Genomic DNA, 53,911 nt, shown 5'->3' with positions numbered 1-53,911 from the left:
CCCGTACCACCTCGTGGGCGTACCGGTGCAGGCGCAGCAGCAGCCGGGTCCGGTGCCAGGGCGCGTCCTGCGCCTCGTTGTACGGCTCGACCGCCTCGTCCGAGGGGAGCGCGGCCACCGCACCGAGCAGCTGTTGTTCGGCCCGGTCGGCGGGCCCGTGCAGCATCTCCTCGGCCGGAGCCGTGGCTGCCGCGGCGAGCGGCACCTCGGAGGCGAGCAGCGCGACGGCGTCGGCCACCGCATGGAAGCGGGAGGAGCCGAGCGCCTGGAGCGCCGCGGAGTGGGCGCGGGTCCGGGCGAGGGTCAGCTGCCGTTCGAGCAGCGCCCCGGCGCGGGCCGCGCCGACGCCGAGGGCGGCACGCTCCTTGTCACCGGCGGCATCGGAGCCGGACCCGGTGCGGGCGGTGGGCAGTGAGGTGCCGGACAGGGCGTGGAGAGCTTCGAGGAGCCGGTTCAGCCGGGTCGCGTAGGCGTGCTCCCGGGCCAGGGTGCCCGACAGCCAGGCCAGTTCGGTGCGCAGCTGCTCGGCCCAGGCCGTGTCCAGCGCCGCCCGGAAGGTGTGCAGCGTGCCGCCGATCCGGCGGGACGAGCGGCGCAGGGCACCGGCGGCCGCCTCGGCGGCATGGGTTCCGGCGTCCGTGGGGGCGCTGTTCTCGCGGTGCAGGCGCAGGCTGCGCAGGAATTCGGCGGCCTGTTCCTGCAGGTAGGGCGCGAGCACCGCCCCTGCCGTAAGGTCCGCCTGCGTCGTCTGGTGGTCATGGCGTCGCACGCCGGCGCCTCCGGGCGTCAATGAGCATTTCCTGTACGTGCCGCAGTGGTTGGCCGTCCGCGTCCGTGGCGTGCCGGGTCCAGTTCCCGTCGGGACCGAGGTGCCAGGAGGAGGTGGTGTCGGCCATGCCGGTCTCCAGGAGCCGGCTGAGCGCGGCGCGGTGGGCGGGGTCGGTGACCCGGACCAGTGCTTCGATCCGGCGGTCGAGGTTGCGGTGCATCATGTCGGCGCTGCCGAACCACACTTCGGGTTCGCCGCCGTTGCCGAACGAGAAGATCCGGGAGTGTTCGAGGAAGCGGCCCAGTATCGAGCGGACCCGGATGTTCTCGGAGAGGCCGGGGACGCCGGGGCGGATCGCGCAGATGCCGCGTACCCAGATGTCCACCGGTACGCCCGCCATGGCGGCCCGGTAGCAGGCGTCGATGATCGCCTCGTCGACCATCGAGTTGACCTTGATGCGGACGTAGGCGCTGCGCCCGGCCCGCTGGTGCGTGATCTCCTTGTTGATACGGGTGATCAGCCCGTCGCGCAGTGACTTCGGGGCGACCAGGAGGCGGCGGTAGGTCTCGCGGCGGGAGTAGCCGGAGAGCCGGTTGAAGAGGTCGGAGAGGTCCGCACCGACCTGCGGGTCGGCGGTCAGCAGGCCGAGGTCCTCGTACAGCCTGGCGGTCTTGGGGTGGTAGTTGCCGGTGCCCACGTGGGCGTACCGGCGCAGTGTGTCGCCCTCCTGGCGGACGACGAGCGAGAGTTTGCAGTGGGTCTTGAGGCCGACGAGCCCGTAGACGACATGGCAGCCGGACTCCTCCAGCTTGCGCGCCCACTTGATGTTGGCCTGCTCGTCGAAGCGGGCCTTGATCTCGACGAGTACGAGAACCTGCTTGCCGGATTCGGCAGCGTCTATGAGGGCTTCCACAATCGGGGATTCGCCCGAAGTCCGGTACAGGGTCTGCTTGATGGCCAGGACGTCGGGGTCGCTCGCGGCCTGTTCCAGGAACGCCTGTACGGAGGTGGAGAACGAGTCGTACGGATGGTGCAGGAGCACGTCGCGTTCGCGCAGGGCGGCGAAGATGTCGGGCGCGGAGGCGGATTCGACCTCGGCGAGATCGCGGTGGGTGCCCGCGATGAACTTGGGGAACTTCAGCTCCGGCCGGTCCAGGGAAGCGATACCGAAGAGCCCGGTGAGGTCGAGCGGTCCGGGCAGCGGGTAGACCTCGGCGTCGGACACCTTCAGCTCGCGCACCAGCAGGTCCAGCACGTACGGGTCGATGGACTCCTCGACCTCCAGGCGGACCGGCGGGCCGAAGCGGCGCCGCATGAGTTCCTTCTCCAGGGCCTTGAGGAGGTTCTCGGCGTCGTCCTCCTCGACCTCCAGGTCCTCGTTCCTGGTGACCCGGAACATGTGGTGGGCGAGGACCTCCATGCCCGGGAAGAGCTCTTCGAGGTGGGCGGCGATGACGTCCTCTATGGGCACGTACCGCTGCGGCGACGCCTCCAGGAAGCGGGTCAGCAGTGGCGGCACCTTGACCCGGGCGAAGTGACGGTGGCCGCTGACCGGGTTGCGTACGACGACGGCGAGGTTGAGCGAGAGACCCGAGATGTACGGGAAGGGGTGGGCCGGGTCGACGGCGAGGGGGGTCAGCACGGGGAAGACGCGCTGCCGGAAGAAGGTGAACAGGCGGGCCTGTTCCTTCTCGGTCAGCTCGGGCCAGCGGATCAGCTGGATGCCCTCCTCGGACAGGGCGGGGGCGACGTCCTGCTGGTAGCAGGCGGCGTGCCGGGCCATGAGTTCGCGCGAGCGGGTCCAGATCAGGTCGAGGACCTCGCGGGGCTGGAGTCCGGAGGCGGAGCGGGTGGCGACACCGGTGGCGATGCGGCGCTTCAGCCCGGCCACCCGGACCATGAAGAACTCGTCCAGGTTGGAGGCGAAGATCGCGAGGAAATTGGCTCGTTCGAGGAGGGGCGTCGCCGGGTCCTCGGCCAGTTCGAGCACCCGTTCGTTGAACGCGAGCCAACTGCGTTCCCGGTCCAGGAAACGGCCGTGGGGCAGTTCGCTGCCGTCGACGTCGGGTTCGTATGCGTCGACGTCGGCGTCGATGTCGGGATCGAGGTCGGCCCGGGTCGACAGTACGGCGCCGTTGGATGCCGACGAGGCGACGGCGTGCGGCCGGTGCGCGGCGAGCGAGCCGACCGACGGCTGCACGGTGGGCTGGACCGGTACCTCGGAGCTGGGCTGCTGGCTCATGGCCCTATTCTTCCGCGCCTGGGGCTTCGAGGGCGCGCCGGACGGTGCGGAGATCACGGGAAACTCACGGTTCGCGTGATTCGCACGGTCTCCACCGGGATTTCTCCCGTTGCGGGGGGTCGGCACAGCTGGCTGCATCCTGAGAGGGTCGCAAGCGCTTCTGAATGGCTGGTAACGGCGACATGACGTGCAGGAAGCGGTGTGCCGTGGACGGATCGGTCGTACAAGCAGTGTCCGGGCCCTTGAAGGGGCCCGGACACGGTGCGTGGAAGCGGTCTTACCCGTGGTGGCGGCGCAGCACCCGGAAGGCGAGGGCGACGGCGAGCGCGGCCAGGGCGAGCAGGATGCCGGTCTCGACGAGCTGGATGGGCCAGAAATGCGAGGTGGGGTGGTAGTCGGCGAAGTAGGTGATGCCGCCCTGGTTGCGCAGGCAGCTTGTGGGGTCCTCCGGAATCGTCGTGCCGGCCCTGAAGCAGTCCTTCCAGTAGAGCTCCTTGCCGGAGGCGGTGAGCATGCCCGACTCGATGTGCCAGGCGTCACCGCTCGGGCCGTCGTCGCCGAGGAAGCGGGCGGTCGGCCAGAGCTCGTAGCGGCGCTTGCCGAACCCCAGCATGACCGTGCCCAGGACGAGGGCTGTGAGGCTCATGGACAGGACGGTGCGGCGTACGGCCACGGCGCACAGGGCGCCCACGGCCAGGGCCAGCAGGGCGTAGGCGACGGCGGTCGGGCCGAGGGCGGGATGGATACCGTTCTCGTGCCAGCCCAGTTCGGAGGCGGACGGGTTGTTCTGCAAGCCCGACCAGCCCCATCGGTAGACGAGGACGAGCACGGTCACCCCGGCGGTCACCAGAGCCGCGGGCAGGGCGAGCCGGGCCGCCAGCCACTGGGCCGGGGAGACCGACTGGGCCCAGGCGAGCCGGAACGTACCGCTCTCCAGCTCGCGGGCGATCAGCGGTCCGGCGACGAAGACGCCGATGAGCGCGGCGAGCAGCAGGATGGCGGTCCCACCGTCCGACAGATAGGCCTCGGTGGCGGCGCGGGCGTAGGTGGGCTGGTAGGTGTCGTCGCCGCAGCGGGTGATGTCGCCGTCGGCGCAGAGCTCGTCCGAGCTCGCGACCGCGACCCAGATCCGGAGCCCGACCACGACGGCGAGGCCCAGTAGCAGGAGTGCGCCGGCCGCCCACAGGGAGCGGCGGTGCTGGCGGAGAAGGACGCGGATGGGGCCCCGCAACCCGGCGGCGGGTGCGACGGGCGCACGCAGACTGATGGCGCTCATACGGCAGCCACCTCCTTGCCGGCCTCGGCGCTCGGCGTCAGCAGAGCAGGTGCCTGCGGTGAGCGCAGATGCGCCAGCAGCAGCTCCTCCAGCGAAGGCTCCGCGGCCTCCCAGACGGTGGCGTCCACGGGGCCCTGTCTCCGTACCAGCGCCGTCTGCAGACGCCCCGCCGTGCGGGACTCGACGACGGTGTGCGGGGCGGTGTCCCGCACCGGACCGGTGAGCAGGGTGTGCGCGGCGAGGAGGTCGTCCGTCTCGCCGCCGAGGCGGACCCGGCCACCGTCGACGAGCAGGAGGTAGTCGCAGGCGCCCTCCAGCTCGGTGAGGATGTGCGAGGACATCACGATGGTGGTGGAGTGCTCGGCGGCCTCGGCCATCAGTGCGCCCATCAGCTGGTGGCGGGCGAGGGGGTCGAGGTCGGCCATCGGTTCGTCCAGCAGGAGCAGTTCGGGCTGTTTGCCGAGGGCGAGGGCCAGTGCGAGCCGGGTGCGCTGGCCGCCGGAGAGGCTGCGGACCCCGGCGTCGCGCGGGAGCTCCCCGGCGATGCGTTCGGCGGTGTCCTGGTCCCAGGTGGCGGGGTTCAGCTCGGCGCCCGCCCAGAGCGTGGCGGCGACCGTCAACTGCGGGTACAGCGGCTTGTCCTGGGCCACGAAGGCCATCTTGGCCCTTGCCTCCCCGGGCGCCCCGCCCAGCACCCGTACTGTGCCCTCCGCGGGCCGCAGGAAGCCCGCCGCGAGGGCGAGCAGGGTGGACTTGCCCGCACCGTTGGGGCCGACGAGGGCACACACGCGCCCGGCGGGCAGCCGGAACGAACAGTCGCGCAGCGCCCAGCCCCCGCTCCTGCTCCGGTACTTCATGCCGAGGCCGACGGCCTCGATCGCAGCGCCTGTCATCCGGCCTGATCCCCCTTGAAGGTCTTGTCCAGTACGGCGGTGAAGAGCGCGCTCACGTCGTCCTTCTCCAGTCCGGCCGCGCGGGCCCGGCGGGCCCAGTCGGCGAGCTCGGCGCGCAGCGGCGCGTCGTCGGCGGCCGCAGCGCCGCCGAGAGTCCGCGTGACGAAGGTGCCGAGCCCGCGCCGGGCCTCGACGAGGCCCTCGCGCTCCAGCTCCCGGTAGGCCTTGAGCACGGTGTTCGGGTTGATGGCGGTGGCCTCGACGACCTCGCGTGCGGTGGGCAGCCGGTCGCCGGGCTCCAGCAGGCCGAGACGGAGGGCCTGTTTGGTCTGCTGGACGATCTGGAGGTACGTGGCGACGCCGCTGCGCCGGTCGATGCGGTACTCGACCGCTGCGGACTCTGCCATGTTCACCCCTTTCACTAATTAAGTAGTGGAAGGGTGGCGTAAAGAGGGGGCGACGTCAAGCGACGCCGCCCCAGGGCGAGTTGCGGCTGCTCAGGACTCCGTGCGATACATCAGGTCCACCTCGTGCGTCGCGAAGCCCATCCGCTCGTAGACGGTCAGGGCCGCCTTGTTGTCCGCGTCGACGTAGAGCATCGCGGTCGGCAGCCCCTCGGCGGCCAGGTGGCGCAGCCCGATCGCGGTGAGCGCCTTGCCGAGTCCGCCGCCCTGTGCGTCGGGCCGGATGCCGACGACATACACCTCGCCGAGGTGGTCATCGGCGTGCACCTTCGTCCAGTGGAAGCCGATCAGCTCGCCGTCGCGCTCGGCCAGGAAGAAGCCCTTCGGATCGAACCAGGGCTCCGCCTTGCGGTCGTCCAGGTCGCGCTGGGTCAGCGAACCCTGTTCGGGGTGGTGGGCGAAGGCGGCGCGGTTCACCGCGAGCCAGGCGGCGTCGTCCTCGCCGGGTACGAAGGTGCGGACGGTGACGCCGGGCGGCAGCATCGGCTCCGCGATGTCCAGCGGGCTCAGCGGGCGCCGCAGCTGGCGCAGTTCGCGGAAGAGGGAGAGGCCGAGGACCTGCGCGAGATGCCGGGCCGCGGACTTCCCGCCGTGCGCCCACACCCGCAGCCGCTTCCCGGTCACGGCGAGCAGCGCCGCACCCAGCGCCCGCCCGTGCCCCTGCCCGCGGTACGCCGGATGCACGACCAGCTCGGCGGCCGGCGCCTCGACCGGGTCGGTGTCCTCCAGCTGCGCGTACCCGACCAGGGTCGGCCCGCTGGTGAGCAGCAGATGCCGCACCCCCTCACGCCGCCCGCCCCGCAGCTGCAGCCGCCCCTGCTCGGACACGGCCTGCCTGCCGTCGGACCGGGCCGCCTCGGCGAGCAGGTCGGACACGGCTCCGGCCTGTTCGGGGGAGAGTGCTTCGAGCGTCTGGATCTCGCGTCCGGGGGCGGGGAGAGGTACGTCAGTCGTCATGTGTACGAGCGTACGGGGGCGAGGCAGGGGTGCGGGCGTTGTGGGGCGGTGGACTGCCGAACGGGCGTCGAGCGATGTGGGCACCGAGCCGTCACCAAGGTGTCCGAGTCACGTTCGAGTCGCCCTCGGTAGTCGTCCGGCGCGTGATGGTCCTGTGCCATCCAGGGTTGAGCGTGGTGACCGAGGACGGGTGATCAGTGGGTTCGTGCCATCGCGGTCCGCGTGGCGAGAGCTGCCGCTGCGCTTGGGGGATGGTGGGCTTGCGGATGACCGGGAACAGGGGAGCGACGCCGGGCGGCCCGCGACTGCGCGTCCGGCGCGAGGGCAGTGAGGCCGGTGTGATGCTGCACGGGCGTGCTGGGGTCGTGCAAGAGGTGGTGACCATCGGCAGGCGGTGCGGCGCCGAGTGATTCGCTGTCACCCGCCTGTGGCAGCGGGTGCGGGACTGCCTTCTGTGCTGCGTTGTTCACGACCATCTCGCAGGAGCCCGGCGGCAGTTCCGGTGCCGACCGTCGGGCGGGCACGACCGCCTTCGTCGTGAGTTCCGTTCTCCGTGACACACACGCTTCCGGCAGGCACGCGTGCCGTGACCTTTCTGCCTGCATACGTACGTCATACGGATGATGCGCGGTGGTTGGCGCCGATACCGACCGCATGGCAACCAGTTCGTAACCCCGCACACCTGTCGCGCTACGCGCGTTGACCCTAGGCTGCCGCACGAAGTCTCCAGACTCGCCACCACTCTCAGACCTCCCGCTGCACTCACAAGGGGACCGATGTCAGCGACACCACAGAAGAACCGTGCGTCACGGCGGATGCTCGCCGCCGCGGCCGGGCTCGCCACCGTCGGCGCGCTCGTCGCCGCGATGCCGGCCGGCGCCCAGGACCGCGGCCACCACAAGCCGGCCCGCACCGTCGACGTACAGCTGCTGTCCTTCAACGACCTGCACGGGAACCTGGAGCCGCCGGCCGGCTCGGCGGGCACGGTCACCGAGACGCAGGCCGACGGCACGACCAAGGCGATTCCGGCCGGTGGTGTCGAGTACCTCGCGTCCTCGCTGCGCACCGCGCGCAAGGGGCACCCGTACTCGATCACCGCGGCCGGCGGTGACATGGTGGGCGCGAGCCCGCTGCTGTCCGGCCTCTTCCACGACGAGCCGACCATCGAGGCGCTCAACAAGATCGACCTCGATGTGACGGCCGTCGGCAACCACGAGTTCGACGAGGGCGCCACCGAACTGGCCCGCCTGCAGAACGGCGGCTGCCACCCGGTCGAGGGGTGCTACGAGAAGGACAAGAAGTTCGAGGGCGCCGACTTCCCCTACCTCGCCGCCAATGTGACGAGCGAGAAGACCGGCAAGCCGATCCTCAAGCCGTACACGGTGTGGAAGAAGAACGGCGTCAAGATCGGCTTCATCGGGGTGACCCTGGAGGGCACGCCGAACATCGTCACGGCCAACGGCGTCAAGGGCCTGAAGTTCCACGACGAGATCGAGACGGTCAACAAGTACGCCAAGGAGCTGGACCGGCAGGGCGTCAAGTCCATCGTCGCGCTGATCCACGAGGGCGGGGCTCCTGCCTCCGCCTCGTACAACTACGACTGCGACAGCTCCGGCGCCGGTGACGGCATCTCCGGGCCGATCGTCGACATCGCCAAGGGCATCACGCCGAAGGTCGACGCGCTGGTCACGGGCCACACCCACCAGGCGTACGTCTGCACGATCCCGGACCCGGCGGGCAACCCGCGCATGGTCACCTCGGCGGCGTCCTTCGGCAAGCTCTACACCGACACGACCCTCACGTACGACCGCCGTACCAAGGACATCGTCCGTACGTCGGTGAAGTCGGCCGGCGCCTCGAACCCGAAGTCGGCGAACCACATCGTCAGCCGGGACCAGCCCAAGGCCACCGACATGACGGCCCTGATCGCCCGCTGGAACACCCTCGCGGCGCCCATCGCGAACAAGCCGCAGGGCTACATCAGCGCCGACATCAACGGCCGCGGCTCCACGGCCCCCGAGAAGCCGCTCGGCAACCTGATCGCGGACGCCCAGCTGGAGGGCCTGGCCCCGGCGGACAAGGGCGGGGCGGTCGTCGCCTTCATGAACCCGGGCGGTATCCGGGCGGACCTGGTGTACAAGTCGACCGGCAGCGAGGGCGACGGGGTGGTGACGTACGGGGAGTCGTTCACCGTGCAGCCCTTCACCAACATGATGAACGTCGTCGACCTGACCGGCGCCCAGCTGATCACCGCGCTCCAGCAGCAGGTCAGCGGCTCCAACGAGGCCAGCCCGAAGATCCTTCAGGTGTCCAAGGGCCTCACGTACACCCTGGACATGAAGAAGACGGGTGCGGCCCGCGTGGTCACCGACACCATCAAGCTGAACGGTGCGGCGATCGACCCGGCGAAGACCTACCGCGTCGCGATGAACGAGTTCCTGGCGGGCGGCGGCGACGGCTTCGCGGCACTCGGCCAGGGCACCGACAAGCTGGTCGGCGCGTCCGACCTGGACCTGTTCAACGCCTACCTGGCGGCCCACTCCACGGCCGCCGCGCCGCTGGCCCCGCCGGCGACGGACCGGATCACGGTCATCCAGTAACTCCCGTACGCGGGTGAGAGGGGCGGTGGGCCGGCGGGCCCACCGCCCCACTGCGTTTCGGTCAGCCTGCGCGTGCCCTCAGCGAACCGCCGGTGACCCGGGCCAGGACCTGTTCGAGATCCTGGCCCGGGGCCGGCCGGGAATTCCACATCGGTTGCAGGGTGTCGCCGTGCCGGCGCGGCACCACATGGGCGTGGAAGTGGAAGACCTCCTGCGAGGCGGCCTCGCCGGTGGAATGGACGATGTTCACGCCGTCGGGGGCGAGGGCCGTGTTCAGCAGAGCGGCGACTCGGTGCACCATGCGGGCGACATGCCCGTGCGTGGCCTCGGAGATCTCCCAGATGTCCCGGGCGTGCTCGCGCGGGACGACCAGGGTGTGGCCCGGAGAGGCCGGAGCGATGTCGAGGAACGCCACGGTGTGATCGTCCTCCAGGACACGGTGGGAGGGCAGTCGGCCGGAAACGATCTGGCAGAAGACGCAGGTTCTCATCCGGCCGATGATCGCACCGGTCCGCCTGCGAGGCTGCACACTCTCCCACCCTGCCACCCTGTTCCCGTAGTGACGTGCACCCGTCATAATCCCAGGGCTGACCCCCCACGGCAGATGGAGGCATCCCCGCATGAGCCCGTACACCGCTACCCGCCGGAACTTCCTCACCGGCGCCCTCGCGGCCGGCGCCACCGTCCTCGTGGGCGCGGCGCCCGCCACCGCCGGGTCCCGCCAAGTCCTCACCACCCAGGACTGGATGGGCGTCATCCCCGACGTCACCGCGCTGCAACGCCTCACGATCCCCGGCTCGCACGACTCCGGCGCCCGCTACGGCGGCCCCTGGACCGAGTGCCAGAACACCACGATCGCCGAGCAGCTGAACAGCGGGCTGCGCTTCCTCGACGTACGGTGCCGGGTCACCGGCGACTCCTTCGCGATCCACCACGGCGCCTCGTACCAGAACCTGATGTTCGGCGATGTGCTCGGCGCCTGCTGGGACTTCCTGGCCGAGCGGCCCACCGAGACCGTGCTGATGCGGGTCAAGCAGGAGTACTCCGAGGAGAGCGACGCCGAGTTCCGGCGGATCTTCGACCTCTACCTCGACAGCAAGGGGTGGCGGCCGCTGTTCCGCATCGACCCGGCGCTGCCCTCGCTGGGTGGGGCGCGGGGCAAGGTCGTGCTGCTCGCCGACAACGGCGGGCTGCCGGGCGTCCGCTACGCCGACTCCGCGCTCTTCGACATCCAGGACGACTACATGGCGGAGCCGTTCGCCAAGTATCCGAAGATCGAGGCCCAGTTCCGCAAGGCCGCCCAGCAGCCCGGGAAGCTGTACATGAACTACGTCAGCACCGCCGCCCTGATGCCCCCGCGCTGGAACGCGGACCGCCTCAACCCCCAGGTCCAATCCTTCCTGGACGGCTCCGAGGCGGCCGGCTGGACCGGGCTCGGCATCGTCCCGCTGGACTTCCCCGCCACCCGGTCCGGCCTGGTGGAGTCGCTGATCCGGCACAACCCCGGGGCCTGAGCGCTCCCGGCGCAACGCTTGCGTTTCTTTCGAATTGCGCCATCCGACGTCGAGGTACGTGTGTTCTCCGTCCTGCGCAGGCGGGCAGAGGGCCACCGACGAGAACCTCGTGACCTGCACGGACTGCTGGATCGCCGGGCGGCTGGGGAGCACCGCAGTGCGCGGCGGAATTCCGCCGACGGCTCCGAGCGCCCCCGGCTCACATTCCCGGCGGTGGCTGCGGCGCCCCCGGCAGGCGGATCACCGCCACCGTGCCGTCGCCGTCCGCCGGACGCAGGGCGACCTCGCCGCCCGACTGCTGGACCGTGCGGGCGACGATCGACAGGCCCAGGCCCGAACCGGGGAGCTGGCGGGCGGACGGGGAACGCCAGAAGCGTTCGAAGACGTGGGGGAGTTCCTCGGCAGGGATGCCGGGGCCGTGGTCCCGTACCGTCAGCTCGCCGTCGCGCAGCGCGACCTCGACCGTGCCGCGGGGCGGGCTGAACTTGACCGCGTTGTCCAGGACGTTGACCACCGCCCGCTCCAGCCCGGCCGGCTCGGCCCGTACGTACCAGGGCGTCAGATCCGCCCTGATCGTCAGCTCGGGGCCGCGCAGGCGGGCGCGTTCCAGGGCCGTGTCCGCGATGTCGTGCAGAGCGACGACCTGGAGCGGGCCGGGGTCCGCCGCGTCGGGGCGGGCCAGTTCCTGGAGGTCGCCGATGAGCGAGGCCAGCTCGGTCATCTGCGCCTTGACCGACTTCATCAGGGCCCTGCGGTCGTCCGGCGGGATGGCCCGGCCGGTGTCGTCGCTGCGGGCGAGGAGTTCGATGTTGGTACGGAGGGACGTCAGCGGTGTCCGCAGTTCGTGGCCGGCGTCCGCGATCAGCTGGGCCTGACGGTCGCGGGAGCTGGCGAGGGACGCGGCCATCGAGTTGAAGGAGCTGGACAGCCGGGCGATCTCGTCCTCGCCCTCGACCGGGATGCGGACGGTGAGGTCCTCGGTGCGGGCGACGTGCTCGACCGCCTCGGTGAGCTCGTCGACGGGGCGCAGACCGGTACGGGCGACCCAGAGACCGGCGGCGCCCGCACCGATGACGCCGATGCCGGAGACGACCAGGAGGACCCACGTGAGGGTGGCGAGCGGCTCGGTGATCTCGCTCAGCGGGCGGGCGACGGAGACCGCGAAGTTGCTGGGCGGCAGGCCCGGCACCGGGTTGCGGGTCTGGTACGTGTAGGAGTAGACGCGCATCTTCTTGCCGTTCTCGGCCCTGGCCGTGTGCAGGGTGTTGTCCCGCAGGCCGGCGGCCACGGCGATGTCGGCGGTGGTCACACCGATCGGTGACGCCTTGGGAGCGGTGCAGGTGTTCCCGGACACGGTGACGAGCTGCACGACGTATGCCCCGCCGAGCTGCTGTGCGGCCGCCTGGCCGGGGTGCGTACAGGCGGTGACCAGGTCCTGCACATAGCCGTCGTCGACCTTGACGTTGCGCAGCGAGGTGTCCAGCTGCTGCTCCAGCTGGACCCGCGTCGCGAACCAGCAGGCCGCCGCGACCGCCGCCACCGCGATCGCCACCGCCGTCGCCACCAGCAGCGCGAGCCGGGAGCGCAGCGGCAGGGCGCGGAGCCGGTGCAGGGTCCCGGTCATCCGTCACCGCCGCCGGAGCGGAGCGCGTAACCGACTCCCCGCACCGTGTGCACGAGCCGCGGTTCGCCGCCCGCTTCCGTCTTGCGGCGCAGATACATCACGTACACGTCCAGGGAGTTGGAGCTCGGTTCGAAGTCGAAGCCCCACACCGCCTTGAGGATCTGTTCGCGGGTCAGCACCTGCCGCGGGTGCGCCAGGAACATCTCCAGCAGGGTGAACTCGGTACGGGTCAGCTCGACCCGGCGCGTGCCCCGGGTGACCTCGCGGGTGGCGAGGTTCATCCGCAGATCGGCGAAGTCCAGCACATTGTCGTCGGGGACGCCGCCGCCCGCCGCGGCCGCGTACGAGCTGCGGCGCAGCAGGGCCCGGATGCGGGCGAAGAGCTCGTCCAGTTCGAACGGCTTGACCAGGTAGTCGTCGGCGCCCGCGTCGAGACCGGTGACCCGGTCGCCGACGGTGTCGCGGGCGGTGAGCATCAGGATGGGTGTGGTGGTGCCTGCGGAGCGCAGCCTGCGGGCCGCCGTCAGTCCGTCCATCCGCGGCATCTGGATGTCGAGGACGATGAGGTCGGGGGCGTACGACTCGGCCCTGGCGAGGGCGTCGAGACCGTCGACGGCGACCTCGGTGCCGTACCCCTCGAACGCGAGACTGCGTTGCAGGGCCTCACGTACGGCGGGCTCGTCGTCGACGATCAGGATGCGTTGCGGATCGTCTTCGGCGGGGCTCATCGCTCGTTGTCCTCTTCTCGTTCCGGGCTGCCGGGGCGGGCCGCGGGGCCTGCCGTGCTCTCAGCCTCGCACGGCTGCGGCACGTCGTCGCGCGGCCCGGCGCTTGCGGCCCGCGGCGGTACGGACCTCCGGGGCGCGCCGGGGCGCGGAGGTCCGGCGCGCGGCCGGTTCCGCGGCGAGTTCCGTCACGAGGGCGAGGGGCAGGGCCAGGTCGGCCGGGCCGGTGGGGGTGTCGGTCGGATGGTGCATGAATGTCTCCTCAGGAGCTGTTGCCGGCCCGCAGGGTGCCGAGGTCGGCCTTGAGCGTGTTCACCGGGATCGCGAAGCCGAGGCCCACGCTGCCCGCGCCGGAGCTGCCGGATCCGCCGGACGAACTCGCCGAATACATCGCGGAGTTGATGCCGATGATCTCGCCGTTCATATTGATGAGCGCGCCACCGGAGTTACCGGGGTTGAGTGAGGCGTCGGTCTGGATGGCCTTGTACGTGGTGGTGGAGTTGCCGGTGTCGCCGTTGAACTGCCGGCCGCCGAACTCGAACGGCCACTGCTCGCCGCCGCCCTGCCCGCCCTGTCCCTGGCCGCCGGAGTTCTCCTTGGCGACCGTGACATCGCGGTCGAGGGCGGAGACGATGCCGCTGGTGACGGTGCCGGTGAGGCCCTCCGGCGAGCCGATCGCGACGACCTGGTCGCCGACCGCGACCGCCGAGGAGTCGCCCAGCGTGGCCGTCTTCAGCCCGCTCGCACCCTGGAGCTTGATGAGTGCGAGGTCCTTGTCGGCGTCGGTGCCGACGACCTTCGCGTTGTACGTCCTGCCCGTGCTGAGCGTCACCTTGATCGACGAGGCGCCGGAGATGACGTGGTTGTTGGTGACGACCTCGCCGTCGGACGTGATGACCACTCCGGAGCCGGTGGACTCGCCCGCGGTCGAGGTCGCGTTGATCTCGACGATCATCGGCGAGACGGCCTGGGCGACTCCGGCGACGGTGCCCTTGCTGCTCTGCGAGACGGTGGTGCCGGGGACGACGCCGCTGCCCGTGCTGTTCGTGTCGTTGCCCATGAGCTGGCCGATGACGGTGGCGGTACCGCCACCGACGACCCCCGCCGCGATCGCCACGGCTACCAGGAGGGCCACCGGCCGCCGGGCCCGGCGCCGGGACGCGGCAGGCTCGGGTGCGGGCTGCGGGAGGCCGGAGCCGTAACCGCCGTCCCCGCCTCCGCCGTGCCCGTCGGCGTCGCCGCCCCAGCCGGGCCACACGGTGGTTCCGGGGCCCGTCGCGATCGGCTGCGCGGGCTGGTGGGACGGCGGCGGCGGGTAGGACGCGTCACCGTTGCCGTACGAGGGGTACATCGGGTACTCGCCGCTCGGGCGCTGGCTCTCTGTCATGTCAAAGAGCGTGTCCGGCGAAGATGAGAGAAGCCTGAGCATGCGCTGAGAAGCCCGGCAGAACCTCGTATGCCCCATATAAGGGAGTGCGGCCCGCCGGGAAGTACGAGGGTACGGCCCGGCAGGGACAAGAGGTGCGCGGCTGCGGGCCGCCGGGCCTATCGGGCCCCGGCCGTGGACTGCCCGCAGCCGCACGACCGCCGCACCACCAGCGCCGACGGGAACTGCTTCAACCGCTCCCGGCGCGACCCCTGCACCCGCAACGAGTCGTCGAGCACCAGGTCCACGGCCGCCCGTGCCATCGCCGGGCGGTCCGAGAAGACCGTCGTCAGCGGCGGATCGGTCAGACCGGCTTCCTTCACGTCGTCGAAGCCCGCCACCGCGAGATCCCCGGGTACATCGATCCGCAGCTCGCGCGCTGCCCGCAGCACACCGATGGCCTGGTCGTCCGTCGAGCAGAAGATCGCCGGGGGCCTGTCCGGACCCGCGAGCAGCTTCAGCGCCACCTGATAGGCGTCGTAACGGTTGTAGGGGGCCTGGAAGAGCCGGCCCTCCGTCGAGCGCCCCGACTCGTGCATCGCACGGCGCCAGCCCTCGACATGGTCGGCGACCGGGTCGCCGACCGCCGGGGTCGACTCCATGCCGCCGAGGCACGCCACGTACTCGTTGCCGTGTTCCAGCAGGTGCCGGGTGGCGAGCTGGGCACCGCCGATGTCGTCCGTGACGACCGCGACGTCATCGATCGCCTCGGGCCGTTCGTGCAGCAGCACGACCCGCGCGTCCCATGCTTCGATCTCGGCCGCCGCTCGCTCGCTCGGGCCCTGGCTGACCAGGATCAGCCCGGAGACCCGCATGCCGAGAAAGGCCCGCAGATAGTGGACCTCGCGCTCGTCGCGGTAGTCGGAGTTGCCGACGAGCACCATTTTCCCGCGCTCGGCGGCGGCCTGTTCGACCGCGTGCGCCATCTCCGCGAAGAACGGCTGCCGGGCGTCCGGCACGATCATCCCTATGAGGTCGGTCCGCCGCGAGGCCATGGCCTGGGCAACCCGGTCGGGCCGGTAGCCCAGCTCCTTGATCGCGGCGAGTACCCGCTCGCGCGTGGCCGGGGCGACCGGCCTGGGTCCGTTGTTGATGACATAGCTGACGACCGCGGTCGACGTACCCGCCAGTCTCGCCACATCGTCCCGCGTCACCTTGGCCACGCGCGGCAGTCTACGCGGATGGACCTACCGGTTGGCAGGTCGGACCGGGGCTTCTTCGACGACCTCGGCCACGCTCGAATGCTCCGGACGGATGACGGGTTCGGCGGCTGCCTTCGCCGCGGCCTGCGCCTTGGCCTCCTCGGCGGCACGCTCCACCTTCTCCGGTGCGACGAAGCGGTAGCCGACGTTGCGGACCGTACCGATCAGCGACTCGTGTTCGGGGCCGAGCTTGGCGCGCAGTCGCCGCACATGGACGTCGACCGTCCGAGTACCGCCGAAGTAGTCGTAGCCCCAGACCTCCTGGAGCAGCTGGGCGCGGGTGAAGACCCGGCCCGGGTGCTGTGCCAGATATTTGAGCAGTTCGAATTCCTTGAAGGTCAGGTCCAGGACCCGGCCCTTGAGCTTCGCGCTGTACGTCGCCTCGTCGACCGACAGATCGCCGTTGCGGATCTCCATCGGGGAATCGTCGGCGCTGATCTGCTGCCGACCGGTGGCCAGCCGCAGCCGGGCCTCGACCTCGGCCGGTCCCGCCGTGTCCAGCAGTACGTCGTCGATGCCCCAGTCGGCGGTGACGGCCGCGAGGCCGCCCTCCGTCACGACGAGGATCAGCGGACAGCCCGGTCCGGTGGACCGCAGCAGCTGGCACAGCGACCGCACCTGCGGCAGATCGCGGCGGCCGTCGATCAGGATGACGTCGGCACCGGGGGTGTCGACGAGAGCGGGGCCTTCGGCCGGCGCCACCCGCACGCTGTGCAGCAGGAGACCGAGGGCCGGAAGCACCTCCGTCGACGGTTGAAGGGCATTCGTCAGAAGCAGCAGTGAACTCATCGCCGCCCACCTGCCTGGGTCGTCGGTCGATGATCGTGCACGGTTCGCTCGCCCATTACGTCGGTCCTCCTCGTTCCCTGCGAGAGGGGCACTCCCGGGCCAGGGCCCGGGGGAGTATGCGGCACTTCTTCGTACGTTTCGTGCTGGCTTTCGCACTGCGGTTTCTACGGGTGCGGTCCCGCGCCCCGGGACCGCTGAGCTTGTGGAAACGTCGCCGTAACAACGCCTGGAAAGCACAAAAGGACCCGGGGGCTGCTTTGCCCGGATCCTCTTCCCAGCAGAATAGCCCACATGACTTCAGTGTCCGAGGGGCGATTTCCGAGTTCTTCTGTTCCCTTGATCACGCCGGGGCCACTGCGCACCACGTTGCGGACCGATGACGGGGTCCGTATCGAGGCGGTGTACGAGCCGTGTACGGCAGATGCCGGAGCTGCTGCGGAAACATCCTTCGACAGTACTGCGATCGTGGTCGCGCACGGTTTCACCGGATCGGTGGACCGGCCCGCGGTGCGACGTGCCGCGGGGGTGTTCGCCCGGCGCGCGGCCGTGATCACGTTCTCCTTCCGGGGGCACGGCGGGTCCGGCGGGCGGTCGACGGTGGGCGACCGCGAGGTGCTGGATCTGGCGGCTGCGGTGGAGTGGGCGCGGGCGCTCGGACACCGGCGGATCGTGACCGTCGGGTTCTCGATGGGCGGTTCCGTGGTGCTGCGGCACGGGGCGCTGTACACGGGACGATCAACGGCCGACGCGGAGGCCGGTGGCGTTACGGGGCGCGAGGGGCGCATCGAGGCGCACGCGGATGCGGTGGTGACCGTGAGCGCCCCTGCCCGCTGGTACTACCGGGGCACGGCTCCGATGCGCCGCCTGCACTGGGTGGTGACCCGGCCCGTCGGCCGGCTGGTCGGCCACTACGGGTTCCGCACCCGGATCGACCGGAACGACTGGAATCCGGTGCCGCTCCCGCCGGTCGAGGCGGCCGGGCTGATCGCCCCGGCCCCGCTGCTGATCGTGCACGGCGACCAGGACCCGTACTTTCCGCTGGACCACCCCCGGATGCTGGCGGACGCGGCGGGCGACGGCGCCGAGCTGTGGCTGGAGCGCGGCATGGGCCATGCCGAGAACGCCGCCGACGAGAGCTTGCTCACCCGCATCGGCGACTGGGCGGTGGCGCGGTGATTCATGATGGACAGCTGATGCGAGACGAGAGGAACGCCGCCATGCCTGCGGGAACGATCCGCTACTGGGCCGCCGCCAAGGCCGCCGCCGGGACCGCGGAGGAGCCGTACACAGCCGCGACCCTCGCCGAGGCGCTCGACGCGGTGCGTGAGCGGCACCCCGGTGAGCTCACCCGAGTGCTGCAAAGGTGCTCGTTCCTCATCGACGGTGCCCCCGTGGGGACCCGCAGTCATGAGACCGTACGCCTTGCCGAGGGCGGCACGGTCGAGGTGCTCCCGCCGTTCGCAGGAGGGTGAACCGCAGAACATGAGCAGCAACGATCAGCAGCATCCGTACGGACAGGACCCGGGCTACGGGTACGACCCGCTGAACGGCCAGGAGCCGCAGCCTGCGCAGCCGTACGGACAGCAGCCCTCGCCCCCGTACGGGGAGCAGGCGTACGGCGACCGGTCCTCCGGCGCGCAGTCGTACGGAAACCAGCCGTACGCGGATCAGTCCTACGGCGGCCAGTCCTACGGTCAGCAGTCCTACGGTCAGCAGCCCTACGGCGGCGATTCCTACAGTCAGCAGTCGTACGGTCAGCAGGCTCCGTACGGAGCCCCGCAACAGGTGCACGGCCCGTACGACCCGAACCAGGCACCCCGGGCGAACCCCGGAACCGCGTGGCCGACCGGGCACATGCAGGAGCCCGCCGTGCCCGCCGGACACGGCCCGCAGGATCCCGGTGTCACCCAGACCTGGGAGGGCCAGACCTGGGACACCCAGTACCAGCCGACCATCCGGCCTGCCCAGCCCGCCCAGCCCGTTCCGGCCACCGCCGAGACCGGTCATCTGCCGCCTCATCCGCAGCCGCGGGGCGCCTCCGGCTCCTATCCACTGCCTCCCGAGGCCCCGGTCGCGCCCGTCGCCGCCGAGCCGGTCCGGGCGGCCGCACCCGCCGACGCGGCTGTGGCCGCCACCGCGTCCGCGCGCGACGCCGCCGGTTACAGCGCGCCCACCACCCTGGGCAACAGCCGCATCACCGATGCCCAGCGCGCCCGCGCCGAGGGCCGTTCGCCGATCATCGCGCCGGGTATGCAGCCCGCCGGGATCACCGCGGGGCTGGGGCTGCTGCTCGCCCTCGGCGCCGCGATCGGGTCGTACGCCCTGGTCGTACCCCTGGTGCTGCTCCAGGCCGTGACCGCGGCCGGCTGGTTCCGGCTCAACGGCATGTGGCCGGCCCGGCAGGGCATCGCGCTCGCGTTCGCCGGTGGCCTCGTCGCCGACATCGCACTGCTCGCCGCGGGCCGCGAGAACGGACCGGCCGCCATCCTCGGCACCCTCGGCATCTGGGTGCTGCTCACCGTGGTCCTCCAGCTGCGCAGCCACGCGAGCGCCGACGAGCGGATGCAGGGGCTGATGGCCACCGTCGCGTCGGCCGCCCTCTCCGTCCTGGCCGCAGGACATCTCGCGGCGGTCCCGGACGCGGTGACGGTGGGCGGGGTGGCCGTCGCGGTCGCCGTGCTCGTCCGTGCGCTGCCGCTGCCCGGACCTGCCTCGGTCGTGGTGGCGCTGCTCGCTGCCGCCGGCGCCGGTGCGGCGGCGGGGGCGTTCACCGACTTCGGTACGAAGGGTGCGCTGCTCGGCCTCGCGGCCGGCGGTTGCGCACTGATCGGGTTGCGGGTGGCGAGCTACGACTACCCCTCGCGGTTCGTCCACATGACGGCCGGTGTGGCACTGCCGCTCACCGCCGCGGCCCCCGCCGTCTATCTGATCGGCCGCGCGATCTCGTAGCGCGGAACGGTATCGCCCTCGGGAACCGAAGGGGGGCGCGCGCTCGTCGATCACCCCGGGCGCGCTGTGCATCCGTACGTGGACGCATCGGCGCCAGGGGTCCGGCCGGATGCAGGGTGGGGGAAGAGCGGGCATGCGTGCACTGCGAATACTGCTGGTCATAGCGGTGGTTCTGGGCGGGATCTTCGTCGCCGTCGACCGGGTGGCGGTGTACTTCGTCGAGTCGGAGGTCGAGGGGCGGGTCCAGGTCACCGGCGCCACGATCGGCTCGACGGACGTCTCCATCAAGGGATTCCCGTTCCTGACGCAGGTGGCCGGAGACCAGCTCGACGAGGTCGATGTCGAGATCACCGGCATCGAGACCGACGCCAACGGCCGCAGGATCCGGATCAGCCGGATGAACGCCGCGCTGCACGAGGTGAAGCTCGCCGACGGCTACTCCAGCGCCACCGCCGCCCGTGCCACCGGCACCGCCGTCATCTCGTACGAGGACCTGACCAAGACCGCCAGCGACGGCGTCGTCGTCGAGTACGGCGGCAACGGCAAGGTGAAGGTGACCGGCACGGTCGACATCGTCGGCAACCCGCTCTCGCGCAGTGTGCTCTCCACCGTCACCCTGGTCGACGGCCACACGCTCAAGGTGCACGCGGACAAGGTGCCGGGCGAGGGCATCCCGGGGCTGGAGGGTCTGGTGCGCAAGAAGACCGACTTCGAGCGGGAGGTCGGCGGTCTGCCCAGCGGTCTGAAGCTGCAGAAGATCCAGCCGACCGCCGACGGCCTGGAGATCTCGGTGACGGGCACGGACGTACGGCTCGCCGGATAGGACCGACCGGCACATGGGGCAGGGGCTTCAATGACCCTGCACGCCACATATTGAGACGGCCGCGTCCGATCCGCAGATGACCGACGGGCGCCGACAGCGAGGGACCGACGCGGGGGAAGCCGAAACGCCATGCGCGTCTCGCATCACGGACGATCGAGTCTCACGATACGACACGGCGGTGACATGCCCGCCCGCACCTCCCTACGATCGGTCCCATGCAGTGCTCTATTGGCGGTCTCCCACAGCGGGGACGGGCGGATCTCACGAAGCGGCGGGCAGTGGACCTGTGCCGCGTCGCCGCCATGCTCTGTCGCACTGTCTGAGCGGGAGCCTTCGGCACCTCGCATTCCCCGGCCCTTCGACCGATGTCAGGGCCCATCCCGATCGCCTGTGCACGTGTGCCGCACCCTGTGCCGCCGTACATCTGCGTATCAAAACGCACCGTCTCGCATCATCTCGCCGCAAACTGCCCCGGAGGAGAACAGAATGAGCCGCAGTGACGTCCTGGTAGACGCCGACTGGGTCGAGGCCCACCTCGACGACCCGAAGATCGCTCTCGTCGAGGTCGACGAGGACACCTCGGCGTACGAGAAGAACCACATCAAGAACGCGATCCGGATCGACTGGACCAAGGACCTCCAGGACCCGGTCCGCCGTGACTTCATCGACCAGGCCGGCTTCGAGAAGCTGCTGTCCGAGAAGGGCATCGGCAACAACACCACTGTCGTCCTCTACGGAGGCAACAACAACTGGTTCGCCTCCTACGCGTTCTGGTACTTCAAGCTCTACGGCCACCAGGACGTCCGCCTGCTCGACGGCGGCCGCAAGAAGTGGGAGCTCGACTCCCGCGACCTGGTCGACGGCGACCAGATCCCGTCGCGCCCGGCCACCGAGTACAAGGCCCAGCCGCAGGACGAGTCGATCCGCGCCTACCGCGACGACGTCGTGAAGGCGATCGGCAGCCTGAACCTGGTCGACGTGCGTTCGCCCGACGAGTTCAGCGGCAAGCTGCTCGCCCCGGCGCACCTCCCGCAGGAGCAGTCCCAGCGCCCCGGCCACGTGCCGGGCGCCCGCAACATCCCGTGGTCGAAGAACGCCAACGACGACGGCACCTTCAAGTCGGACGACGAGCTCAAGGCCCTCTACGAGGACGAGCAGGTCGACCTGGCGAAGGACACCATCGCGTACTGCCGTATCGGAGAGCGCTCCGCGCTCACCTGGTTCGTGCTGCACGAGCTGCTCGGCCAGGAGAACGTCAAGAACTACGACGGTTCGTGGACCGAATACGGCTCCCTCGTGGGTGTGCCGATCGAGCTCGGCGCCAACAAGTAACTCCGCACGACCCGGACCAGCACGACCCCCGACCCAGAAGGACAGAACACCATGTGTGGAGCAAAGGCCGGCGGCCCCGACGCTTCGACCATCAAGCCCGGTGAGACCACCATCCAGGGCAGCGTGACCCGCGACGGCGAGCCCGTCACCGGTTACGTGCGCCTGCTGGACTCGACCGGCGAGTTCACCGCGGAGGTCCCGACCTCGGCGACCGGACAGTTCCGCTTCTACGCGGCCGAGGGCACGTGGACGCTGCGCGCCCTCGTCCCGGGCGGCAGCGCCGACCGCACGGTCGTGGCGCAGACCGGTGGCCTCTCCGAGGTCGCGATCGCCGTCTAGTTCCGAACGCGGCCTCGTGCCGCTTCGCGGGCTTCGAGCCGCCGCGCCGGACCGTGTCCGCCGGACCGGCCCGGAGCTCCCGCGACGCCTTACCGGCCGAAGGGCCGTACCCCAGGGGTTGGACGCCTTCTGAAGCGGGGTACGGCCCTTCGCGCCGTTCGCGTGGGCGGGGGCGGGGCCTACGCTTGAGTTATGTACGCCCGACGCCGTCGCGGCTATTTCCTCATGATGGGCGGCTGCATCGTCCTCTTCGTGTCGGCCTGGTCCTTTGTCAGGCTGTGGTCGATGCCCGCCGCGATAGCAATGTGCGTCGTCGCCATGGTGATCCCGCCCGTCGCGGCCATGGTCGCCAACCGCCGGGGGCCGGAGGACCGCTGGTGGGACGATCCGTCGGGCGACCCGCAGTCCGACGAGTGGTGGGACGAGCTCGACGGCAAGAAGCGGCGGTAGCGGGTACGGCGCGGGTGCGTCAGTAGACGAGGGCCTGGACGTCGGCGGCCATGATCTCGCTGACGAAGACCTGGGCGCCCGCGATCCGTACGCCCTCCAGGACGTCCTGCTCGGTGATGTCGCGACGGGCCGCGCACTGCGTGCACAGGGTGATCTGCCCGCCCGCCTGGATCGACTCGATCAGATCCGGCAGCGGCGCGGCATGCGGCAGTTCGAACTCCGCGGCGCGCCCCGGCAGAGCAAACCAGGAGGATTCACCGGTCAGCCAGAGCGAGACCTCCACGCCGCTGGCGACGGCGACCGCGGCCACCGTGAACGCCTGCGAGCAGCGCTCGGCTGAGTCGGCACCGGCAGTCACCTTGATCACGAGCTTCTTCGGCATATGCCGAACTGTAATCGTCGGGTGGGCAACCTCATCTCCTCGGTGGCAGTCAGGTGTGTGCGCAGATAACGGAATCAGCGCCTCTGGTCTCGTGGGGGGACCCCAATTGGAACCGAATGACACTATTTCTGATGGGCCGGCCGGGCCGCTCGCCGCGAAGGAGATACCGGCCGGTGCCGTAGAGCCATCGCCGGTGGGAGAGACGACGGAGCCGGTGCCCGAGGCCGGACCCGGACCCGGACCCGAGCCCCAGCCCGTGTCCGAGTCGGTGCCCGTGGCTGAGCCCGGGGCCGCACCGGTCGCCGCGCCCGTCGCGAAGCGACCGCGCGGGCGTACGGCGCTGCTGATCGCCGCTGCCGCGGTGCTCGGCATCGCAGGCGGCACCGCCGTGGGCTACGACGTGCAGGCCGGACGCGCCCCGACCCCGCTGCCCGCCCTGTCGCAGCCCGATCTGGCGTACCCGGCGAAGGCACTGCCCCCGGGCAAGGCCCCCGACCCGCTGCCCGCGTCCCAGGACCGTCGGGTCAGGACGGACGGCGACCTGCGCAAGCTGCTCGCCGACAGGCCCTCGGGCTGGAGCGACGACGACAGGTCGGTGCCGGGCTTCGGTGACGGCTGGCTGGGCGTGGACATCTACGCCCGCTCCTACAAGGAGGAGGGCCCCATGTACGAGTACTTCCTGGAGAACGACATACGCCGGATCGCGGGCGCCACCTGGAAGCGCGGGCAGTACCGCACCGCCGAGACATATCTCGTGCAGTTCGGCTCGGGAACCGTCCAGGGGGCCCAGGACTTCGCCGAGGGCCAGCTTTCGTACATGTCCGGAACCGAGATCGGCGCGGGCAACGACGGCGATGCGATCAAGGGCAGCGGCAACGGCCGCTACTACCTCTACGAGGTCGACCGGAAGCCGGGCTATCTGCCGTCCTACCACGCCAGGGCCACCGTGTACCGCGGCGACATCGCGGCCGACATCCACATCTACGACACCGTACCGATCAGCAAGAAGGACATCCGGACGCTGGCCGAGCGACAGCTGGAGCGCCTGTGAACGACGTGACCACGCAGGTGACCACACCCGACGAGAACGCCGACGCTGCCGGGACCGCCGCCTCCGGCCGGGCACGCCGGGTGATCCTCACGGCGCTTCCCGTCGTGCTGGTGATCGCCGCGGTCGGAGGCGCGGCCGCGTACGCCAAGAGCACGGTGGACGACGCCGACCGCAGCGCCAGGACCGCCCTCTGGGAGGAGCCCGCGCACAAGCCGGGCAAGGACCCGGCCGGTGACGTGGCCCGGGGCCGGGCCTCCACCGAGCTCAGCAAGCTGCTGCTGCCGGTCCCGACCGGCTACCGGCTCGGCCCCGACAACGGGGAGCTGGGCAGCGACGGCGAGCAGAGCGGCAAGAAGGCGACCGCCGCCATGAAGGAGAGCGCCCACGGTCTCGCGGGCAAGGAGCGCCGGGCCTACGAGAAGCAGATCGACAAGCTCCGTATCGAGGGCATCGCCGCCCGTTCCTATACCGGGGACGGCAACAGCCTGGCGATCAGCACCGAGATCATGCGGATGAAGGACAAGAAGGCCGTCCGGAGCCTCTACACCTTCAGGACGGGCCTCCTGGAGTCCATCGGCATCTTCCGCCAGGAGCCGAAGATCAAGGGGCACACGAGGAACGCCAAGTGCTACGTCCTGCGCAAGGGCAGCAAGGACTCCATCGAGTCGATGAACTGCCTGGCGTACGACGGCGAGCTGAGCATCAGCGTCTCGGCGTCCGGCACCAAGCCGTTCGACCGGACGGCCGTCGCCGAACTCCTGAAGGACCAGCTCAACCACATCGCGTCTCCGGGGGAGTACGTATGACCGACCAGACGACGGAAACGCCCGCCGCGCCCGCCGGGACCGCGCCCGCCGAGGCCATCCCCGTACCGCAGGCGCCCGAGCCTCCGTCGGCCCCGCCGCCGGCTCCCGAGCCGCCCCGGCGTGTCCTGCGGGCCGTCGCCCGGTGGACGGCGGCCGTTCTGGTGTGCGGCGGTCTCGGTGCCGGTGCGGCCGCCGGAATCACCTCGATGGAGCGCACCGACGTGCCCGGTCTGGCGACCGAGAGCGATGGCCGCTGGGACTATCCCGAGCTCGGCCTGCCCGCGCTCCCGGCCGGTTCGCCCCGCCCGTACAGCGACGGCAATGTCGCCGAGATCCACCACGCCGACCTGCGCAGTCTGCTGCTGCCCGCCCCGGCCGGAGCAACCGTGGACAAGAAGCTCGACGGCGGCTGGGTGAGCACGGAGCAGTACCTCTCCGAGTATGTGCAGGGCAAGCGCTCCGACATCACGCAGACACTGAAGGACTCGGCTCCGCGGCACGTCGCCGCCCGCGGCTGGACCATGCCGGACGGCACGGCGACCCGGATCTATCTCGTCCAGTTCAACTCGACGGCCTTCGCCCAGTACGTCATGGACTCGATCGCCGGCACCGGATCCGGCGTGCCGCTCGTCGGGGCGCCCGAGACGGTTCTCGACGAAGGCTGGAGCGGCGGCGGCAAGGTGGAGGGCACCGCGTCGTACGCGTACGACGAGGCGAAGCCGTACGGCGAGGCGCAGGTCCGCCAGGGTTACCTGGTCGCCGGCGACACGCTCGCGCTCGTCGTCCAGTCCCGCGAGGGCAAGGAGGGTACGGAGAGCGTTCCGTTCCACCAGACGCTGATCCTGCAGAACCAGCTGCTGGGCTGACCTGCCGCTCGGCGATCCCCGGGCAAGCCCCGAACCGACGGGCCGGGCCCCAACCCATTAGGCTGGGGCCCGGCCCCTATTGCTGCCATACCGCTCGTTCCAAGGAGCTCCCGTGCTTGAGGCATTCTTCTCCGCCCTGCTGGTCCTGGTCTGCGTCGGCGTTCTCGCCTTCGCCGCCGTGACCGTGAAGAAGCTGTACCAGGGTCAGCGCTGACCCCGGCTGCCCCCGCCTCCGTGCGCGCGGGTAACCCCCCGTCACGCATGTGACACTCATGCCCGATGCGTCACGTCCGCAGTCACCCGCCCCCACCTCACAGATCGTCTGAGCCGCTCATGATCGAGATCCCGTCCGACCTCCACCCGGACCTCGTCCCGCTGGCCTTCCTCCTCGGCAACTGGGCGGGCGCAGGTGTCTCCGACTTCCCCGGCGCCGAACAGTGCAACTTCGGCCAGGAAGTCTCCTTCAGTCACGACGGCCGGGACTTCCTGGAGTACGTCTCGCACACCTGGGTGCTCGACTCCGAGGGCAAGAAGGTCAGGCCGCTGGAGTCCGAGTCCGGCTACTGGCGTATCGACAAGGACCGCAAGGTCGAGGTCGTCATGGTCCGCGACCAGGGCGTCATCGAGATCTGGTACGGCGAGCTGGCCGACAAGAAGCCGCAGATCGACCTGGTCACCGACGCGGTGGCCCGGACCGCGGCCTCCGGCCCGTACAGCGGTGGCAAGCGTCTCTACGGCTATGTGAAGAGCGACCTGATGTGGGTCGGCGAGAAGGCCACCCCCGAGGTGGAGCTGCGCCCGTACATGTCGGCGCATCTGAAGAAGACCGTCACCCCGGAAGAGGTCGAGGCGATGGCGAAGAGCCTCGGCGACCTGCCGGACGACGGCATCGCCTTCTTCAAGTAGTCCGGCCGTTCACGGGTTTCCCCTGGCGCAAAGCTGCGGACAGGTGCTCACCCGGTCCTACACTGGGCCTGTGGTGAGCACCGACTGGAAGACCGATCTCCGGCAGCGCGGCTATCGTCTGACGCCGCAGCGGCAGCTTGTCCTGGAAGCCGTCGACACGCTGGAACACGCGACGCCCGACGACATCCTCTCCGAGGTGCGCAGGACCGCGTCCGGCGTGAACATCTCCACCGTCTACCGGACGCTCGAGCTCCTGGAGGAGCTGGAGCTGGTCAGCCACGCCCATCTGGGTCACGGGGCACCGACGTACCATCTGGCCGACCGCCACCACCACATCCATCTGGTCTGCCGCGACTGTACGAATGTCATCGAGGCCGATGTCGATGTCGTCGCCGAGTTCACCGCGAAGCTGCAGGGCACCTTCGGTTTCGAGACGGACATGAAGCACTTCGCGATCTTCGGCCGCTGCGCCGACTGCACGGCGAAGGCGGCGTCCGAGGCTGCGGCCCGGACGGCCGACGCGGCCGGCCCGAAGCCCTAGAGGGTGCTGAAGATCTCGGCCGGGCTCGCGACGCCCGGCACGCACATCTGCGGCGTTGCCGTAACACCCTGATAGCTCCTTCCCCAAGCTCTCGACTTCGTTCGAGCAGGGGAGACCCCGTTCGAGGACGCTCCGGCGCCTTGCGGCTGCACGCACCGAACGCCGCTCCCTGATCCGGCCGAGATCTTCATCGCCCTCCTGGACCGACCGGCAGCCGGTGGGCGGCCTCAAGACGCGTCGTACGCTGGTCGCATGAAGAGCCCCTTGCTGTCCCTGCCCGGCGCCGTCCCCGCCGAAGGCCGCGACGAAGGCGTCGCCGCGCACTACGGTGACCTGTTCCGCGAGCAGCGTGCCCTCGCCGACGGCTCCGGCCTCGTCGACCTCTCGCACCGCGCCGTCGTCACCGTCACCGGCAGCGACCGGCTGGCCTGGCTGCATCTCCTGCTCACCCAGCATGTCAGCGAACTCGCCCCGGGAGAGGCCACCGAGGCCCTGATCCTCACCGCGAACGGGCACATCGAGCACGCCCTCTATCTCGTCGACGACGGCGAGACCGTGTGGATGCATGCCGAACCGGGCACGCAGGGCGACCTCGTCGCCTACCTGGAATCCATGAAGTTCTTCTACCGGGTCGAAGTCGCCGACCGCACCGAGGACTTCGCCGTGGTGTACCTGCCGGCCGGCTCCATCGCGGAGGTCCCGGACGGCGTGACGGTGCGGGAGACGGCGTACGGCCGGGATCTGTTCCTGCCCCGCGCCGACCTGGAGGAGTACGCGGCCGGGCACGGCCCCGTGGCCGGCATCCTGGCGTACGAGGCGCTGCGCGTCGAGGCGCACCGTCCGCGCCTCGGCTTCGAGACCGACCACCGCACCATCCCGCACGAGCTGGGCTGGATCGGCACCGCCGTCCACCTCCAGAAGGGCTGCTACCGCGGTCAGGAGACCGTGGCCCGGGTGCAGAACCTGGGCAAGCCGCCGCGGCGGCTGGTCTTCCTGCACCTCGACGGCAGCGAGGTCGTCCTGCCCGGGCACGGCACACCGGTACGGCTCGCCGCGGACGGCGCCGAGGGCCGTCAGCTGGGCTTCATCACCACGTCGGCCCGCCACCACGAGCTGGGACCGATCGCACTGGCCCTGGTCAAGCGGAACGTCGCGGTGGACGCGGAGCTGCTCGCGGGGGACACGGCCGCAGCCCAGGAGACGGTCGTGGAGCCGTAGCAGTACGTAGATTCTCTACGCGCGGCCGTCTGCACCGACTGGTCGGCCTGGCTCGGACCCGACACGGACCCGACCCGGCTCAGACCTCGACGATGACGGTGAACGGGCCATGGTTCGTGAGCGAGACCCGCATGTCCGCCCCGAACCGGCCCGTCTCCACCTGCGCCCCGAGTGCCCGCAGCTGTGCCACCACCTCGTCGACCAGCGGTTCGGCGATCTCCCCGGGCGCCGCGGCGTTCCAGGTGGGCCTGCGCCCCTTCCGGGCGTCCCCGTAGAGAGTGAACTGCGAAATCACCAGAAGCGGTGCATTCACGTCGGAGCAGGACTTCTCGCCCTCCAGAATGCGGACCGACCAGAGCTTGCGGGCGAGCTGCGCCGCCTTCTCCGCGGTGTCCCCGTGGGTGACTCCCACCAGCACACACAGTCCCTCGCCGACGATTTCGCCGACCACCTCGGGCCCGCCCGACGCGCCCGCGCCGTCGGACACCGTGACGCTCGCACCGTCCACCCTCTGTACCACTGCACGCATACAGACCAACCTATCTTGGGCTGAACGGGTACAGAGCATCCACACAGGCCTCACGGGAATGGCACCATGCTCGGAAGGCGGTGCGCCGACGCACCGGTCGAGGGGATGGACAACAGCATGAGTACCTATGGAACCGGGCAGTCCCCCGGTGCCGTGCCGGGCACGCGCGCCGGCACCAGTACCAGTACCAGCACCATGCGCCCACCCGTGCAGCGAACCGGTCACGGTCTCGTGGACGGCCCGTGCGCGGGACCGCAGCCGGAGCTGGACGGCCTGCGGCTGCCGGAGCTGCGCACCCTGCGCCGCGAGTCGCAGCGCGACGAGGCCGACCTCAGTTATGTGCGGCGGCTGGTCCAGGGGCGGATCGACATCCTGCGGGCCGAGCTGGCCCGAAGGATGGATCCGGAGACACCCGTGGTGGACCGGCTCTCGGAGATCCTCGCCGACACCCCGTCCCGGCATCGCTCCTCCGCCAGGCACGTCACGCTCACCACACCGCGCAGCGACGAGTACCGCCGGCTGGCGGCCGAGACGCTCGCCGAGGTCGAACTCTCCGACCTCGACGCCCGTACGGACGAAGAGCTGCACGCCGCGATGGGGCGCCTGGTCCGCTACGAACAGCAGGTCTCCCGACGCCGTCACCAGCTGCAACGGACTGCTGACGATTGCAGTGCGGAGATCGCCCGCAGGTACCGTGATGGTGAAGCACAAGTAGACGACCTGCTCGCCTGAAGCGACCCTTCCTGGGGTGGGTCCGCCCGTCCCCGGAAGGCCACCATGACCTCCAGCGCCGCCCTCGCTGCTCCCTCCGTCATATCCCCCGCCCACCCCGTCCTGGCCGAGGTCGTACGGTCCGGCTTCGTGGAGGGCCGGCACCGGGGCTCGCTGGTCGTACTCGCCGCCGACGGCAGCGTGGAGCGGGTGCTGGGCGACCCGGCGGCGCCGGTCTTCCCGCGCTCCTCCAACAAGCCGATGCAGGCCGCCGCGGTGCTGCGGGGCGGGCTCGATCTGTCCGGGGAGCGGCTGGCACTGGCCGCCGCGAGCCACTCGGGCGAGGACTTCCATCTCGAACTCGTGCGCACGATGCTCGCCGAGCACGGACTGACGCCCGGCGATCTGCAGACCCCGCCCGACCTGCCGCTGGATCCGGCGGAGGCGGAGGCGTATCTCGCCGCGGGCCACGTCCGGGACCGGATCACCATGAACTGCTCCGGCAAGCACGCGGCGATGCTCGCGGTGTGCGCGCTGAACGGCTGGGACCGGGCCTCGTACCTCGACCCGTCGCACCCGCTCCAGCAGCTGGTCCGCCAGGTGGTCGAGGAGGCTGCGGGAGAGCCGGTCGCGGCGGTCGGTACGGACGGGTGCGGGGCTCCGCTGATGGCGATCAGCCTGGTGGGTCTGGCGCGGGCCTTCCGTTCGTTCGTGCTGGCCGAGCCGGGGTCGGCGGAGCGCCGGGTCGGGGACGCCATGCGGGCCCACCCCGAGTACGTGGCCGGTACGCGCCGCCCCGACACCTGGCTGATGCGGGAAGTGCCGGGCACGCTCTCCAAGATGGGCGCGGAGGCGGTGCAGGCGGTGGCGCTGGCGGACGGCCGGGCACTGGCCTTCAAGATCGACGACGGTGCGACGCGGGCACTCGGCCCGGTGCTGGCCCAGTCGCTGCGCCTGCTCGGCATCGACGCCCCGGTGGTCTCCCGGATCGGACGTACGCCTCTGCTGGGCGGCGACGGCGAGGTCGGCGAGATCCGGGCGGCGTTCTGACCGGATTCCCCATCGGCGGAAAAACCGGGCGACATCCGGTGAGCCGTTATCTAGCGTGGGGTGCATGCGCCTTGACGTCCGTGCGATCACCGAATCCGAGTTCCCCGGCTGGCGGCAGGCCCTGAATACGGGCTTTCTGCGCCCGCCGGTGGTGACGGCCGAGGAGGTCGCCGACCGCCTCGCGCACACCGACCTGGCCCGTACACAGGGCGCGTTCGACGGCGGGCGGTGCGTGGCCACGTTCCGTTCGTTCGCGCAGGAGCTCACAGTCGTCGGCGGCGCCACGGTGCGGGCCGACGCGGTCTCCAACGTCACGGTGTCTCCCACGCACCGCCGTCGCGGGCTGCTCAGCCGGATGATGGCCACGGACCTGGCGGCGGCGAAGGAGCGCGGCGACGTGGTCGCCACGCTGATCGCCGCCGAGTATCCGATCTACGGGCGGTACGGCTTCGGCCCGGCGGCGTGGACCACCGAGTGGGAGATCGACGTACCGCGGACGGGTCTCGACCCGCGCTGGTCGGGCCCCTCCGCGCAGGACGGCGGCCGGATCGACCTGGCGAGCGGCGCGGACGTACGCAAACTGGGCCCGGCCCTCCATGACCGGCTGCGCGCCCGGCAGCACGGCGCGGTCAGTCGCGACACCCGCTGGTGGGAGCTGAACACCGGCGAGAACCTGTCCGGCCCGGGAACGTGGACGGAGCCCTTCTACGCCGTCTACAGCAACGCGGAGGGCGAGCCCGACGGCCTGATCGTCTACCGCGCCGACGACAACTGGAGCGACGCCAAGCAGCCGCTGAACCGGGCCACGGTGCTCGGCCAGATCGCCGTCACCCCGGCCGCGGAGCGCGCGCTGTGGCACTTCGTCTGCTCGATCGACTGGATCACCACGGTCCGCACCGGCCACCGCGCCCCCGACGACCTGCTGCCACTCCTGCTTCCGGACCCGCGCGCGGCCCGCATCGTGACCCAGGCGGACTGGTTGTGGATACGCGTCCTGGACGTCGTACGCGCCCTGGAGGCCCGCACCTACGCGGTACCCGGCGCACTGACCCTGGACATCCACGACGCCTCAGGCCTGACCGCCGGCCGCTACCACCTCGATGCCTCCCCGTCCGGCGCCACCTGCACCCCCACCACGGCTGCCGCCGATCTCGCCCTGGACGTGAGGGAGTTGGGGACGCTCTACCTGGGCGACGAGTCCCCGGCCCGACTGGCGGCCCTGGGTCGCGTCGAGGAACTCACGCCAGGTGCGGTGGTGCGGGCGGAGGGGATGTTCCGGGCGGCGCGGCGGGCTTGGTGCCCGGATGTGTTCTGAGGCCTGCCGTCAAGCGGTCGTCCGGATTCAACCACCTGTGCAGCGAACGAAGTTGTAGCGTTTCTGCGTGCCTCCTGAGCACACCGGCCGAACCTGCGACGGCTTCCTCTGGTCGCGTGGCGCGTCCGACAGGCTTTGTCGGCGGCCCAACGGCCCCTGGGGCTTGAGGCCGTGCCCACCCCGAGGCAAGTGATGTCCTCCCATGTGCAGTGGTTCAGGACGCACTCGCCCGCAGTCACCGCGTCCTCACCCTGAAGAGCACTCCGGACACGCCCACCGCGACGGCCAGCATTCCCGCCGCCCAGACGAGCGCGATCCAGGCGGTGTTGCCCACGGGCTGGTTCAGGAGGAGTCCGCGGAGGGACTCGATGGCCGGGGTGATCGGCTGGTGGTCGGCGAAGCCGTGGAGCCAGGTGGGCATCGAGTCGACCGGAACGAACGCGCTGCTCGGATAGGGCAGGAACGACATGAGGAAGGTGAATCCGCCGGCTGCCTCCGGGCTCTTGGCGAGCAGTCCGATCGCTGCCGACAGCCAGGACAGGGCGACGACGTAGGCGAACAGTACGGCGATGGCGACGAGCCAGCCTGCGGCGGTGGCCGCTGGGCGGAAGCCGATCAGCAGGGCGACGCCGAGGACCAGGCCGGTGGAGACGAGGTTGCGGACGGTGCTCGCCGCGACGTGGCCGGCGAGGAACGGCGCACCGCCGATGTCCAGGGAGCGGAAACGGTCGATGATGCCGCCCTTCATGTCCTCGCTGACGGATACCGCGGTGCCGGCGGAGCCGAAGCCGACGCACAGGACCAGTACGCCGGGGACCACGTACATGACGTACGAGTCGTACTGCGCGCCCGTGTCGATCGCGCCGCCGAAGAAGTAGACGAAGATCAGCATCAGCATGATCGGCAGCATCAGCGAGGTGATGACCGCGTCTGTGTTCCGTCTGCTGATGCGCAGGGAGCGCCCGGCCATGGTGGCGGCGCGCGAGAGAGGGGCAAGGGCTTCAGGCATGGGCCGATGCCTCCGGGCTCGTGGTGAGGGCCATGAATACGTCGTCGAGTGTGGTGCTGTGAACGGTGAAGCGCTCCACTGTCGTCCGGTCCGGGTCGATCTCGTCCAGCAGTGCGCGGATGTGCGCCGCCGTGCCGTCCGTCGGCAGGGAGAGCGTGAGGGTCTCGGGGGAGTGGTGGACGGCGCGACGGGCGAGCCGGAGATAGGACGCACGGTCGGTGAGGACGAGGTCCAGTCGGTGTCCCGCGACACGTGACTTCAGCGCGTCCGCCGTTCCTTCGGCGACGATCCGTCCCCGGTCGAGCACGGCGATGCGGTCGGCCAGCCGGTCCGCCTCCTCCAGGTACTGGGTGGTGAGCAGGACCGTGGCGCCCTGGCCGGCGAGGTCGCGGACCACCTGCCAGAGCTGCTGCCGGCTCCGTGGGTCGAGGCCGGTTGTCGGCTCGTCGAGGAAGAACACCTCCGGTTGCGGACTGCCGACGAGCCCGGCCGCCAGGTCGAGCCTGCGCCGCATGCCTCCGGAGTACGTACGGGTGGGGCGCCGGGCCGCGGCGGTGAGGTCGAAGCGTTCGAGGAGTTCAGCGGCGCGGTGGTGGGCGGAGGTGCGGGAGTGGCCGGTCAGCCGGGCCATCATGCGCAGGTTCTCCTCGCCGGTCTGTGTCTCGTCGACCGCCGCGGACTGTCCGGTCAGGCTGATCGTGCGACGCACCCGGCTCCGGTCGGCGACGACGTCGTACCCGGCGATGCGTGCGGTGCCTTTGTCGGCGGTGGTGAGTGTGGCCAGGACGCGTACGGCGGTGGTCTTGCCCGCGCCGTTGGGGCCGAGCAAGGAGAAGACGGTGCAGCGGTCGACCCGGAGGTCGACACCGTCCAGCACCGGGGGCGAGGACTTTCCGTACGACTTGGTGAGGCCGTGAGCCTCGATCATGGCTGCCATGGGCGCGCCCATCCCTTCAGCGTATGACGTACGCGATAGTGCGTAAGGGTTACGCATAACTAGGATGGTCGTCAAGGGAAGGTGGGGTTCCAGGTGACTGAAGAGAAGGGCCCGTCGCGCGGTACGGGCCTGCCGGCCAGCATCGAGGCCGCCTGGGGGCTGCGCGAGCGTCCGGTCAAGGGGCCGAAGCCCGGGCTGAGCCTGACCCGCATCGTGGACGCCGCGGTGGCGGTGGCGGCGTCCGAGGGGCTGGGGGCGGTGTCGATGGGGCGGGTCGCCAAGGAACTGGGCGCGTCGACGATGTCGCTGTACCGGTATGTGTCCGCCAAGGGTGAGCTCTATGTCCTGATGCAGGAGGCGGCGATGGGCCCGCCGCCCCCGCTGCCCGCACTCGAGAACGGCGCCGGCTGGCGGGAGGCGCTCGCGCAGTGGGCGTGGGCGCAGCGTCGGGTGTTCCACTGCAATCTGTGGATGCTCCGCATCCCGATCTCGGGCCCGCCCGCCAGCCCGAATTTCGTCGCCTGGTGGGAGCAGGGCCTCCGGGCTCTCGAAGGCGCCGGCCTGAGCGCGGGCGAGGAGGTCTCCGTCATCCTCCTGGTCAGCGGGTTCGTACGGAACGAGGCGCTGCTGATGGGTGATCTCGCCGCCGCAGTGGAGGCGCGCGGTGTTCCGGCTCAGGAAGTGATGGCCGAGTACGCCCGCACCCTGGACCGGCTCGTCGACCCCGTGCGGCATCCGTCGCTCTCCCGGCTGCTGAAGTCCGAGGTGATGGGGGCGCCGGACGAGCCCGACCACGAATTCAGGTTCGGGCTCGAACGCGTGCTGGACGGGGTCGAGGCCCTGGTGGAGGGGCGGGCGCGCGACTGAGGGGGCGAGGCCGGGCCTTCGCCGCCGGATGCCGGGCTTCCGCGCTGAGGACGACGCTTCCGCACCCGATGCCGGTTCTGCGCGCCCCCGGCGTCAGGCCTCCGCGCTGAGCAGCACCTTGCCGACCGGGCTGCGTGCCTCGATCGCCGTATGTGCCTGTGCGGCGTATGTGGCTGTGCGGCCTGCGCGTGTCCGTCAGCTGGACTTCCGCGATGCACGACAGCGAGAGGGGGTGCCGTGCCGCCTCCTGCGGGCCGACGGGGTCGAGCCGTCGGCCGGGGCCCCGTGGGCGAAGAACCGGCCGCCGTCGGCCGTCAGCGGGAAGGCCGCCGTCGGCCGTCAGCGGGAAGGCCGCCGGGCCGGCCTCGCCGCCGACCTCGGTACAAACAGCGTCCGGACCGGCACGTACTCCCTGAACCCACCCGAACGGATTCGGGTCTCCACGAAGCCGATGTCAACGTGGCTCACCTCGATCACCACCTCAACCGGGCCCGCAACCGGTTCGGGCAGCTCCGCCGCCACCAGCACCTGCGGACCGCCCAGCTCCCCGACCAGCACCGCACGCATCCGGACCACATCCTTCCGGCTGCCGGCGGCCGGCTCGTCAGGCGCTCGTCCGACCGCCCTCGGACGTCAAGTCCGGTTGAGGTCGAGGCGTACGCTTCATGGTCATGAGCGGAGAGAAAGCCTGGCCCGGGGCGGCGGTGCATACGGCCCCCGCAGCCTCTGCGGTCCATGCGCCGATGAGCCTGCGTGAGCGGAAGAAGCGGCTGACGTACCAGGCGGTCTCCGATGCCGCGATCGCGATGTTCCTGGAGCGGGGCTTCGACAAGGTTTCGGTGGCGGAGGTGGCGGCTGCCGCGGACATCTCCAAGCCGACGCTGTTCCGGTACTTCCCGTCCAAGGAGGACCTGGCCCTGCACCGGTTCGCCGACCACGAGGACGAGGCGGCCCGCGTCGTCGCCGCCCGCGCGGAGACCGAGTCCCCCCTGGACGCCCTGCGCCGCCACTTCCTGGACGGCCTGGAGCGGCGCGACCCGGTGACCGGGCTCTGCGACGCGCCTCAGGTGCTGGCGTTCATGCGGCTGCTGTACGGGACACCGTCCCTGGTGGCCCGCATGTACGCCTACCAGGGCCGTTCGGAGGCGGCGCTCGCCCGTGCGCTGGGCGACCGGGTGCAAGACAGGCTGGCCGCGGGCCAGATCATCGCCGTACAGCGCATCCTGGGCCTGGAGAACTGGCGGCGGATCGACGCGGGGGAGAGCGCGGACGAGGCGTACGGCGGTGCGGTCGAGGCCGCCGAACTCGCCTTCGCGCAACTGCGGTCGGGGCTCGGGGAGGAGTAAGGGGCCCGCCGGTCCCGGCTGGACGGCCGGCGTTCGACGAGGCCCTCGCTCTCCAGGGCGTCCACGGTCACCGCCATCGTGGTCTTGTCCATGTCGCCGATCTCGGCGAGCTGGATCTGGGCGCGCTCCTCCTCCAGGGCGTGGACGAGCACGCAGTGCATGCGCGCCGTCAGTCCGATCTCGGCGAGCGCCGCCGACATCTGGGTCCGCAGGACGTGGATAGTCTGCAAACGAACGTTCCGGCCCCGGCCCGCACGGCGGGAACGCGCCGGCGTCCACGCCTGGGCCGGGGCCGGTCCGGTCGGTCCTTCCCGATTCGGTTACCGGCGACGCCCGAGCAGTGCCATGTCGGCCTCGTCGAGAGTCAGTCGGCCGGCGGCCATGTTCTCCTCGAGGTGGGCGAGCGAAGCGGTGCCGGGGATCTGCACGATGGAGGGCGAGCGGGCCAGCCCCCACGCGATGGCGATCTGGAACGCGGTCGCACCGTGCCGCTCCGCGACCTTCCGCAGGTTCTCGCTGCTGAGATCGGTGTGCCCGCCGCCGAGTGCGAAGAACGGCATGTACGCGATACCGGCGTCCGCGCATTCGTCGACGAGTGCCGCGTCCGCCTGGTCGAGCACACCGAACCGGTTCTGCACGGCAGCGACCGGTGCGATCGACCGGGCCTCCGCGAGCTGCCCGGCCGTCACATTGCTGACGCCGAGCTGCCGGATCAGCCCTTCCTCGCGCAGCGCGGCCAGCACGGCGAACCGCTCGCCGAGCGACTCGGGGACATGGGGACCCAGCCGGCCCACGCGCAGATGCACCAGGTCGAGGACGTCGACCCCGAGGTCCTTCAGATTCCGCTCCACCTCCCCGCGCAGCTGATCGGGACGGGCCTCGGCGTACATCTCACCGGTCTCGTCCCGCAGCGGGCCGACCTTGGTGGCGATGGTGACGTCCGCGGGGTACGGATACAGGGCCTCGCGCAGGAGGTCGTTGGCGCGGTGGGTGTCGGAGAAGTAGAAGGCGGCGGTGTCGATGTGCCGCGCCCCGAGTTCGACGGCGCGCCGCGCCACGGCCACAGCGTTCGCGGTGTCACCGGCGGGCCCGCTCCACCGCCCCGGCAGTTGCATCGCGCCGAAGCCGAGCCGGGGGATGGTGACGGTGCCGCCCAGTTCGAAGGTGCCGGGGGCGGGCGCGGAGTCCGGGGCTGAGTCGATCGATGAGGAAGTCATGGGGGGCAGCATGGCTGCCGGAGGGCCGGATCACCACATTCTTTGTTGCCGGCCACGGTCACGGCATTCCGAGACCGGCCGGGGCCGGGCTACCGTCAGGCAATGACCTCCGCGCCGACGCCCGCAACAAGAGCCTTCCCGCCCCACCCGATCCGCGGAGTCCAGGCGTCGTACGTCCGTCAGACCAGCTGTCCCTCCGACTACGCGCAGGTCGTCGCGGACTTCGAACCCTGGGAGGAAGGGGTCGCGTTCGAGGCCGCCGGCACCGCGTCGGTCAAGGGCTGGCCGGCGGACCGACTCGCCTCGCTCCACGAGGGTTTCATCCAGGGTGTGCGCGAGGAGCTGACCGGCCTTGCCGACCGCGAGTCCGGGACCGTCGTCGCAGTGGCGGTAGTCCTGCAGCGCATCAAGGTGCACGAAGTCGACTCCCACCCGGGGGCGTTCCGGGCGGCCGGACGTGTCGCCGTGCGCAACGCCCTGGTGCAGGCATACGGACCGCCGCCCAGGCGCAAGCGCCGCCGCGGATGAGGACGGGGCGTGGCCACCCCGGCCCACGGCGTGCCACCCCGGTCCGGGGCTCAGGAATCCACGGCCGACCGGTGCAGGATCCGTGCCAGCTCGCGCGGCCGGGAGAACATCGGCCAGTGGCCGGTGTCCATCTCGACCAGTTCCCAATGCTCGCTGCCGGCCAGCAGCTTGGCCACATCGCCGTTCGGCTCGTCGCCGTCGAGCAGGCATTTGATGTAGGTCGCCGGAAGTTCGCCGAGCGGGCGCGCCAGTACGGCCGGCTCGGTCAGCGTGGTGCCCGGATGGGGTGTCGAGCCGCCCACGATCCGGGCGATCTGCTCGTCGGTGAGGCCCTGGCCGTCGAAGTCGGCGGTGGTGAGCGGCGCCCAGAAGCCGCCGTTCCCGGCGATCGAGGCCTCCAGCGCCTCGCGGCCGGCCCACCAGCCGGAGGCGAACGATTCGCCGTCGACCGGAATCTCGGAGTCGACGAACACCACACGGGCCAGCCGGTCACCGATACGTTCGGCGGCCTGGCCGACCGGGATGCCCGAGTAGCTGTGTCCGACCAGGACGACGTCGTGGAGGTCGTGGCGCTCCACCTCGTCGACGATGTCCCGGACGTGGGTCTGCTGCCCTGCCTGCACGCGCTGCTTCTCGGCGAGGCCGGACAGCGTCACCGGGTGGGTGCCGTGCCCGGCCGTACGCAACTCCGACACCACCTCGTCCCACGCCTGCGATCCGAGCCACGCGCCTGCCACCAGTACGAATTCAGCCATGGTGGCAACCTAGCGCGGCGGTCCCACCGCTCGTCGCGGTTTTGCCCAGGTGCGGCGGGGCACATCCGAGTCCGTGTCAGCCGAGCGGGGAGGCGTGGCCCGGCCTGCACCCGGAAGGGACGCTGTTGCCGCTGATGTCGAAGTCCCCGCAGGTGAGAAAGACGTCGTTGAATTTGCCGAGCACAAAGGCGAGCCCGCCGACGACCGCGACGGCGCCGATGACCATTTTTCGCTGGCGTACGGAGAGCTCCGATTCCCCGAACAGCAGGAGTTGCAGGAGCACCCAGGTCAGCAGCGGGGTGCCGATGATGCTGAAGCCGCCGCCCACCACGAAGAGCGCCTCGCCCTGCCAGTTGCCGCTGCGCGGCACGATGGCGGCGAGACCGAGCCACGCGCTGGGCAGGGCCAGGCAGGCCCAGTACACCCAGCCGTGCCGCGGCCCGCGTTCGCGCATCAGCAGACCGGCCAGCAGCACGGCCGTCGACACCGCCCAGAGGGTGAGCATCTGGTAGTAGAAGATGACGTTGTAGGCGCCGAGCGTGAAAGCGGGCTCCCAGACCGCCAGCGCTCCGCCGCCCGCGATCACGGCGGTCTTCGGCACCACCGAGGCCCCGCGGCCGCCACGTGCACGGCTGGGAGCGGGGGCCGTGCCGTCCCCAGCGCTTGCGTCTGCGGCGCGGGTGCCGCCGTCATCATCCATGGGGACCCGTCTCCGGCATGGGGACATTTCTGTACACATTACCCAGAGTTGAGATCCTGCCGGGCTGTCCGCGCGGTCGGCCGGGCGGAAATGGGCGGACCTGGTGTCAACCGGTACCACCCCGGGTCGTCGCCGGCTTCGTACCGCTCGATGCGAACGCCAGGAGCAGGCCCACGAGTCCCAGCAGCGCGGTGATCCACAGGGGAGCGGTACAGCCGCCTCCGGCAGCGAGAGCCGAGCCGGCCAGAAGGGGCCCGCCTGAGCCCTCGGGTCCCCCAGGGCGGCCGGTCCTGCTCGTCCTGCACGGACACGTCTCGCCATCAGCCGAGTGGGACGAGTCGAAACAGATGAGAGAAATCGTCCCACTCGGCTGATGAAGAGAGCCTTGGTCAGCTGCCGACGTAGGCCGCGAGGTGCTCGCCGGTGAGGGTCGAGCGGGCGGCGACGAGGTCGGCGGGTGTGCCCTCGAAGACGATCCGGCCGCCGTCGTGGCCGGCTCCGGGGCCGAGGTCGACGATCCAGTCGGCGTGCGCCATGACCGCCTGGTGGTGCTCGATGACGATGACCGACTTGCCCGAGTCGACGAGCCGGTCGAGCAGGCCGAGCAGGTGCTCGACGTCGGCGAGGTGGAGGCCCGTGGTCGGCTCGTCGAGGACGTAGACGCCGCCCTTCTCGGCCATGTGCGTGGCCAGCTTGAGCCGCTGCCGCTCGCCGCCGGACAGCGTGGTGAGCGGCTGGCCGAGGGTGAGGTAGCCGAGCCCGACGTCGGCGAGCCGGTCGAGGATCTTGTGCGCGGCCGGCGTGTGCGCCTCGCCGGCGCCGAAGAACTCCTCGGCCTCGGTCACCGACATCGCGAGCACCTCGCTGATGTCGCGACCGGCGAGGTGGTATTCGAGCACCGATGCCTGGAACCGCTTCCCCTCGCACTCCTCGCAGGGGCTGGAGACACCGGCCATCATCGCCAGGTCGGTGAAGATGACGCCGACGCCGTTGCAGGTGGGGCAGGCGCCCTCGGAGTTGGCGCTGAACAGCGCCGGCTTCACGCCGTTGGCCTTCGCGAACGCCTTGCGGATCGGGTCGAGCAGTCCGGTGTATGTTGCCGGATTGCTCCGTCGCGAGCCGCGGATCGCGCCCTGGTCGATCGAGACCACACCCTCGCCCGCGGGGATCGATCCGTGCACGAGCGAGCTCTTGCCGGAGCCGGCGACGCCGGTGACGACGACCAGCGCCCCGAGCGGGATGTCGACGTCGACGTTCTGCAGGTTGTTCGCTGTCGCGCCGCGGATCTCCAGGGTGCCGGTGGGCTTGCGCACCGTCTCCTTGACAGTGGCCCGGTCGTCGAGATGGCGGCCGGTGACGGTGCCGCTGGCCCGCAGCCCCTCGAGGGTGCCCTCGAAGCAGACGGCGCCGCCCCCGTACCGGCGCCGGGGCCGAGGTCGACCACGTGGTCGGCGATCGCGATCGCCTCCGGCTTGTGCTCCACGACGAGCACCGTGTTGCCCTTGTCCCGCAGCCGCAGCAGCAGGTTGTTCATCCGCTGGATGTCATGGGGGTGCAGCCCGATCGTCGGCTCGTCGAAGACGTAGGTGACATCGGTGAGCGAGGAGCCGAGGTGCCGGATCATCTTGACGCGCTGCGCCTCGCCACCCGACAGCGTGCCCGCCGGCCGTTCGAGCGAGAGGTAGCCGAGCCCGATCTCCACGAACGAATCCAGGGTGTGCCGGAGCGCGGCGAGCAGCGGCGCCACCGAAGGTTCCTTGAGGCCGCGGACCCATTCGGCCAGGTCGCTGATCTGCATCGCGCAGGCGTCGGCGATGCTGATCCGCTTGATCTTCGACGACCGGGCCCCCTCGCTGAGCCGGGTGCCCTCGCACTCGGGGCAGGTGGTGAACGTGACCGCACGCTCCACGAACGCCCGGATGTGCGGCTGCATGGCCTCCTTGTCCTTGGACAGGAACGACTTCTGGATCTTGGGGATCAGCCCCTCGTAGGTGAGGTTCACGCCCTCGACCTTCACCTTGGTCGGCTCCCGGTGGAGGAAGTCCTGCATCTCCTTCTCGGTGAACTTGCGGATCGGCTTGTCCGGGTCGAGGAGGCCCGACTCGGCGTAGACCCGCACGGTCCAGAAGCTGTCCGACTTCCAGCCGGGGATGGTGAACGCGCCTTCGGCGAGCGACTTGGAGTCGTCGTAGAGCTGGGTGAGGTCGATGTCGGAGACGGTGCCCCGGCCCTCGCAGCGCGTACACATGCCGCCGGTGCGGTTGAAGGTCGCCTTCACCGCCTTCTTGGCACCGCGCTCGACGGTGATGGCACCGCTCGCCCGGACCGAGGGGACGTTGAAGGCATACGCGCTGGGCGGGCCGATGTGCGGCGTCCCGAGCCGGCTGAAGAGGATGCGGAGCATCGCGTTGGCGTCGGTGGCGGTGCCGACCGTGGACCGGGGGTCGGCACCCATCCGCTGCTGGTCGACGATGATCGCGGTCGTCAGCCCGTCGAGTACGTCGACCTCGGGCCGCGCCAACGTCGGCATGAAGCCCTGCACGAAGGCGCTGTAGGTCTCGTTGATCATCCGCTGCGACTCCGCGGCGATCGTGTCGAACACCAGCGAGCTCTTGCCCGAACCGGAGACGCCGGTGAACACCGTCAGCCGGCGCTTCGGGATCTCGATGCTGACGTCCTTGAGGTTGTTCTCGCGCGCGCCGTGCACGCGGATCAGATCGTGGCTGTCGGCAGCGTGCGGCGCAGGCGACTGCGTGTCCGTCCTCGTGGCCATGCTCATCGTGTCTCCCTCTGTCGGGCGGGGCCGCCTTCGCGGCCTCCGCCGGCGTCGCCTGGCTCGATCTGACCAGCTTCGAGCGTACGTGTGGTTGTTCTTCGCTTCGGCCCCTGGAGCCTCGGGGCCCCGGCCACGCGGTGTGCCCGCCGAGGCGTCAGACCAGCCAGCGGCCGTCGCGCATCAGCTCGCGGTCGGCCAGCTCGTTCACCTCGCGCCAGGCATGGACGCGCCGCGGGGAGATGCGGAACCAGCGGTACGGGGTGGCCGGAGCGATGGGGTCTCCCCTGCTCGAACGAAGTTGAGAGCTTGGGGAAGGGTCGAAGCCGGTGCGCGCGGCGAACCGGTCACCCGCTGCTGCCGGCAGCGCGTCGATCTCGAGGACCTCGACCTCGCCCTCGATCATGGACACGTCGCGGGTGTCGCCCAGCCCCAGCCGGGCGGTCCGGGTGGCGGCCAGGTTCCTGCCGGTCGGGCTGTCCGCCGGCGTGGCCATGAGCAGCGACTCGCCGTCCCGGTCGAAGGACAGCGGTACCAGGTACGGCGCACCGTCCGCCGAGGCACTGGCCACCCAGATATCGATGTCGTGGGTGAGCCGGTGCTCGGTGTCGCGACGACGCCGGGCGCGGGAGCGGGGGTTGTCGGCAGTCATCGGTCCTGAAGCAGCCCGAGGACGTTGCCGTCGGGGTCGGTGACGGTCGCCACCAGACGGCCGCCACCGACGTCGTGTGCGGGCTCCTTCACGGTGGCACCCGCGGCGGTCACCTCGGCCAGCTTCGCCTCGATGTCCGGCACGTGCCAGTAGGCCACCGGTGAGGTCATGCCCTGCTGTCCACCGCCCGGTACCAGCCCGATGTGCTGGCCCGCGGCCTCGAAGCCGACGTAGTAGGACTCGTCGGCCTGCGGCGCTACGCCGAGCAGGGCTGTGTACACCTTCTTGGCCCTCGCCAGGTCGGAAACGGGATGCAGCACGGTCTTGATCCCCTGGGTGGAAGAGCTGGCCATGGTCACTCCTGAAGTCGTGGGTCCGTCGGGATTGTCTGGCTCAAAGACGAACGGGAAGTGCTGTGTTCGGCAGCCCGGTCGCTTCGGTTGTGGATCTCGCCGTTCGCCTTGACCGAGCCCAGCCCGCAAGAGAGGAAGGGCCCACCGGGACCGCCTCCGGGCGGTTGCGGCAGAGAGCCGGGGATGCGTCCGGATCGTCGTGCGGGAGGAAGCCCGCGTGAAGGGCGATGTCCATGGCAGTCACGCTAGCCGCGGCTCGGGGGCCGGCGCTTCTCGAATCCTGATCGGTCTGGTCACCTGTTCCGCGACACACGACGGGACCCCCGCCGTCGCGCGCGTCGTGTGCCGTAGACGGACGCCGGCGGCACACCGGCCGGCGCGGTGAAGCGACTGCTGAAGGTGCCCGGCGACGAGCAGCCGACCGCGGTACGGACCTCGGTGCACCCCTCGGTGGATGCCCTGCCCCGCTGAAGGTGAGGCAGAGCAGCCCTCAGACCCGAGGTGTCTCGTCATGATTCCTTGGGCTTGTGGGCAAGGAAGAAGGCCTGTCGGCCTTGCCGGGGCTTCTCGCTCTCGTCGGGTTCGCGGATCAACCGGGCGTCCATGACGAGGCCGGCCTTGCCCATCAGGTCGGCGACGCGATCAGGAGACATCCAGTAGACGTCGAGCGAGAGCTCGTGGCCGTATGCCCGGTCCAGGTGCCGACGCTGGTCCCCGGCCTTGAATGCCAGGAGCATGTGGCCGCCGGGGGCCAGCACCCGGTGACACTCCGCGAACACGGTCGGCAGCAGCTCTGGTGGGGTGTGGACGGTTGAGTACCAGGCGACTATGCCGCCGAGAACGTCGTCCTCCAGGTCCAGCGCGGTCATCGATCCTTCGTCGAACCGAAGACCCGGGTGCGTCCGACGGGCGACCGCGATCATCTCTGGTGAGAGGTCGATGCCGAACGCGTCCACTCCGAGTGAGTGGAGGTGGACCGTGATGCGGCCGGGGCCGCAGCCGAGGTCGGCGACCGGTCCGATGCCCGGTGCCTGCACGAGTCCGGAGAACGCGGCGAGCATGGCGCGGTCCAGCGGTTTGGCGTCGAGTTCGTTGCGGACGAGTTTCTCGTAGTCCACGGCGACGGTGTCGTAGGCCGTTTGTGTGGAGTGCAGGTAGGTCGCTTCGGTCATGGCCGATGACCGTAGCCCGGGTAGTCCCTTTCTCGTCGCTCGATATCGGCAGCGACAGCGGTTTCAGCCAGGCGCGGACGTGGAGAGAGTGCGTCGGTCGGACACGGCGCACCCGTACGGCCCAGCTCGTCCTCCCAGAACAGCCACAACGGCTGCGACAGCAGCCCCATCACCTGCGGCGTGAAGTCGAGCAGCATTGCGTGATCCCGCTCCAGCCAGGACTCGAACCCCACGTGCCCACCGGTCGTCGACGACCAATACAACCCAGGGAACCCTGGTCGTGCCGCCAGCCGACCTCGAAGCCGTCTACTTGTGACGGCTTCGCCCCCTCCAGCACACCCAGCCGCACGCATGCCACTTTGCAGACCTGCAGGACTGGGCAGCTTGAACGGGACCAAACCCCTCGTTCGGGTGACTACACAGTCCGGCGCGATCTCCTCGCTCACCTTCTGAAAGAGCTGAGCGTCACGCCGACGGCCGGGTGAGTTTGGCGGCCACGGCGTCGAGGACCCAGTCCAGACCGGTTGCGAAGGATGTCTCGGCGTCCACGTCCGTGCCGTCGTACACAGCCTTGGCCAGCGCCGGGAAGCGGCCGGTGGCCAGCATTCTCGTCACATGCGGGCCGTGGGCGCGCTGCCAGTCGTGCTTGGACAGGCCCGTGGCGCGCTCGGCCCGCAGGTTCGCGATCTCGCGCCTGATCGCGCCAATGAAGTAGGCGCTGACAGTCTCCACGGCGCGCATAAGGCGGGGCTGCTGACGGAGTTCCAGGCGTTGTCTCGCCCCGAGGGGCAGGCCATGCGCATCCTGGACACGGACGGGACCGTCCTGCGCGACTGGCAACCCAGCCCGGATGACCGGGCCAATCCCGAGATCGACCGCGGGCAACTCCGTGACCTGCTGCTCGGCCCTCTCGACGTCCAGTGGGGCCGGAACGTGACGCAGGTGGTGCCGGGGACCGGGGATGGCGTACTGGTCCATTTCGCGGACGGGCGACAGGAGACGTTCGACCTCGTGGTCGGCGCGGACGGCGCATGGTCCCGGGTCCGCCCGGCAGTCTCGTCGGTGACGCCGCACTACACCGGCGTCACATCGGTCGAGACCTCCCTCGACGACGTCGACACCCGCCACCCCGACCTCGCCCGGTTGATCGGCGACGGTTCCGTGGCCGTGTACGGCGTGAACCGCGCGCTCGTCGCCCAGCGCAACAGCGGCGGCCACATCAAGGTGTACGCCCAGTTCCGCGCGCCGCTGGACTGGCACACGAACCTGGACCCGGCCGACGTCGAGGCGGTGCGATCGAGCCTGCTGGCCCTGTTCGACGGCTGGGCCGCTCCCGTCCTCGAACTCCTCCGCCACGGCACCGCTTTCGTCCACCGCCCCCTCTACGTCCTGCCCGTGTCCCACACCTGGCCCCACGTCCCCGGGGTGACGCTACTGGGCGACGCCGCCCACCTGATGCCCCCATTGGGGGCGGGCGCGAACCTCGCCATGCTGGAAGGAGCCGAACTCGCCGAGTCCATTGCCACCCCTCCTGGAGATCTGGACGAGGTCGTCCGCGCCTTCGAGGAACAGATGTGGGCACGGGCCGGCAGGTGGGCGAAGATCACGACGGCCGGTTTGGAACGCCTCGTGAGCCCGGACCCCGCCGAAGCCCTCGCTCTCTTCGACCAGGTCCAGCCATCCTGACTGCCAAGTGCGAGAGCACCAGCACCAACAGCTCGCCACGGCTTCACGGGACAGTACGGCACCGCCGCGGTCCCTTCCGGCGAAACCACTGTCAGACGAATGCGCGGACGCCTGCACCGAACGCAGCTCTGAGCCCGCTACCGCGAAAATCCGGCCCGATCCTCGCGGGTCGGTAGGGCAGCTCGCTGCGCAGGTCGCCCGGGACCCGTGCACTTCACACTGCAGACTCGGCGGGAAACCGCAGATGGACAGGGAACGGACACCTGTCGTGATCGGGCGCAGAGGGCCATGCGAGTGGTGTGGCGCACTTTTGCAAGCAGATGCTTGCAAAAGTTAGCAAGGGTGGCGCACCATCGACGTATGGCATCACTCAACGTCGGCAATCTCGGTGAGTACCTGCGCGAGCAGCGGCGCAATGCGCAGCTGTCGTTGCGGCAGCTCGCCGATGCCGCCGGGGTGTCCAATCCCTACCTCAGCCAGATCGAGCGCGGGCTGCGCAAGCCGAGCGCCGAGGTGTTGCAGCAGGTCGCCAAGGCGCTGCGGATCTCCGCCGAGACCCTTTACGTACGGGCCGGGATCCTGGATGAGCGGGAGCGGGAGGAGCTGGAGACACGGGCGGTGATCCTGGCCGATCCGTCCATGAACGAGCGGCAGAAGAATGTTCTGCTGCAGATCTACGAATCCTTCCGCAAGGAGAACGGGTTCGAGCCCGGACCGGGATCCGGCGCCGAAGCCGGATCGGAGACCGGCGGCGAGTCCGGATCGGGGGCCGGTGCGGACGGCCGCCCCGGTGCCGATGGCCCCCGCACGGCCGGCGGCAGCGATGCCGACACAGCTTCAAAGCCTTCAAAACCCTCACACTGAGTCTGATGATCCGGGAGGACCACAGTCATGGCCATCACCGATGACCTGCGCAAGACCCTCACCGACCCGACCCCCCTCTACTTCGCCGCCGGTACGGCCGATATCGCCGTCGAGCAGGCGCGCAAGGTCCCGGCGCTGATCGAGCAGCTGCGTGCCGAGGCGCCGGAGCGTATCGAGGCCGTGCGCAACACCGACCCCAAGGCCGTGCAGGAGAAGGTGACCTCGCAGGCCAAGGAGGCGCAGGCCACCGTGCAGGCCAAGGTCACCGAGGTGATCGGGTCGTTCGACAGCGATCTGCGGAAGCTGGGCGAGAGCGCCCAGGACCTGGCGATGCGCAGTCTGGGCGTGGCCGCGGAGTACGCGGTGCGGGCCCGGGAGACGTACGAGAAGGTCGCCGAGCGCGGCGAGCAGACCGTGAAGACCTGGCGTGGTGAGACGGCCGACGAGATCGTCGAGATCGCCGTCGTCGTGGAGCCGCGCAAGGAGTCCAAGCCGACGGGCACCGCGAAGACGGAGCCTGCCGCCAAGCCGGGGCCGGCGAAGGCGTCGCCCGCCCCGAGGACCGTCAAGCCGGAGAGCAAGGCCCCGGCCGCGCCCGCCAAGAAGGCGCCCGCGCGCAAGCCCGCCGCGAAGAAGACCACTCCGCCGACCGCGAAGTAGGGCCTCGGCTCACAGCCGGAGTGTGTACCGGGGCGCGGGGTGGGCACCTTTCGGGGTGCCCGGCGCGTTGTCCCGGTACCTTGGCCGCGAGGCGCTCATCCACTTATTAGGCGGTGCACACCATGTTGCTCACAGGATTCAGCACACTCGTCTGGCTGCTCTACATGGTCATGCTCGTCCTGGCCGTGGTCGCACTGTTCCTGGCCGCGACGGCCCGTGAGGACGCCTACCGGGCCGCGGACAAGCAGAAGAAGTCCTTCTGGCTGATCATCCTCGGTATCACCGTCGCCGTGAATCTCTTCGTGCCGATGCTGTTCCTGCAGCTTGCGGGCGCGGTCGCGTCCATCGTCTTCCTGGTGGACGTACGGCCCGCGCTGAGGGCGGTCTCGGGTGGTGGCGGCCGGCGCGGTGGCTCCAGCAGCGACGGGCCGTACGGGCCCTACAACGGCGGGCGCTGAGCGCTCGCAGGGTTTGCCGGGGCCGTGAGTGCTGCCGGTTCGGGGCGGGGGCGCGGGATGCTCCGGCCCCGATGGGCGTTCAGGCCCCGTCGGCGGATGTGCTCCTGGTCGCGGTCGAGCAGCAGGACCGCGACGTCGTCGGTCAGTTCGCCGCCGTTCAGCTCCCGCACCTGGGTGACCGCGGCCTCCAGGAGATCCTCGCCGGTGAGCCCCTGGGCCAGCTGGCGGTTGATCATCGCGACCATGCCGTCCTGGCCGAGCCGCTGAGTGCTGTCCGGCCCCACGCGTCCCTCGATCAGCCCGTCCGTGTACATCAGCAGGCTCCAGGAGCCGCCGAGATCCACCTGACGGCGAGGCCAGCGGGCACGTGGCAGCAGGCCCAGAGCCGGGCCGCCGTCCTCGTACGGGAGAAGGTGCGCGGCCTGTCCGTGCCGGGTGATCAGCGGGGCGGGGTGGCCCGCCAGGCAGAGGCCGGCGCGCCGGCCGTCGGGGGTGATGTCGACGGTGCAGAGCGTCGCGAAGATCTCCTCGCTCTCCCGCTCGTGCTCCAGGACCTGCTGGAGCGTGGAGAGCAGTTCGTCGCCGCAGAGCCCGGCCAGCGTCAGCGCCCGCCATGCGATGCGCAGTTCGACGCCGAGCGCCGCTTCGTCCGGGCCGTGCCCGCAGACGTCTCCGATCATCACGTGGACGGTGCCGTCGGGCGTACGGACCGTGTCGTAGAAGTCTCCGCCGAGCAGTGCGCGGCTGCGGCCGGGGCGGTAGCGGGCCGCGAAGCGCAGATCGGAGCCTTCGAGCAGCGGGGTGGGGAGCAGGCCGCGTTCGAGGCGGGCGTTCTCCTGGGCGCGCAGCCGGGACTCGGTGAGCTGATGCTGGGCGACGTCGGCGCGCTTGCGTTCGACGGCGTAACGGATGGCGCGGCTGAGCAGCCGTCCGTCGAGCTCGCCGCGGAAGAGGTAGTCCTGGGCGCCGACCCGTACCGCCTCGGCGGCCAGCTCGGCGTCGTCCTCCGCCGTGAGGGCGAGGACGGCGTGGCGCGGGGCGATCCGCAGGACGTGCTTGAGGGTGGCGAGCTCGTCGGCCCCTTCGGCGGCGGAGCGGGCCTCGCTGCCGGTCGGCAGGGCCAGGTCCAGCAGGATGCAGTCCACGTCGTCCGTGAGGAGCCGGCCCGCCTCGGTCAGGTTGCGGGCGGTGCGGACACGGACCCGCGTGCCGGCTGTGGCCGGGAGCTCGGGGACGGTGAAGGTGCCCGCCGGGTCGTCCTCGATCACCAGGAGGGTCAGGTCGGCGCCGTGGGAGGTCTCCGCAGCGGAAGCGGCGCGCTGCTGCGGTACGGGTACGGGCATCGGTTCGGGTTTCCTTCCCTCCCCCCGAGGGCGCGGCGGAACGACGATCGACGATCCGCCAGACGGGGACCATAGCGGTCCGTGGTGGGGGAACGGAATGGCGTTCCGCGATTGCCCGCTGTCATATGCACCGCCATAAGCCGCGTCAGGTCACGGATCCGGCGAGATGCGCGGGGGTGGGGCGGGTGCCGGGGCATGACAAAGGTCACGCGGGATGGTGGGGGGCGGGTGGTGCGGGTCACTCCCGCCGGGGTGCCGTGGGGCGTCCCCGGCGGGCGCTCCGTCCTCGATCGCCGGACGGGCCCGAGCTGCCCGTCCGGGAAGCTCCCCCTACTTGTCCGGGCGGACCACGCCGAGGATCTGCATCGAGCCCGCGCCCGCCAGTGTGACGTTCCGGCCGGGGCGGGGGGCGTGGATGATGGCGCCGTCGCCGACGTACATGCCCACGTGGCTGGCGTCGCCGTGGTAAATGATCAGGTCGCCGGGGCGCATGTCCTCGATGGCGATGTGGGGCAGCAGCCGCCACTGCTCCTGCGAGGTGCGCGGGATCGGCCGGCCCGCCGCCGCCCAGGCCTGTGACGTCAGCCCCGAGCAGTCGTACGAACGGGGGCCCTCGGCCCCCCAGACGTACGGCTTGCCGATCTGCTCGGTCGCGAAGGCCACCGCCTTCTTGCCGCTCGCACTCGCCTCGCGGTTGATGTCCTTCAGGGCGCCGGAACTGAGCCAGGCCGTCTGCAGCTTGTACTCGGCCGCCTGCTCCAGCTTGAGCAGGCGGGCCCGCTCCTTCTTCTCCAGCTGGTCTTCCAGCTTCTTCGCCGCGGCGATCTGTGCGTTGATCTTCTTCTTGGCCTCGGCCTGCTTGAGGCGGCCGGCTTCGAGCTTCTCCCAGTTGGTGCTCGCGTCCTGGGTGTATGTCTCCAGGTCCTGCTGGGTCCTGGTCAGTTCGCCGAGGACGCCCTGGGCGGCCTGCTGGCCCTCCCTGACCCGGTTCACCCCGTCGAGGAACAGTTGCGGGTCGTCGCTGAGCATCAGCTGGGCGCCGGGCGGCAGTCCGCCGGTGCGGTACTGCTCGCGGGCCTGGGCGCCCGCCTGGTTCTTGAGCTCGGCGATCTTCGACCGGCCCTCGACGATGGCCCTGGCCAGCTTCACGATCTCGCCGGACTGCTTCTTGGCCTGCTCCTCGGCGAGGTTGTACGCGTCGGTGGCCGCCCCGGCCTTGCGGTAGAGGGCGTCGATCTCCTCGCGTACCTCTTCGAGGTTCTTCTTCGGCGTCTTCGACCCGGAAGCGGACCGGGTGTCGGGCTGCGTCGCTGAGGGGGAGGGGGGTGCGGGCGCGGCGAAAGCCTGAACCGGCGCGGTGAGTACGGTCAGCGCACAGACCAGAGTGATCGCGGCTGCGGCAATATGACGTCGGTTCACGGGAGCCCCCTCCGAATGAATCTGATTTACCGTCAGTAACTTTTTGCCGATGACGAGATCGTGCCATGCCGTACCGAAAAGCAACAGAGGCACACAGCTGCTGTCCTGACGGTCACACAGGTCGATCGCTGTCCCGGGAATCGCTCCCCATTGTCCTGACGAACGATGCCTTGTCCGCGTTCCCGTCCGCGTCCGCGTTCCCGTCCGCGTCCGCGTCCCCGGACGCGGGCGCGCCGGGTCGTTGACTACGTGCTGGGCGGTCGGTCGGGCTGGAGGGCGGTCCACTTCACCGTGACTTCGCCCTGGCGCCACCGCCGTACCCCGTCCACCAGCGGCCAGTCGCCCGACAGTGCCCGCACCGCAGTGATCCAGCGCTGCCGGGCACCCAGTGACGCGTACGGGGCTGCCGCGGCCCACGCCCGGTCGAAGTCCCGCAGGAACGCATGGACCGGTTCGCCCGGCACGTTGCGGTGGATCAGTGCCTTGGGGAGGCGTTCCGCGAGGTCGGAGGGGCGGTCCAGGGAGGCGAGTCGGGTCGCGAACGTCACCGTGCGCGGGCCCTCCGGGCCGAGCGCCACCCATACGTGCCGGCGCCCGATCTCGTCGCAGGTGCCCTCCACCAGCAGCCCGCCCGGCGCGAGGCGCGCGCACAGCCGCTGCCAGACCGCGGCGACCTCGCCCTCGTCGTACTGACGCAGCACATTCGCCGCCCGGATGAGGTCGGGGCGCTCGGGGAGCGGGATCTCGAAGCCGCCGTGCAGAAAGGTGAGGCCCTCGCGTTCGTACGGTTTCGCCGCCGCGACCCGTTCCGGGTCGATCTCGATGCCGACCACCGTCGTGCGCGGCTCGGCGGTACGCAGGCGCTGCAGCAACTCGACGGCGGTCCAGGGGGCGGCGCCGTATCCGAGGTCGACGGCGACGGGGTTGTCGGCGCGGCGCAGGGCCGGGCCGTGGGTGGCGGCGATCCAGCGGTCCATGCGGCGGAGCCGGTTCGGGTTGGTGGTCCCGCGGGTCGCGGTGCCGATGGGGCGCATGACAGCGAGCGTAACGATCCCACGGGGGCGGGAGGCGGCGCGGGTGCCCGGCCCCGGTCCGGTCCGGTGAGCGGGTCGGAGTGCCCGGCCCCCGATCCGGCATGCGACCCCTGCACTGCAATGATTTGGTAAAGCGGAAATGAAAGGAGAGATTCCGCTGTTGCAGCCCCCGAAGGGGCTCTGGTCCCTTCGGTGTCGTGCCCTGAGTGAGGAGGACCGGACGACGTGAGTCAGTACGTCTCCCGGCTCGGCAGCAGCCGTGTCGCGCCGCGCCTCAGGTTCCCCGCCGCTTTCCCCGGCGGCCACCGCAAACCTCGTCGCATCGCGATGCTCTCCGTGCACACCTCGCCCCTGCACCAGCCGGGCACGGGTGACGCGGGCGGCATGAACGTCTACATCGTGGAGCTGGCCAGGCGTCTCGCCGCGATCAACATCGAGGTCGAGATCTTCACCCGGTCCACCACCGGCGGGCTGCCCCCGACAGTGGAGCTGGCGCCCGGTGTCCTGGTCCGGCATGTCGACGCGGGGCCGTACGAGGGTCTGGCCAAGGAGGAGCTGCCCGCCCAGCTCTGTGCCTTCACGCACGGCGTCATGCAGGCATGGGCCGGCCAGCGCCCCGGCTACTACGACCTGGTGCACTCCCACTACTGGCTCTCCGGTCATGTCGGCTGGCTCGCCGCCCAGCGCTGGGGCGTCCCGCTCGTCCACGCCATGCACACCATGGCGAAGGTCAAGAACGCGGCGCTCGCGGAGGGCGACACCCCCGAGCCCGCCGCCCGCGTGATCGGCGAGACCCAGATCGTCAGCGCGGCCGACCGGCTGATCGCGAACACCGCCGAGGAAGCGGACGAGCTCATCCGCTTCTACGAGGCCGATCCCGGGTCCGTCGCCGTCGTACACCCGGGGGTGAACCTCGACCGCTTCCGCCCCGCCGACGGGCGCGCCGCGGCCCGGGCGCGCCTCGGACTGCCGAAGGACGCCCTGATTCCGCTGTTTGCGGGACGCATCCAGCCGCTGAAGGCCCCGGACGTGCTGCTGCGGGCCGTCGCCGTCCTGCTGGACCGCGACCCCTCGCTGCGTCGCCGGACGGTCGTCCCCGTCGTCGGCGGCCCGAGCGGCAGCGGACTCGCCAGGCCGGAGGGGCTGCAGAAGCTGGCGGCGCGGCTGGGCATCGCCGATGTCGTACGGTTCCAGCCGCCGGTCGGGCAGGACCAGCTCGCCGACTGGTTCCGGGCCGCGTCCGTACTGGTCATGCCCTCGTACAGCGAGTCCTTCGGCCTGGTCGCCATCGAGGCCCAGGCGGCGGGCACCCCGGTCGTCGCGGCGGCGGTGGGCGGTCTTCCGGTGGCGGTACGGGACGGGGTCAGCGGCTTCCTGATACCCGGGCACGACCCGCAGGCGTACGCGCAGGCGCTGGGGCGGTTCGCCGAGGCGCCGGAGCTGGTCGCCCGGATGGGTGCGGCGGCTGCCGCGCACGCCCGGGGTTTCGGCTGGGACACGGCCGCGTCCGCGACCGCCGACGTGTACACGGCCGCGATGTACGAACATCGCCGTCGCGTACGCTCGCACCATGGCTGACGTACCCGAGGAAGCGGTGACGACGCAGGTCGCGCAGGTCATCGAGGCGACCCTGAGGGACGCCGAGCTCGAATGGGAGAGCCCCGAACCCGGCAGCTATGTCGTCAAGCTGCCCGGCACGCGGAAGCTGTCCACCACCTGCTCGTTGCGCGTCGGCAAGCACTCGCTCTCTCTCAACGCCTTCGTCGTCCGTCACCCGGACGAGAACGACGCGGCGGTGCATCGCTGGCTGCTGGAGCGCAACCTCCGCCTCTTCGGCGTGAGTTACGCGATCGACCAGCTCGGCGACATCTATCTGGTCGGCAAGCTGCCGCTTTCCGTGGTCACCCCACAGGAGCTGGACCGGCTGCTCGGCACGGTCCTCGAAGCGGCCGACGGCTCGTTCAACACCTTGCTGGAGCTGGGCTTCGCGAGCGCGATCCGCAAGGAGTACGAGTGGCGGGTGTCGCGCGGCGAGTCCACACGAAACCTGGACGCGTTCACACATCTGACCCAACGCCCCGCCGGCTGACCTCTGGGTCGAGTCTCGACCGACTGGACCGGGAACCGGTCCGAGGCCCGATCGACCGGTCCAGCTGACCGGCCTCCCCTGAAGATTCCCCGGTGCACGACCCTTTCGCCGTGCCGGGGCTCCGTGGCATGCTCGCCGCCGACGCAGACATGAACGTCGTTCACATGCATGAAAGGCGGCTCGGATTCATGGCGACCATGGGGAACATCGGCAGACGTGGACTGCTCGGCAGCGCTGTGGCCGTCGCCGCAGCGGCGGCCACCGGCCTCATCGGCAGCGGTACGGCATCCGCCACGAGCC

General features: G+C 70.6%; 57 protein-coding genes and 3 pseudogenes (1 of these 60 cut by a window edge). 29 read left to right on the top strand and 31 right to left on the bottom strand.

The features are described from left to right. The 6 genes from GA0115254_RS37535 to mshD form a co-directional block, all read right to left on the bottom strand. Nucleotides 1–769 carry the 5' portion of a CHAD domain-containing protein gene (locus tag GA0115254_RS37535; protein ID WP_093899759.1) on the bottom strand. The gene continues 227 nt to the left of window position 1, outside the view, so 769 of the gene's 996 nt are visible here — the first part of the coding sequence; the start codon lies at nt 767–769; the stop codon falls past the left edge of the window. Beyond that, the gene (locus GA0115254_RS37530) at nt 756–3,011 is read right to left on the bottom strand and encodes an RNA degradosome polyphosphate kinase (RefSeq protein ID WP_093899721.1); all 2,256 of its coding nucleotides are present in this window, start codon (nt 3,009–3,011) and stop codon (nt 756–758) included. Before GA0115254_RS37530 ends, GA0115254_RS37535 begins: the two co-directional genes overlap by 14 nt. 277 nt (nt 3,012–3,288) lie before the next feature. Beyond that, a complete protein-coding gene (locus GA0115254_RS37525; RefSeq protein WP_093899720.1) occupies nt 3,289–4,287 on the bottom strand; it encodes an ABC transporter permease in 999 nt (332 codons plus the stop codon). Further along, nucleotides 4,284–5,180, bottom strand: a complete 897-nt coding sequence (locus GA0115254_RS37520) for an ABC transporter ATP-binding protein (protein ID WP_093899719.1) — start codon at nt 5,178–5,180, stop codon at nt 4,284–4,286. The genes GA0115254_RS37525 and GA0115254_RS37520 overlap by 4 nt, the downstream gene beginning before the upstream one ends. Beyond that, nucleotides 5,177–5,587 carry a GntR family transcriptional regulator gene (locus tag GA0115254_RS37515; RefSeq protein WP_093899758.1) on the bottom strand — a complete coding sequence of 137 codons (411 nt, stop codon included), beginning with the start codon at nt 5,585–5,587 and terminating at the stop codon, nt 5,177–5,179. The genes GA0115254_RS37520 and GA0115254_RS37515 overlap by 4 nt, the downstream gene beginning before the upstream one ends. Before the next feature lie 90 nt (nt 5,588–5,677). After that, complete coding sequence (gene mshD / locus GA0115254_RS37510) at nt 5,678–6,601, bottom strand: mycothiol synthase (RefSeq protein WP_093899718.1); 924 nt, start codon at nt 6,599–6,601, stop codon at nt 5,678–5,680. A gap of 776 nt (nt 6,602–7,377) precedes the next feature. On the opposite strand from mshD, the gene GA0115254_RS37505 reads away from it, so the two are divergent. After that, nucleotides 7,378–9,201, top strand: a complete 1,824-nt coding sequence (locus GA0115254_RS37505) for a bifunctional metallophosphatase/5'-nucleotidase (RefSeq protein ID WP_093899717.1) — start codon at nt 7,378–7,380, stop codon at nt 9,199–9,201. Between the two features lie 61 nt (nt 9,202–9,262). On the opposite strand, the gene GA0115254_RS37500 is transcribed toward GA0115254_RS37505, so the two are convergent. Next, complete coding sequence (locus tag GA0115254_RS37500) at nt 9,263–9,691, bottom strand: HIT family protein (RefSeq protein ID WP_093899757.1); 429 nt, start codon at nt 9,689–9,691, stop codon at nt 9,263–9,265. A 130-nt stretch (nt 9,692–9,821) separates the two neighbouring features. Between GA0115254_RS37500 and GA0115254_RS37495 the strand changes: the two genes are divergently transcribed. Beyond that, the gene (locus tag GA0115254_RS37495) at nt 9,822–10,715 is read left to right on the top strand and encodes a phosphatidylinositol-specific phospholipase C (protein ID WP_093899716.1); all 894 of its coding nucleotides are present in this window, start codon (nt 9,822–9,824) and stop codon (nt 10,713–10,715) included. 199 nt (nt 10,716–10,914) lie between these two features. On the opposite strand, the gene GA0115254_RS37490 is transcribed toward GA0115254_RS37495, so the two are convergent. From GA0115254_RS37490 to GA0115254_RS37465, 6 genes are all read right to left on the bottom strand, one after another. Further along, a complete protein-coding gene (locus GA0115254_RS37490; protein ID WP_093899715.1) occupies nt 10,915–12,339 on the bottom strand; it encodes a sensor histidine kinase in 1,425 nt (474 codons plus the stop codon). Continuing rightward, nucleotides 12,336–13,067: a response regulator transcription factor gene (locus GA0115254_RS37485; RefSeq protein ID WP_093899714.1), complete on the bottom strand. Its 732-nt coding sequence runs from the start codon at nt 13,065–13,067 to the stop codon at nt 12,336–12,338. Before GA0115254_RS37485 ends, GA0115254_RS37490 begins: the two co-directional genes overlap by 4 nt. A gap of 60 nt (nt 13,068–13,127) precedes the next feature. Next, nucleotides 13,128–13,316: a hypothetical protein gene (locus GA0115254_RS37480; RefSeq protein ID WP_093899713.1), complete on the bottom strand. Its 189-nt coding sequence runs from the start codon at nt 13,314–13,316 to the stop codon at nt 13,128–13,130. Nucleotides 13,317–13,326: 10 nt separating this feature from the next. Then, a complete protein-coding gene (locus tag GA0115254_RS37475) occupies nt 13,327–14,451 on the bottom strand; it encodes a S1C family serine protease (RefSeq protein WP_093899712.1) in 1,125 nt (374 codons plus the stop codon). Nucleotides 14,452–14,609: 158 nt separating this feature from the next. After that, the gene (locus GA0115254_RS37470; RefSeq protein ID WP_093899711.1) at nt 14,610–15,653 is read right to left on the bottom strand and encodes a LacI family DNA-binding transcriptional regulator; all 1,044 of its coding nucleotides are present in this window, start codon (nt 15,651–15,653) and stop codon (nt 14,610–14,612) included. 24 nt (nt 15,654–15,677) lie between these two features. Then, nucleotides 15,678–16,481 carry a response regulator transcription factor gene (locus tag GA0115254_RS37465; RefSeq protein WP_093899710.1) on the bottom strand — a complete coding sequence of 268 codons (804 nt, stop codon included), beginning with the start codon at nt 16,479–16,481 and terminating at the stop codon, nt 15,678–15,680. Nucleotides 16,482–16,772: 291 nt separating this feature from the next. Between GA0115254_RS37465 and GA0115254_RS37460 the strand changes: the two genes are divergently transcribed. The 8 genes from GA0115254_RS37460 (at nt 16,773) to GA0115254_RS37430 (ending at nt 22,374) form a co-directional block, all read left to right on the top strand. Next, nucleotides 16,773–17,657: an alpha/beta hydrolase gene (locus tag GA0115254_RS37460; protein ID WP_176740448.1), complete on the top strand. Its 885-nt coding sequence runs from the start codon at nt 16,773–16,775 to the stop codon at nt 17,655–17,657. Between the two features lie 41 nt (nt 17,658–17,698). Continuing rightward, nucleotides 17,699–17,953 carry a MoaD/ThiS family protein gene (locus GA0115254_RS37455; protein WP_093899708.1) on the top strand — a complete coding sequence of 85 codons (255 nt, stop codon included), beginning with the start codon at nt 17,699–17,701 and terminating at the stop codon, nt 17,951–17,953. A 10-nt stretch (nt 17,954–17,963) separates the two neighbouring features. After that, the gene (locus GA0115254_RS37450; RefSeq protein ID WP_093899707.1) at nt 17,964–19,430 is read left to right on the top strand and encodes a hypothetical protein; all 1,467 of its coding nucleotides are present in this window, start codon (nt 17,964–17,966) and stop codon (nt 19,428–19,430) included. Between the two features lie 133 nt (nt 19,431–19,563). Beyond that, nucleotides 19,564–20,253, top strand: coding sequence for an LmeA family phospholipid-binding protein (locus tag GA0115254_RS37445; protein WP_093899706.1), 690 nt, complete (start codon nt 19,564–19,566; stop codon nt 20,251–20,253). Between the two features lie 215 nt (nt 20,254–20,468). Beyond that, the gene (locus tag GA0115254_RS48045; protein ID WP_350983699.1) at nt 20,469–20,576 is read left to right on the top strand and encodes a putative leader peptide; all 108 of its coding nucleotides are present in this window, start codon (nt 20,469–20,471) and stop codon (nt 20,574–20,576) included. 163 nt (nt 20,577–20,739) lie between these two features. Further along, nucleotides 20,740–21,585, top strand: coding sequence for a sulfurtransferase (locus GA0115254_RS37440; RefSeq protein ID WP_093899705.1), 846 nt, complete (start codon nt 20,740–20,742; stop codon nt 21,583–21,585). 51 nt (nt 21,586–21,636) lie between these two features. Continuing rightward, the gene (locus tag GA0115254_RS37435) at nt 21,637–21,924 is read left to right on the top strand and encodes a DUF1416 domain-containing protein (protein WP_018490348.1); all 288 of its coding nucleotides are present in this window, start codon (nt 21,637–21,639) and stop codon (nt 21,922–21,924) included. Between the two features lie 192 nt (nt 21,925–22,116). Continuing rightward, complete coding sequence (locus GA0115254_RS37430) at nt 22,117–22,374, top strand: DUF3099 domain-containing protein (RefSeq protein WP_093899704.1); 258 nt, start codon at nt 22,117–22,119, stop codon at nt 22,372–22,374. A gap of 19 nt (nt 22,375–22,393) precedes the next feature. On the opposite strand, the gene GA0115254_RS37425 is transcribed toward GA0115254_RS37430, so the two are convergent. Beyond that, complete coding sequence (locus GA0115254_RS37425; RefSeq protein ID WP_093899703.1) at nt 22,394–22,756, bottom strand: DsrE family protein; 363 nt, start codon at nt 22,754–22,756, stop codon at nt 22,394–22,396. A 274-nt stretch (nt 22,757–23,030) separates the two neighbouring features. On the opposite strand from GA0115254_RS37425, the gene GA0115254_RS37420 reads away from it, so the two are divergent. From GA0115254_RS37420 to GA0115254_RS37390, 6 genes are all read left to right on the top strand, one after another. Beyond that, nucleotides 23,031–23,807: a hypothetical protein gene (locus tag GA0115254_RS37420; protein WP_093899756.1), complete on the top strand. Its 777-nt coding sequence runs from the start codon at nt 23,031–23,033 to the stop codon at nt 23,805–23,807. Next, nucleotides 23,804–24,613, top strand: coding sequence for a hypothetical protein (locus tag GA0115254_RS37415; RefSeq protein WP_370741010.1), 810 nt, complete (start codon nt 23,804–23,806; stop codon nt 24,611–24,613). Before GA0115254_RS37420 ends, GA0115254_RS37415 begins: the two co-directional genes overlap by 4 nt. Then, a complete protein-coding gene (locus GA0115254_RS37410; protein ID WP_093899702.1) occupies nt 24,610–25,479 on the top strand; it encodes a hypothetical protein in 870 nt (289 codons plus the stop codon). The genes GA0115254_RS37415 and GA0115254_RS37410 overlap by 4 nt, the downstream gene beginning before the upstream one ends. 333 nt (nt 25,480–25,812) lie before the next feature. After that, nucleotides 25,813–26,385: a heme-binding beta-barrel domain-containing protein gene (locus GA0115254_RS37400; RefSeq protein WP_093899701.1), complete on the top strand. Its 573-nt coding sequence runs from the start codon at nt 25,813–25,815 to the stop codon at nt 26,383–26,385. A 70-nt stretch (nt 26,386–26,455) separates the two neighbouring features. Further along, nucleotides 26,456–26,926 (top strand): Fur family transcriptional regulator, encoded by a 471-nt coding sequence (locus tag GA0115254_RS37395; protein ID WP_093899700.1) that lies wholly within the window; start codon nt 26,456–26,458, stop codon nt 26,924–26,926. A 252-nt stretch (nt 26,927–27,178) separates the two neighbouring features. Next, a complete protein-coding gene (locus GA0115254_RS37390; protein WP_093899699.1) occupies nt 27,179–28,144 on the top strand; it encodes a CAF17-like 4Fe-4S cluster assembly/insertion protein YgfZ in 966 nt (321 codons plus the stop codon). Nucleotides 28,145–28,223: 79 nt separating this feature from the next. Here GA0115254_RS37390 and dtd read toward each other — a convergent pair whose 3' ends face one another. Next, nucleotides 28,224–28,673 carry a D-aminoacyl-tRNA deacylase gene (gene dtd, locus GA0115254_RS37385; RefSeq protein ID WP_093899698.1) on the bottom strand — a complete coding sequence of 150 codons (450 nt, stop codon included), beginning with the start codon at nt 28,671–28,673 and terminating at the stop codon, nt 28,224–28,226. Between the two features lie 117 nt (nt 28,674–28,790). On the opposite strand from dtd, the gene GA0115254_RS37380 reads away from it, so the two are divergent. The 3 genes from GA0115254_RS37380 to GA0115254_RS37370 all read left to right on the top strand — a co-directional run bounded on the left by GA0115254_RS37380 (nt 28,791) and on the right by GA0115254_RS37370 (nt 31,749). Continuing rightward, nucleotides 28,791–29,405 carry an RsiG family protein gene (locus GA0115254_RS37380; RefSeq protein ID WP_176740447.1) on the top strand — a complete coding sequence of 205 codons (615 nt, stop codon included), beginning with the start codon at nt 28,791–28,793 and terminating at the stop codon, nt 29,403–29,405. A 45-nt stretch (nt 29,406–29,450) separates the two neighbouring features. Beyond that, nucleotides 29,451–30,434: an asparaginase gene (locus GA0115254_RS37375; RefSeq protein WP_093899697.1), complete on the top strand. Its 984-nt coding sequence runs from the start codon at nt 29,451–29,453 to the stop codon at nt 30,432–30,434. Between the two features lie 64 nt (nt 30,435–30,498). Next, nucleotides 30,499–31,749, top strand: a complete 1,251-nt coding sequence (locus GA0115254_RS37370) for a GNAT family N-acetyltransferase (RefSeq protein ID WP_093899696.1) — start codon at nt 30,499–30,501, stop codon at nt 31,747–31,749. 235 nt (nt 31,750–31,984) lie between these two features. Here the strand turns inward: GA0115254_RS37370 and GA0115254_RS37365 are convergent, their stop codons facing one another. Then, complete coding sequence (locus tag GA0115254_RS37365; RefSeq protein ID WP_093899695.1) at nt 31,985–32,758, bottom strand: ABC transporter permease; 774 nt, start codon at nt 32,756–32,758, stop codon at nt 31,985–31,987. Beyond that, entirely contained in the window at nt 32,751–33,707 is a 957-nt protein-coding gene (locus GA0115254_RS37360) for an ATP-binding cassette domain-containing protein (RefSeq protein WP_176740446.1), read from the bottom strand. The genes GA0115254_RS37365 and GA0115254_RS37360 overlap by 8 nt, the downstream gene beginning before the upstream one ends. A gap of 81 nt (nt 33,708–33,788) precedes the next feature. On the opposite strand from GA0115254_RS37360, the gene GA0115254_RS37355 reads away from it, so the two are divergent. Beyond that, nucleotides 33,789–34,562 carry a TetR/AcrR family transcriptional regulator gene (locus GA0115254_RS37355; protein WP_093899753.1) on the top strand — a complete coding sequence of 258 codons (774 nt, stop codon included), beginning with the start codon at nt 33,789–33,791 and terminating at the stop codon, nt 34,560–34,562. A gap of 339 nt (nt 34,563–34,901) precedes the next feature. Here GA0115254_RS37355 and GA0115254_RS37350 read toward each other — a convergent pair whose 3' ends face one another. Beyond that, complete coding sequence (locus GA0115254_RS37350) at nt 34,902–35,129, bottom strand: hypothetical protein (protein WP_093899693.1); 228 nt, start codon at nt 35,127–35,129, stop codon at nt 34,902–34,904. A gap of 98 nt (nt 35,130–35,227) precedes the next feature. On the opposite strand from GA0115254_RS37350, the gene GA0115254_RS37345 reads away from it, so the two are divergent. Next, the gene (locus GA0115254_RS37345; RefSeq protein WP_370741009.1) at nt 35,228–35,908 is read left to right on the top strand and encodes a TetR/AcrR family transcriptional regulator; all 681 of its coding nucleotides are present in this window, start codon (nt 35,228–35,230) and stop codon (nt 35,906–35,908) included. Between the two features lie 2 nt (nt 35,909–35,910). Here GA0115254_RS37345 and GA0115254_RS37340 read toward each other — a convergent pair. Then, nucleotides 35,911–36,138: pseudogene (locus GA0115254_RS37340) on the bottom strand (MarR family winged helix-turn-helix transcriptional regulator); the annotation flags it as partial. Nucleotides 36,139–36,228: 90 nt separating this feature from the next. Continuing rightward, entirely contained in the window at nt 36,229–37,125 is an 897-nt protein-coding gene (locus tag GA0115254_RS37335; protein ID WP_093899751.1) for an oxidoreductase, read from the bottom strand. 102 nt (nt 37,126–37,227) lie between these two features. On the opposite strand from GA0115254_RS37335, the gene GA0115254_RS37330 reads away from it, so the two are divergent. Then, complete coding sequence (locus GA0115254_RS37330) at nt 37,228–37,653, top strand: hypothetical protein (RefSeq protein ID WP_093899692.1); 426 nt, start codon at nt 37,228–37,230, stop codon at nt 37,651–37,653. 50 nt (nt 37,654–37,703) lie between these two features. Here the strand turns inward: GA0115254_RS37330 and GA0115254_RS37325 are convergent, their stop codons facing one another. The 8 genes and pseudogenes from GA0115254_RS37325 to GA0115254_RS37285 form a co-directional block, all read right to left on the bottom strand. Then, nucleotides 37,704–38,408, bottom strand: coding sequence for an alpha/beta fold hydrolase (locus GA0115254_RS37325; protein ID WP_093899691.1), 705 nt, complete (start codon nt 38,406–38,408; stop codon nt 37,704–37,706). A 76-nt stretch (nt 38,409–38,484) separates the two neighbouring features. Continuing rightward, the gene (locus tag GA0115254_RS37320) at nt 38,485–39,108 is read right to left on the bottom strand and encodes a hypothetical protein (protein ID WP_093899690.1); all 624 of its coding nucleotides are present in this window, start codon (nt 39,106–39,108) and stop codon (nt 38,485–38,487) included. Between the two features lie 389 nt (nt 39,109–39,497). Further along, nucleotides 39,498–41,887, bottom strand: a pseudogene (locus tag GA0115254_RS37315) (ATP-binding cassette domain-containing protein). Nucleotides 41,888–42,038: 151 nt separating this feature from the next. Beyond that, entirely contained in the window at nt 42,039–42,533 is a 495-nt protein-coding gene (locus GA0115254_RS37310; RefSeq protein ID WP_093899689.1) for a pyridoxamine 5'-phosphate oxidase family protein, read from the bottom strand. Further along, nucleotides 42,530–42,886: a VOC family protein gene (locus GA0115254_RS37305; RefSeq protein WP_093899688.1), complete on the bottom strand. Its 357-nt coding sequence runs from the start codon at nt 42,884–42,886 to the stop codon at nt 42,530–42,532. The genes GA0115254_RS37310 and GA0115254_RS37305 overlap by 4 nt, the downstream gene beginning before the upstream one ends. A 509-nt stretch (nt 42,887–43,395) precedes the next feature. Next, entirely contained in the window at nt 43,396–44,058 is a 663-nt protein-coding gene (locus tag GA0115254_RS37295) for a class I SAM-dependent methyltransferase (RefSeq protein WP_093899687.1), read from the bottom strand. 104 nt (nt 44,059–44,162) lie between these two features. Further along, nucleotides 44,163–44,330, bottom strand: a pseudogene (locus GA0115254_RS37290) (transposase); the annotation flags it as partial. Nucleotides 44,331–44,523: 193 nt separating this feature from the next. Next, nucleotides 44,524–44,790, bottom strand: a complete 267-nt coding sequence (locus GA0115254_RS37285; RefSeq protein WP_256102971.1) for a TetR/AcrR family transcriptional regulator C-terminal domain-containing protein — start codon at nt 44,788–44,790, stop codon at nt 44,524–44,526. Between GA0115254_RS37285 and GA0115254_RS37280 the strand changes: the two genes are divergently transcribed. From GA0115254_RS37280 to GA0115254_RS37265, 4 genes are all read left to right on the top strand, one after another. After that, nucleotides 44,674–45,744: an FAD-dependent oxidoreductase gene (locus GA0115254_RS37280; RefSeq protein WP_256102970.1), complete on the top strand. Its 1,071-nt coding sequence runs from the start codon at nt 44,674–44,676 to the stop codon at nt 45,742–45,744. The genes GA0115254_RS37285 and GA0115254_RS37280 overlap by 117 nt on opposite strands. A 360-nt stretch (nt 45,745–46,104) precedes the next feature. Beyond that, entirely contained in the window at nt 46,105–46,608 is a 504-nt protein-coding gene (locus GA0115254_RS37275) for a helix-turn-helix domain-containing protein (protein WP_093899686.1), read from the top strand. A gap of 27 nt (nt 46,609–46,635) precedes the next feature. Beyond that, nucleotides 46,636–47,268, top strand: coding sequence for a hypothetical protein (locus GA0115254_RS37270; RefSeq protein ID WP_093899685.1), 633 nt, complete (start codon nt 46,636–46,638; stop codon nt 47,266–47,268). Nucleotides 47,269–47,390: 122 nt separating this feature from the next. Continuing rightward, nucleotides 47,391–47,726: a DUF2516 family protein gene (locus GA0115254_RS37265; protein WP_093899684.1), complete on the top strand. Its 336-nt coding sequence runs from the start codon at nt 47,391–47,393 to the stop codon at nt 47,724–47,726. Here the strand turns inward: GA0115254_RS37265 and GA0115254_RS37260 are convergent. The 3 genes from GA0115254_RS37260 to GA0115254_RS37250 all read right to left on the bottom strand — a co-directional run bounded on the left by GA0115254_RS37260 (nt 47,708) and on the right by GA0115254_RS37250 (nt 51,522). Then, nucleotides 47,708–49,069, bottom strand: coding sequence for a PP2C family protein-serine/threonine phosphatase (locus tag GA0115254_RS37260; protein WP_093899683.1), 1,362 nt, complete (start codon nt 49,067–49,069; stop codon nt 47,708–47,710). The two genes, GA0115254_RS37265 and GA0115254_RS37260, sit on opposite strands and share 19 nt — an antisense overlap. A 330-nt stretch (nt 49,070–49,399) precedes the next feature. Beyond that, the gene (locus GA0115254_RS37255; RefSeq protein WP_093899682.1) at nt 49,400–50,488 is read right to left on the bottom strand and encodes a C40 family peptidase; all 1,089 of its coding nucleotides are present in this window, start codon (nt 50,486–50,488) and stop codon (nt 49,400–49,402) included. 245 nt (nt 50,489–50,733) lie between these two features. Then, nucleotides 50,734–51,522 carry a class I SAM-dependent methyltransferase gene (locus GA0115254_RS37250; protein WP_093899681.1) on the bottom strand — a complete coding sequence of 263 codons (789 nt, stop codon included), beginning with the start codon at nt 51,520–51,522 and terminating at the stop codon, nt 50,734–50,736. 225 nt (nt 51,523–51,747) lie between these two features. On the opposite strand from GA0115254_RS37250, the gene mshA reads away from it, so the two are divergent. The 3 genes from mshA to GA0115254_RS37235 all read left to right on the top strand — a co-directional run. Continuing rightward, nucleotides 51,748–53,100 carry a D-inositol-3-phosphate glycosyltransferase gene (mshA, locus tag GA0115254_RS37245; RefSeq protein WP_093899680.1) on the top strand — a complete coding sequence of 451 codons (1,353 nt, stop codon included), beginning with the start codon at nt 51,748–51,750 and terminating at the stop codon, nt 53,098–53,100. Beyond that, a complete protein-coding gene (locus GA0115254_RS37240; protein WP_093899679.1) occupies nt 53,093–53,611 on the top strand; it encodes a type III secretion system chaperone family protein in 519 nt (172 codons plus the stop codon). Before mshA ends, GA0115254_RS37240 begins: the two co-directional genes overlap by 8 nt. Nucleotides 53,612–53,703: 92 nt before the next feature. Continuing rightward, the coding region (locus GA0115254_RS37235; RefSeq protein WP_141720981.1) for a hypothetical protein at nt 53,704–53,911 on the top strand (208 nt) is incomplete at its 3' end.

It is taken from the genome of Streptomyces sp. Ncost-T10-10d, from assembly GCF_900091955.1.
GTDB lineage: Bacteria > Actinomycetota > Actinomycetes > Streptomycetales > Streptomycetaceae > Streptomyces.
This window is presented reverse-complemented; position numbering and strand designations above follow the sequence as displayed.

Coding starts and splice junctions, on each gene's coding strand:
- GA0115254_RS37530 (WP_093899721.1), bottom strand. CDS start 3,011: ATGAGCCAGCAGCCCAGCTCCGAGGTACCGGTCCAGCCCACCGTGCAG.
- GA0115254_RS37525 (WP_093899720.1), bottom strand. CDS start 4,287: ATGAGCGCCATCAGTCTGCGTGCGCCCGTCGCACCCGCCGCCGGGTTG.
- GA0115254_RS37520 (WP_093899719.1), bottom strand. CDS start 5,180: ATGACAGGCGCTGCGATCGAGGCCGTCGGCCTCGGCATGAAGTACCGG.
- GA0115254_RS37515 (WP_093899758.1), bottom strand. CDS start 5,587: ATGGCAGAGTCCGCAGCGGTCGAGTACCGCATCGACCGGCGCAGCGGC.
- mshD (WP_093899718.1), bottom strand. CDS start 6,601: ATGACGACTGACGTACCTCTCCCCGCCCCCGGACGCGAGATCCAGACG.
- GA0115254_RS37505 (WP_093899717.1), top strand. CDS start 7,378: ATGTCAGCGACACCACAGAAGAACCGTGCGTCACGGCGGATGCTCGCC.
- GA0115254_RS37500 (WP_093899757.1), bottom strand. CDS start 9,691: ATGAGAACCTGCGTCTTCTGCCAGATCGTTTCCGGCCGACTGCCCTCC.
- GA0115254_RS37495 (WP_093899716.1), top strand. CDS start 9,822: ATGAGCCCGTACACCGCTACCCGCCGGAACTTCCTCACCGGCGCCCTC.
- GA0115254_RS37490 (WP_093899715.1), bottom strand. CDS start 12,339: ATGACCGGGACCCTGCACCGGCTCCGCGCCCTGCCGCTGCGCTCCCGG.
- GA0115254_RS37485 (WP_093899714.1), bottom strand. CDS start 13,067: ATGAGCCCCGCCGAAGACGATCCGCAACGCATCCTGATCGTCGACGAC.
- GA0115254_RS37480 (WP_093899713.1), bottom strand. CDS start 13,316: ATGCACCATCCGACCGACACCCCCACCGGCCCGGCCGACCTGGCCCTG.
- GA0115254_RS37475 (WP_093899712.1), bottom strand. CDS start 14,451: ATGACAGAGAGCCAGCGCCCGAGCGGCGAGTACCCGATGTACCCCTCG.
- GA0115254_RS37465 (WP_093899710.1), bottom strand. CDS start 16,481: ATGAGTTCACTGCTGCTTCTGACGAATGCCCTTCAACCGTCGACGGAG.
- GA0115254_RS37460 (WP_176740448.1), top strand. CDS start 16,773: ATGACTTCAGTGTCCGAGGGGCGATTTCCGAGTTCTTCTGTTCCCTTG.
- GA0115254_RS37455 (WP_093899708.1), top strand. CDS start 17,699: ATGCCTGCGGGAACGATCCGCTACTGGGCCGCCGCCAAGGCCGCCGCC.
- GA0115254_RS37450 (WP_093899707.1), top strand. CDS start 17,964: ATGAGCAGCAACGATCAGCAGCATCCGTACGGACAGGACCCGGGCTAC.
- GA0115254_RS37445 (WP_093899706.1), top strand. CDS start 19,564: ATGCGTGCACTGCGAATACTGCTGGTCATAGCGGTGGTTCTGGGCGGG.
- GA0115254_RS48045 (WP_350983699.1), top strand. CDS start 20,469: ATGCAGTGCTCTATTGGCGGTCTCCCACAGCGGGGACGGGCGGATCTC.
- GA0115254_RS37440 (WP_093899705.1), top strand. CDS start 20,740: ATGAGCCGCAGTGACGTCCTGGTAGACGCCGACTGGGTCGAGGCCCAC.
- GA0115254_RS37435 (WP_018490348.1), top strand. CDS start 21,637: ATGTGTGGAGCAAAGGCCGGCGGCCCCGACGCTTCGACCATCAAGCCC.
- GA0115254_RS37430 (WP_093899704.1), top strand. CDS start 22,117: ATGTACGCCCGACGCCGTCGCGGCTATTTCCTCATGATGGGCGGCTGC.
- GA0115254_RS37425 (WP_093899703.1), bottom strand. CDS start 22,756: ATGCCGAAGAAGCTCGTGATCAAGGTGACTGCCGGTGCCGACTCAGCC.
- GA0115254_RS37410 (WP_093899702.1), top strand. CDS start 24,610: ATGACCGACCAGACGACGGAAACGCCCGCCGCGCCCGCCGGGACCGCG.
- GA0115254_RS37400 (WP_093899701.1), top strand. CDS start 25,813: ATGATCGAGATCCCGTCCGACCTCCACCCGGACCTCGTCCCGCTGGCC.
- GA0115254_RS37390 (WP_093899699.1), top strand. CDS start 27,179: ATGAAGAGCCCCTTGCTGTCCCTGCCCGGCGCCGTCCCCGCCGAAGGC.
- dtd (WP_093899698.1), bottom strand. CDS start 28,673: ATGCGTGCAGTGGTACAGAGGGTGGACGGTGCGAGCGTCACGGTGTCC.
- GA0115254_RS37380 (WP_176740447.1), top strand. CDS start 28,791: ATGAGTACCTATGGAACCGGGCAGTCCCCCGGTGCCGTGCCGGGCACG.
- GA0115254_RS37375 (WP_093899697.1), top strand. CDS start 29,451: ATGACCTCCAGCGCCGCCCTCGCTGCTCCCTCCGTCATATCCCCCGCC.
- GA0115254_RS37370 (WP_093899696.1), top strand. CDS start 30,499: ATGCGCCTTGACGTCCGTGCGATCACCGAATCCGAGTTCCCCGGCTGG.
- GA0115254_RS37365 (WP_093899695.1), bottom strand. CDS start 32,758: ATGCCTGAAGCCCTTGCCCCTCTCTCGCGCGCCGCCACCATGGCCGGG.
- GA0115254_RS37360 (WP_176740446.1), bottom strand. CDS start 33,707: ATGGGCGCGCCCATGGCAGCCATGATCGAGGCTCACGGCCTCACCAAG.
- GA0115254_RS37350 (WP_093899693.1), bottom strand. CDS start 35,129: ATGCGTGCGGTGCTGGTCGGGGAGCTGGGCGGTCCGCAGGTGCTGGTG.
- GA0115254_RS37345 (WP_370741009.1), top strand. CDS start 35,228: ATGGTCATGAGCGGAGAGAAAGCCTGGCCCGGGGCGGCGGTGCATACG.
- GA0115254_RS37335 (WP_093899751.1), bottom strand. CDS start 37,125: ATGACTTCCTCATCGATCGACTCAGCCCCGGACTCCGCGCCCGCCCCC.
- GA0115254_RS37330 (WP_093899692.1), top strand. CDS start 37,228: ATGACCTCCGCGCCGACGCCCGCAACAAGAGCCTTCCCGCCCCACCCG.
- GA0115254_RS37325 (WP_093899691.1), bottom strand. CDS start 38,408: ATGGCTGAATTCGTACTGGTGGCAGGCGCGTGGCTCGGATCGCAGGCG.
- GA0115254_RS37320 (WP_093899690.1), bottom strand. CDS start 39,108: ATGGATGATGACGGCGGCACCCGCGCCGCAGACGCAAGCGCTGGGGAC.
- GA0115254_RS37310 (WP_093899689.1), bottom strand. CDS start 42,533: ATGACTGCCGACAACCCCCGCTCCCGCGCCCGGCGTCGTCGCGACACC.
- GA0115254_RS37305 (WP_093899688.1), bottom strand. CDS start 42,886: ATGGCCAGCTCTTCCACCCAGGGGATCAAGACCGTGCTGCATCCCGTT.
- GA0115254_RS37295 (WP_093899687.1), bottom strand. CDS start 44,058: ATGACCGAAGCGACCTACCTGCACTCCACACAAACGGCCTACGACACC.
- GA0115254_RS37280 (WP_256102970.1), top strand. CDS start 44,674: ATGCGGGCCGTGGGCGCGCTGCCAGTCGTGCTTGGACAGGCCCGTGGC.
- GA0115254_RS37275 (WP_093899686.1), top strand. CDS start 46,105: ATGGCATCACTCAACGTCGGCAATCTCGGTGAGTACCTGCGCGAGCAG.
- GA0115254_RS37270 (WP_093899685.1), top strand. CDS start 46,636: ATGGCCATCACCGATGACCTGCGCAAGACCCTCACCGACCCGACCCCC.
- GA0115254_RS37265 (WP_093899684.1), top strand. CDS start 47,391: ATGTTGCTCACAGGATTCAGCACACTCGTCTGGCTGCTCTACATGGTC.
- GA0115254_RS37260 (WP_093899683.1), bottom strand. CDS start 49,069: ATGCCCGTACCCGTACCGCAGCAGCGCGCCGCTTCCGCTGCGGAGACC.
- GA0115254_RS37250 (WP_093899681.1), bottom strand. CDS start 51,522: ATGCGCCCCATCGGCACCGCGACCCGCGGGACCACCAACCCGAACCGG.
- GA0115254_RS37240 (WP_093899679.1), top strand. CDS start 53,093: ATGGCTGACGTACCCGAGGAAGCGGTGACGACGCAGGTCGCGCAGGTC.